Below are 57,671 nucleotides of genomic sequence, written 5' to 3'. Positions count from 1 at the left end.
GATACCTACCAAAAATATTTGATTCCTGCATACGAACTGAGTTTTGTCACCTTGATACACCCTGACAACAGGGTCGAATTGCTAGGTCAACAAGCGGGCGAACAAGGTTATGATTCGGCGAGTATTCAGCCGCTATTCTCTTCTGCGATAAAAGATAAAGTTGAACTGCTTAATAGTCGTAATCAATCGCTGATGAATAAAGCGTTTTTTTCCCAATTTGATGGTTCTACTTATTTGGTTAGCGTGGAGCCATTTCGCCACGAGAAAACCGGAGCTTTTGTCGATGGCACGCATTTAGTTTTAGCTAAGCAAATCGATGCTGAGTATCTGTCTAAGTTAACCAAACAGTTCAAGTTGCCTACGTTATCGCTCGTCAAGTCAGACAGTTACGATGCCTATTATGAACTGGAGGGGATCGGCCAGAGTTTGCCAACCGCCAATCTTTATTGGTCGATTGAGCGTATGACGAATCAGCTTGTTCCGGCCATTTTAGCTATTCTGGGTGTCTTCTTAATCATCACGATTGTCCTCGCTCGCGTGTTGCTTAATAAAGATTTACACGACATTGTCGAATATCAAACCGAGCTATATTCGGCAGCGATGACCGATTCTCTCACTGGGGTCGCCAATCGCCGCTATTTTCTTGAGTTTGGTAATAAGTCACTGTTGGTGAGTGTGGTTCAGAAGAAACCGCTCACCGTATTAGTTCTTGATTTAGACCACTTCAAAAAGATTAACGATCGGTACGGGCACCCTATTGGTGACGCCGCACTTCGCCATTTCTGTGAGACTTGCCAAAAGTATGTTCGACATTCGGATCTCATCGGTCGTGTTGGAGGGGAAGAGTTTGCGATTGCCTTGCCACACACTGGGCTTGAGCAGAGTCTAAAGCTGGCGGAAGAGCTGCGCGTTATGGTCAGCGAATCGCAACTTGAAATTGAAGGCCATCAGTTACATCTTTCAGTCAGTATTGGTGCGGCAACCTTAGACAATCACTCCTCGTTTGAAGAGCTATTAGCCGATGCCGATCAGGCGCTATATCAGGCCAAAAAATCGGGGCGGAATCGAGTCGAAAAGCTAGGGTGAATATCGGCTATTTTTCAGGCTGACTACTGACTATCTGGTGTGTGAAAGCTTAATAATAACTGAATGAGCCAATTGAGCTTGGGTTCGGTCGCTTTGAGTTTGTGCCAGTACAACTTGATTTGAAAGTCCGGAATCGGCATTGGCGGCGAAAGATAACGTAATGCGCATTTATCGCCTAAGCTTTGCGCATAGATAAGCGGTAAGGCAAGAAAATATTCGGTCCCTTTCAATAGGTATGGAGCACTAAGAACGCTGGGTAGAGCAATGGCCACTCGGCGTTTTTTATTAAGTTTAGCAAGCGTGCGATCAACAATTCCTTGCGATTCATTCCAAGGTGTCACCAAAACATGTGAATAGCTGAGGTAGTGGTGAAGATCTAATGTTTGTTGATTGCGCGAAATAGGGTGATTCTCATCCATTGCAATGCAGTAAGGCCCACGATAATACACCGCGTTATCTATTGAATTGGATTGTTCAATGTCATGGTCAAACCCTAGTGCGAGGTCAATCTCGCCAGACTCAAGTTGTTGTGACGGAATTCTGTGCTCTCCTTGAATCACGCGAATCTTAATATTGGGGTAGTGATTCGCTAAATACGTCGTCAATGTTGGCATCACCACCCAGGTGATGAAGTCGGTAGCGCAAATGACGAATTGATGCTCACCAACATCTGGATTAAAGCTGACGGAAGTTTGTAACCCGTCTTGAAGCAGGCTCATCGCAGGAAGTACGGATTGAGCCAAACGCTCGGCATTCTGTGTCGCTACCATATTCTGGTTCACGCGAATAAATAACTCATCATCAAGACGTTCACGGAGACGCGCTAAACTGTGGCTGCATGCGGACTGGCTGATGTTAAGCTGTTGCGCAGCCCTATTTACTGAGCGAGTGGTGTAAACGTAGTAAAAAACTTTGAGCAAATTCAGGTCGAGATTCTCAATTTTCATTATGAACCTTGTGCAGTTATCACGTGCAAATAATGCACTTAAATCATGTCGCTACTCCTTATATACTGCGAATCAACATGAAAACACAAGGGAAGTTAACGATGAATATCAGACCAGCAACGGCTGATGACGCTGGAACCATCTTCGGGTTTATCAAAGAATTGGCGGAATATGAACAAGCATTAGAATGTGTCGAAGCATCACAACAAGATATTATTGATAGTCTGTTTACTGAGCAAGCCACGGCGAAGGCTTTGATTTGCGAACACAATGGGCAAGCGATTGGCTACGCGGTGTACTTTTTCAACTATTCTACCTGGCTTGGGAAAAATGGTCTCTATTTGGAAGACCTTTATGTTACTCCTGCCCATCGTGGAGTGGGGGCGGGCAAAAGCCTCATGCAGTTTCTCGCTAAGCTCGCTGTTGAGCAACATTGTGGGCGTTTCGAGTGGTCGGTTCTGGATTGGAATCAGCCTGCAATTGATTTCTACCAGTATATTGGCGCCAAAGAGCAATCGGAGTGGCGAACTTACCGCTTAACGGGTGAGGCGTTATTCAAGTTTGCTGAGGGTTAGTGGAAATGTTGTGCCAAGTCTCTTATTGACGCCAGAGGCTTTGGTTTGTATGAGGTTCATGGTTTCGCCATGAACCTCATCGAGGAAGGCATTACTGATTGTATTTATAGGGTTTCTTGAAATATTTAAACAGAGCTTTTAGTTGCTCAGAGTCTGACGAAGAGAGGTGAGTAAATTTAAGCCCATAAGAGAAATAATCATTTATTGGCTCCATGTGCATAAGTTTGGTCGTCAGCTTGAGCGAAGCGTCGGTTTTTATTTCATCGGGTAAACGGAGCTCAACATCAATACGTTGATTTTTATCGAACTGCTCAGCACAACGAATCTTGATGCCTTCCATACTGATATCGCTGGTCAATCCTTCTGAAGTGAGGTGATTCTGAGCGAGTAAGACTCGAATTTTGTTATCGGCACGTGGCGTTTTACGTTTCTCGTTATCTTTTGGAGTCAGAGAGTGACTTTGCTCGGTGACAAAACCTTGTAACTGATGATCCAGTTGCTCTGATATCTGGTAAAGGTCATTGGCGACCATGGAAGTGGTTCTTGCCTTATTGGTACTCTCTTCGAGCACGGTCAATAAATCTTTGAGCTTACGATCTAAGTATTCGAGATTTTGCACCTGCTCTTGGTTAAACCGAGAAATTTCATCTATATCGTGGGTGGTTTTACCAATACCTTCAGACATTGAAGTGAACGCTTCTACCGTTTTCTCTGATGTTTCTTGAGAATGGTGGACGGAGTTAACCACTTGATGCATCGAATTGACCGACGCTTCGACTTTTTCCATTAACTGAGTAATCAAATCTGAGATGTCGCGACTTGAACTTGAGGTTCTTGCCGCAAGATTACGAACTTCGTCTGCCACCACCGCAAAGCCACGACCTTGCTCACCGGCTCGCGCTGCTTCGATTGCCGCGTTCAATGCCAGTAAATTCGTCTGGTCGGCAATGTTGTGAATAGACTCCGTAATGTCATTAATTTGAACAGTGAAGTTTTTAAGCTCTTCCATCTGCTGTGCCGTACTATTCACAGACCCAACCGCAGCACTCAGCTGCTTAATATTTTCATTGACTAAGACAATCCCTTGTTCTGCGGTAGTTAGGGTGCTTTGGGAGAAACTGGTTGTATTAGCAATGTTATCACTCACTACGTTAGAGGTTTCTAGCAGGGAGTCGATGGCCGAAAGCACTTCACTTGAACCTTGTTGCTGAAGCTTGCTACTGGATGAAATTTCCAATGACACATCGGAAACCTGATGAGCAGAATGTGACATTTGGCGGCTATTAACTTGGACAACATTAATTACGTCATGCAGTGCAATGCGCATCTGTTCGATGTTTTTTGTTAGGGCGCCAACTTCATTGTCCGTATGTCTAGGTTGCTGGTAATCTTTGAGGTCGCCATTGGCAATGCGTTGTGTGGTTTGCACCGCAGCAAGGATCGGAGAAGTAATGCCTTTTGCGATTTGACTGGCCATGAAAATGGCAATAACCAATGCAATGAAGCAAAGAATAACTTGATTGCGTTCCATGTCGGCGATTTTTTGATGAGACGAGACACTCAATTGAATCACCGCATCGTTCATCGTGGTGAGCGTTTTCAAATTGATGGTCATCAATTCATCTAGTAACTCTAAGGAAGGAGAAGATTCGAGAATTCTTTTGATGATGTCTTGTTGAGTATTCCACAAGGTTTGTACTTGTTGCAGTTGATCAATGACGGCGTCTGGCGCTGGAGGAAGGATTATGGGTTTCGTCATCGCCGGATCAAGATAGGTTTTTCCACCATTGATCAACGCAGTCAGTGAGACATCAAACAGCTGTTTGGTTTTGTCCATCGCTGAATAATCAGCTTGGCGGTTGGTTAATGCTGCAATTTCATTGGCAACAAGAAATTCTTTGGCGAATTTTTGTGTCAGCATGCGCTGGCGACCAGCAATGTTGATCACCATGCCATCACTTTCTTGCTGCGTTAACTCAAGTACCGTATAGCTGACTAGGCCGCTAATAATGGCCATAAAGAGCAAAGATAAAATTTGTAGTTTTCTTTTAATGGTTAAATTAGAAAACCAACGCAAACGAATGACTCCAAACGCCATGAGCAAACCAATTAATTAAGCAATAGGTTTCTTAAAATTAGATTGGCTTTTTATATTCATCAAGATACGACTACACAAAACATTCCTTAAAACTGCTGCATTGACTGCAGTTGGGAGCCTTACATAAATAATCCCCCCCTCGTTCACACAACTGTTTATAGAAATAGCGTTTCCAGCGCATATTGTTGACGTTACCAGCGTGCAGGGTGGGAAAATAGAAAGCAATCAATTTGCCGAGAGTAGGGCGTTCATCCAACCCTAAGCTTTGCCATAAGTGGTAAGAACTCATACTGGCATTAGCCAGCACCCACGCCACTTCCTTATACCATCGTAAATCGGTATCAGCATGTTCGATCAGTAGGTAGTACAAATCATCACGCTCCGCGCTCCGCGCTTCGATGAGATCAGCAAATAACTGCTGAGTTTGTTGGTGCAGCGCTTTTTGCTGCTCGCTCACTTCAAAAATACCCACATCGAGCATTTGATTTTTTAAGGTGTTGAATACCGCGTGGTCAAGCCCCATCGCCGGAGGTAGCGCGCTGCGTCCGGTGATAAAGCCGCCAATCAGCGCTTTCCAGATTTTTTGTTCATGATAGCGATAATCACTGATTTCAGTGACAGAGCAAAGTTGAGTTCCCATACTTCCTCCTTGAAGCTTGGTTGTTGAGCCGCGCGGTAAGATGACTTTATTCCCCCATGGCATGCTGGGCGCGAAGTGAATCAAAAAAAGGCCTCAGTGAGGCGATGGGCGCTAAGCTGCCTTTAGGATTCAGTGGCTTTCCTTGAAACAATATGGCTTCTTCAACGGGACAAATGCTGGCACACTGCTTATCGTCATACAGCCCAACACAGCCATTACAGCGTTTGCTGTGAATCGCGAATAATGGCCCTTCTTCCTCATCGACTCGCTTATAAATGGCTTTGTTAGGGCAGACACTGTGGCAAGCGTGGCAACCCGTACATAAATCGGTGATGGTCATATCCATATTTTTGCTCCTTGCTTATCCTGCTTGCTGATGAGTGGGGTCACTGGCTTGATTCATTTGTTCATCGGCAATGATGCCAAGCGCTTGTTCGACGTGCATATACGCCAAATCGACATTGGGTTTAACGCCATGTTCTTCGAGCGATTTCCAAGGGGTAATACCAATGCGCACACACAGTAATTCTGCACAGTCACTCAGCCCTTCAAACAGCGTTGTGCTTTCTTCATCATCACGGCATTCACTTTCACCGTGGCAATACTGCTTGGCCTGACGATGTTCAACAAAACGGATGTCATTACCTTCAATATCGTAGATATCAAACCCTGTGGCGTGACCAAAATGGGTATCAATCACTTGGCTACCTTTAGTGGCGACAGCAACCCGATAAAGATTGTTGTTCTCTGTGGATTTTGAACTGCAGCCGCCGCTGCCTGATTCGGTTAATGTTCCTACGGCATCTGCACGGCATTGTTGGCAATGGCTCATCTGCGGCATTGTCAGGGAGGATGCTGATCGTGCTAAGGCGATTTGTTCTTCATTGGGCCCTTTCACGTGGTTTAAACCATAAAAAGTGCCGTGCTCAGGTTCAGAAATCAGCGGCATGATGTTATGCAAAAACGCGCCGTGTTTTTTTAGCTCTTCGGACAGCGCCGAGATGTGGTGATCATTGATACCCGGAATAAGTACCGTGTTCACCTTGACCAATAACCCAGCTTCATACGCGAGTTTTAAGCCCAGCAGTTGGCGCTTAAGCAAAATAAGCGCGGCTTCAAAACCGTAGTGGCGCTGGTGGTTGTAATAAATCCACGGATAAATACGTGCGCCAATATGCGGGTCGACAGCATTAATGGTGATGGTGAGGTGGTCCACGCCAATCTCTTTTAGTGCGTCGACGTAGTCGGCAAGCATCAAACCGTTGGTGGAGATACACAGCTTGATACTTGGGTCGGCCTTTTGAATTAAGCGTAATGTGGCAAAGGTTTGTTGGGGATTTGCCAGAGCATCTCCGGGACCGGCAATTCCAACAACGGTTAAATTGGGCATCCTTTGCTTAATGCTATGAAAACGGGCAAGGCCTGCGATGGGTTCCAGAAGGTTGGAGACCACACCAGGACGGGACTCGTTACTGCAATCGAACTTACGGTTGCAGTAGTTGCACTGAATATTACACGCCGGCGCCACGGGCAGGTGAATACGAGCAAATTGTGAGGCATTCTTTGAATAGCAGGGATGATCTTCAATGCGTTTTTGAGTATCTCGACCAATAAAATGTTTTATTTTGTTATTTGGTTGAGTGGTTTCTATGTTCATAGGGCTTCCTTACCAAGTTACATCACTCCATAGAGGGGCTACTGCAAGCGCTGTGCCTCGAGGGTTTTTAATAAATAATCAATAAAAACAAAATATTAGTAATTTAAACCCGTGTGTTATTGGTACCAATCGAACGGAGTTGTCGTAAAGTGGACAAAGCGTGATGCATCACTGACAAAAGTGGCCTGTCTGATTGTCGGTGAAGGATAAAATCGACAAGCCATAAAAAAGCGGACGAAAATTCGCTGATTCTCGTCCGCGTTGGTTGATGAAAAGTATTAGAGTTGCTTGACCTCAATATTCATGGTTTGAATGCGATAGGCAATTTGTCTTGGTGTCATATTGAGTAGCCTAGCAGCTTTGGCTTTAACCCAGCCACTTTGCTCCAATGCTTCTATGACGCGAGCGCGTTCATCTTGGTCATCTTCAAGGTTTTTACCGCCATAGCCGTTGCTGCGTAGCAGCGGATTTGGAGCAATGGGGGGCGGTGACATGTAATGGGGCTGTGGTTGCTCGGTCATAGGAGCGCCGCCGCCAAATTTAGGCACGCTAGAGAGTTGAATGAGCTGATCATCTATCACGCCATCAGCGCTTAAAATTGCGGCTCGTTCAATGGTGTTTTCCAGTTCGCGTACATTGCCTGGCCATGCGTAATTCATGATTTTATTGAGTGCGCTGTCTTTGAGTTCCAGAGTTCGGCTTTGCACGCCGGAGAGTTTCTCCAACATAAACTGAATCAGCTCTGGCACATCCTCCATCCGTTCACGAAGCGGCGGAACCACAATCGGCATTACGTTTAATCGATAATAAATATCTTCACGAAAATTACCGGCAATCACTTCGTTTTCTAGTGAGCGGTTCGTGGCTGCGATGATTCGAACATCGACCATGATCGGCTCGCTACCACCCACGCGGTCAAAGGTTTTTTCCTGTAATACCCTTAATAATTTGGCTTGAAACGCCGGGCTGGTTTCTCCGATTTCATCGAGAAAAATGGTGCCACCATTGGCGAGTTCAAACCGTCCTTTACGTTGGCTGACTGCGCCGGTAAAGGCGCCTTTTTCATGACCAAATAATTCCGATTCCAACAAATTATCTGGCAGAGCGGCGCAGTTTAATTTGATAAAAGGACGATTGGCGCGTGGTGAGTTGTAGTGAATCGCGTTAGCGATCACTTCTTTACCCGTGCCCGATTCACCGCGGATTAAAATGGTTGAATCCCAGCGAGAGACTAATCGAATTTGATCGAAAATTTCTCGCATTGCTTTGGTATGACCGACCAGACATTGGAAGCCATAATCTTTACGGACTTTACGCCGCAAACCATCTCGTTCGTTGACCAGCTTTTTCTTCTCAGATTGAATGTTGTACGCCAGTTGAATATTGACGGTAATCAGATTGGCAATCATCTCTAAAAAATGGTGCAGGGAACGAACTTGGCTTTCAGAGTGTGTTTCCGGTTGGGCACACAAGGCGCCAATGACTTTCTTGTCGACGCTTTTTAAAGGCACGCAGATAAAGGGTTTGTCGTAGTCGTAAATTTCCAGCTTGTCAGTGAAGCGAGAGTCACTGCCAAGATTCATGAGAACAATCGCATCACCTTGTTCAAACACGGCGCCGATAATGCCTTCGCCTTGCTTGTAGGAGATGCCTTTTCGTTTCCGCTCTTCAACGCCGGGTGCATGAAAGGATTCAACCAGCATGATGTCTCGCACAGGATCTTTTATGGTCAGCACTCCACCATGCAGGTGGCACTCTTCGTGAAGGATTTTGAGCGCCGCAGGAAAGGTATGGCGATAATCCAAACTTTGATTTAAGTGGGTGCTTATTTTGTACAAAGTGGCAAGAAGGTTGCCTTCCTTGAGCTTGGTATCCGTCGAACTGTACATTACTTCACCTCACTGATCATCGGTAAAGTTAGAGTGATTTTGGCACCGCCGAGTAACTCACTGTCACTGATGGCTATAACGCCATGGTGATCGTTGACCACCTGCTGAACAATGGACATGCCCACGCCGCGGCAGCCGCTGTGCGTGGCGGATTTGGTGCTGTAAAACGGTTCAAAGATTTTGTTTTTGTCTTCTTCGGGAATGCCACGCCCGCTGTCTTCAATCACGATGGTGACTTCATCGGTGGTTGAATCGGTAGATAGGCGAATGGCACGTTCGTTAGGATTCGCCTTCGCTATCTCATCAATCGCGTTATCAATCAGTTGGTTAATCGCCAGTAGCAGTCGCGAAGGGATGGCATTCAGTGAGTTAACGTTAGGCTGTAAATTTAAATCACAACCAATATAGGTTTTAAGCATGCGATCGGTTGAAATCGAGCAGGCGTCACGTACCACTTGGTTAATATTGGTGGTTTGATAGGGTTCATTCGCGCGCTCAGGAATGGCGTGTTGAATATACTGCAGAGCATCAAATCCTTGAGCGATGGCATCGCCCATCATATCAAGCCCGGTACATGCGTGATTACGGTTACGCAAAATACCGACAGCTGAATCAATCACGTTAAGGGGCACTTGCAATTGATGGATGGTTGCCATCAAAACTTCTTGCATGCTGTGGACGTGCTTACTTTCCGCAGTAAGGAGTTGAATGGTGCTAATCCGCCGCTCTTCAATAAAGCGTTTTTCTTTGGTGCGGTCGTTAATAACAACAATTGCATGTGCCGAACCATGGTCGGAAAAAAAGTGTTCAGTTTCGCCGTGGGATAGCGTGATCGGTTCTACCGCACACTCAAACCAGCGATATTCCCCTTTATCTCGACATTCGACTTCAAAGCGTGAGCGTTGAAAACTAAAGGCTGGCGCAGATTGTGGAATCGGCACGCCGTTTACGACCTTCACGGTTTTTTCCATTCGCTCGGAAGCGTTAAGCCTACCACGATGCATGCGTTTGGGAATGCTGTGGATTAAGGTTTCGCTGATGCTCTCAGTGAGTTGTGCCATAAGCGATTGATAAAGGCTACCTTCGCCAATTTGTTGCTTTAGGCCACTGTTTGAAAATACCACATCCAGTTTGTCATTGAGCATCAAAAACGACATGGGCGCCGCATTGAGGATGGTTTCAAAAATCGAGTTCTGATTGGATAATTGTTGATTGTCCGTGAACTGCTCGGTGACATCTTCATGGATAGCATAAAAGCCTAAATGCTCGCTGTTAGAGATAGGAAACACTGAGAGATCAGCGATATAGATGTCACCATTTTTCTTTCTATTGATTAAGTTACCGCGCCACTTTTTACCGCTCTTAATCGTTTCCCACAGGTTTTGATAGATTTCTGGAGGGGTACGTTTGTAGGACAGAATGGAGCAATTTTTCCCAAGTAGCTCGGATTCACTGTAGCCAGTCAGGCGTGTGAAGTTCTGATTCAAGGCGCGAATACAGCCTTGTTTGTCGGTTACCAGCAAGGCCGAAGGCATTTCTTCAATGATGTCGTTGAGTAGTGCCGGGTGTATCTCGGTTGCGAGCCGTTGAAATGCTGAATTTTCCATGAGAACTCCCTGTTTTCATTTACAAACTTAATCCGCTGGTTAATCACTAAGCAGAATTCGTTCCCATGTGCATAAAACCTTGTTTTATATATGGGATTATTGGAGGGTCTCTTGATCCAACGCAATTCTGAATGGCGATCACAGCGCAAATTGTCACCTTTGTGACAATTTGTCGCGTCCAACTGCGGTGAAATAGGCTCTAAAAACCATCGAATTGCGCTTAATGTCTTTATACGTGATGCATTTTGGGGCATTGGCACTCTTCATGCACCATCGCCTATCAATACACAAAAGGTGGTCAACACCTGTTTTGAATTGATGTGGAAGCATGGAGTAAAAGATTATGGATGATTGGGTTCTGTTGGTCAGTGCTGCGTTTGTGAATAACGTGGTGTTGGCTAAGTTTTTAGGGTTATGTCCGTTCATGGGAGTCTCGAAGAATCTCTCTAGTGCCCTCGGAATGGGGTTTGCGACCATGTTCGTGATCACCATCGCTGCCATCGCCTCTTGGCTTTTTGAGCACTGGGTGCTGCGCCCGTTAGATCTTCAAGTACTGCGTATTGTGTCCTTCATCGTCGTCATCGCTTCGGTGGTTCAAGTCACCGAACTCTACATTCAGAAAAATAGCCCAGCGCTGTATCAGGCCTTGGGGGTGTTTCTTCCATTGATCACGACCAACTGTGCGGTGCTGGGGGTAGCGTTACTCGTGGTGCAAGAAGATTACGGCTTTTTTCGTACCATCATGTTCGCTCTTGGTTCTTCGATTGGTTTCACTGTGGTGATCGTCGTGTTTGCGGGTTTGCGTAATCAACTCAAATTGAGCCGAGTTCCGGCGGCGCTTCAAGGAAACCCGATTGCGTTTATTACCGCTGGCTTGTTGTCGATGGCGTTTATGGGGTTTGCGGGGATGGCATAAAGCCACGCAGCTAGAGGAGATAACACAATGATTTTTATTATTTTTGTAGTACTTGGCTCGCTGATTGGTTTAGGGCTTGGTGTCGCATCAAGACGCTTTGCCGTCGAGGGCGATCCGTTAGTAGACGAAATTGAAGCGCTGTTGCCCGGAGGGCAATGCGGACAATGCGGTAAAGCCGGTTGTCGTCAAGCGGCGGAAGCGATGGTGAATGGAGAGATGGGTGTCGACGGCTGCCCACCAGCAAGTGGCGCATTTCGCAGTGCCGCCGCGAAGGTATTGGGCATCTCCATGAGCAGCGATGATCAAGACATCATCTGGTTAGCCAAAGTCGATGAAAGCCATTGCACTGGGTGCACACGCTGTTTTAAAGCGTGTCCTTACGACGCGATTGTGGGGGCTACCAAGCAAGTTCATACCGTGGTGAGTGATGTGTGCACAGGATGCAAATTGTGCGCTGACACGTGTCCTCAAGGTTGCATTGAAATGTATTCACCTCAGATGGTCGCGAACCGCTGGTTCTGGCCAAAACCAATTGAAGCGAGAGGGTAATTATTATGATGTCTGTGGATCCCAAAACGACGTTTTTTCGCCCTTTCCGTGGCGGCGTTCATCCTCGTTCTTATAAATCGCTAACCGCGAGACGTTCAAGTCAACGCAGCGTATTGATGCCAGAGAAGCTGTATTTTTCATTGCAACTCCCAAATGGTGCGATGCTCAAGCCATTGGTGGCGGTAGGCGATGTCGTGACCAAAGGCCAAAAGATTGCCGAAGGGACCAGCCCGATGTTGGCACCGCTTCATAGTTCAGCCAATGGACAGGTGGTGGACATTACCTCCCACATTACCGCTCATCCGGGTAAGCTCAAAAGCCCAACCATTGTCGTTGCCACCAGTAATGATTTGAGTTGGAGCCGTGACTACCACTCTCGCTCTATTGCCTCACTCACCGCCGATGAGGTGATTAACGCAATCCTCGAAGCTGGAATTGTTGGGCTTGGTGGGGCGGGGTTTCCTACCGGAATGAAAGCCAAGTTTGCACGACAAAGTCAGGTCGAAACGTTGGTAATTAATGGCGGTGAGTGTGAACCCTATTTAACGTGTGACGATCGGCTCATGCAGGAGCAAAGCGCACAAATTATTGCTGGTATTCGTTTATTGATGATCGCCACTGGCGCCAAACGCGCATTGGTTGGAATTGAAGACAATAAGCCGCTGAGTCTAGAAACTATGACCAATGCGGCGTCTGAAGATCCAGAGATTGAAGTGCATTCTGTTCCCTCTCTCTATCCGATGGGATCTGAGCGCCATTTGATTAAAGCACTGACCGGAGAGCAAGTCCCACTGGGTGGGCTGGCCAGTGATATCGGCATTTTGGTTAATAACGTGGCGACGGCCCATGCCATATATCAAGCCTTACGTTACGGACGACCTCTGGTCTCACGTTTGATCACGGTATCAGGCAAAGGCATCAGTCAGCCATGTAATGTCGAAGTACCACTTGGGACGCGCGTGCGTGATGTTATCGCGTTTTGCGGTGGTTTAACCATGGATTGTGAACGGCTAATTTTCGGTGGCCCGATGATGGGCCAAGTGGTGACCGATCTCGATATTCCTGTGGGTAAAACGGTTGGCGGAATTTTGGCTTTGACCTCGGAAGAAATTGGCGATTGCGATTCTAAAGAGTGTATTCGCTGTGGTCAGTGTGTGCGAGCCTGCCCCATGGGGCTAATGCCCTTTATGATCGCCGCTAATACTCGTGCTTCGGAGTTTGAAAAAGCCGAAGAACTTGGTGTTAAGCACTGCTTGTCGTGCGGCGCATGCAGCTATATTTGTCCATCTCATTTGCCGCTTGTTCAGTATTTTCAGCATGCGAAAGGCGTTCTAAATCAACGCTCATCTGCGGTGCAACGCGCCGAACGAGCTAAACAGTTGGCAACGGCGAAAACCGCACGCTTAGAAGAGGAAGCTCGCGCTAAACAAGCGGCTAAAGAAGCGAAAGCGAAAGCCAAGGGCAAAGCGCGCGGTAGTCGCCGCAGTGCGCGTAAGGCCGAAACGGCCAAGGAAGGTGATGTATGATTAACTTTAAACCTGCTGCCGGGCCTTATGCCCATACCGAAAACTCGTCGACACGCATTATGTACCAAGTGGTGTTGGCACTGTTGCCCGCGACCATTTTTGGCGGCGTGCGGTTTGGGCCGTCTGCATTTGTTGTGGTACTGACGTGTGTGCTGGCGTGTATTGGCTGTGAACTTGCCTGCCTATTGCTGCAAAAGCGCAAATTAAGTCACTGTTTGGATGGATCGGCGATTTTAACGGGGTTGATTTTAGCCATGAGTTTACCGCCCCAATTTCCGGTGTCATTGTCGATCATCGGCGCCGCGTTTGCGATTGTGGTTGGCAAACAAGCCTATGGGGGCTTAGGTCAAAACCTGTTTAACCCAGCGATGCTTGCTCGAGTCTTTCTGCTTATTTGCTTTCCTGTTGAGATGACGCAGTGGATTGCGCCGATTGTGGATGTCGAGAGTGTGCATCAATGGATGCAGTTTGATGGTGTTAGCGCGGCGACAGTGCTAAGTAAAACGCTAGACAGCGCACCAACCGTGGATCTGTTAACCGGACATCAAGCCGGGAGTATGGGAGAAACGAATGCCATTCTATTGCTGTTTGGCGGCTGTTATCTACTCTATCGTGGGATCATTACTTGGACCATCCCAGTCACTTTTATGCTGGGGATTCTCATTCCTGCATCCATTGCTTACCTTATTGATCCACAAAGTTTTCTCGCCCCTTACACCCATGTATTTAGCGGTGGGGCGATGCTGTGTGCGTTTTTTATTGCGACCGATTTGGTTACCTCACCGACAAGCAACAAAGGGCAAGCCATCTATGGCTTAGGTTGTGGTTGTCTGGTGTGGCTAATTCGCAGTGTTGGCAGTTATCCCGAAGGTGTCGCGTTTGCAATTCTGATCATGAATGCGGTGAGTCCATTGATTGATTACTACATTCAGCCAGTACTGTTCGGGCGCAAACAGGCGCAAGCCTTAGGTAAGGAGAAATAGCATGCAGTGGTTCGAGACGTTAAAAGACAACCGTGATCAATTACCTTACCAAAGCTTGTTTTTGGGTGGGCTGTTTGGGGCGGTGACGCTGCTGCTGATTTTTGCGGCGCACTATACCGCGCCAATCATTGATTTGGTTAACCTCAACGAACAAAAAGCGGCGGTCGCCGAAGTGCTGCCAAATGTGCACGTCAGTGCTGATTTGTTTGATCATGCCGAGTCGATAGAGGTTGACGGAGAGGAGTACCAATTTCTTACGGTAAACGACGAGCAGGGCAATATTGCTTATCAAGTGATTACCTCGCAAGTTGAAGGTTACAGCGGCGAAATTAAATTTATGTTGGGCGTCAGCAGTGACGGTGTCATTGAGCAAGTGAGAGTGCTGAGTCACAGCGAAACTCCTGGGCTTGGTGACAAAATTGAAAAGATCAAAACCGATTGGATCACCAGTTTTCACGCACACTCGCTTGAAAACACGCCGATTTGGGCGGTGCAAAAAGATGGCGGTGAGTTTGCGCAATTCAGTGGTGCCACCATTACTCCACGAGCGGTAGTGAAAGGGATTCATGCCGCGCTTCAGGCGCAACAAGTCTATTTAAAAAAACGTGCACCACAAACCGAGACAGGGAGGGAGTAATCATGGCGCAGCAAGATTCAACGTTTGATCTGATTCGCCGCGGCCTGTGGGATAACAACATTGTGCTTAGCCAATGTTTGGCGTTATGTCCGCTGCTTGCGGTGACCAATGGAGCCACCAACGGGCTTGGCCTCGGTCTTGCGACCACCGCGGTGATGGTGGTGTCCAACTTACTTTCATCATTGAGTAAAGCTTACATTAGCCGAGCGATTCGTATTCCGGTCAATGTGCTGATCATCGCTAGCCTCGTCACCATGACAGACTTGATGCTCAATGCGTATTTGCATCCATTGCATAAGGTTCTGGGATTATTTATTCCGCTGATCGTGACCAACTGCGCCATTCTTGGCCGCGTCGAGTCGTTTGCATCGAAAACCTCGCCGATTCCTGCGGTGATCGATGGCTTCTCTATGGGGGTTGGTTTTACTTGGGTTCTGGTGGTACTCGGCGGAGTGCGAGAAATTATTGGTACTGGGAAACTCTTCGACAATGCCAGTTTGTTACTAGGCGATGCGTTTCATTTTCTCGAAATTACCGTGATAGAGGATTATCGAGGTTTATTGATTGCCATTTTACCACCCGGAGGGTTCTTAGTACTTGGCGCGATGTTGATGCTCAAGCAAAAAGGAAGCTTGTGGCTAAAAGCTCGCGAACAAATAAAACAACAGGCACAGATTCGTGGAGGCGCTCATGAAAGTTAGTGTGGTTTATGCGTTGCCCAAAGAACAAGTGTGGATGGATGTGATGACTGACGATAGCGCAACTGTACTTTCTGCGATCACTCAATCCAACATCATTCGTCTATTCCCAGACATCGATTTAGAAAATCAAAAAGTCGGCGTGTTTGGCAAAGTATGTCGATTAGATACCCCGCTGAAAGAGGGCGATCGCGTAGAAATCTATCGCGCGATTACTTGGAAAGAAGACGATGACGATGAGGACGACGACGATTTGTAAGCTTTACGACAATATGCCATGAGCGTTGTCATTATTGTCGCAATGCATTGCTATTTATTCATTTATTTTCAATGGGTTGTAGTTGGTTTGTCTTTTGCATTTTAGTTTGAGTAGCCCTGTATTGTCAGGATTTATAGACAGTTTGTCGCAACATCAAGGAGTGAGATATGGCTCAAATAGGAATATTTTTTGGTACTGATACCGGAAGTACACGCAAAGTTGCCAAAATGATTCAGCAAAAATTAGGTGATGTGGCGGCTAAGCCACTGAATGTGAATCGTATTGAAGCATCAGCATTTGATGAATACGATAAGTTGATTCTTGGTACACCTACTCTTGGATCTGGTTTGTTACCCGGTATCGAAGCGGACTGTGAAATGGAAAGCTGGGCGGAGTTTGTCGAAGCGAATCCTGAACTTGATTTGGAAGGCAAAACCGTGGCCTTGTTTGGACTGGGCGATCAGGTCTCCTATCCCGACGAATTTGTGGATGGGCTTGGCGAGTTGTATGACTATGTCATTGAAGCTGGCGCGAACGTGATTGGTAGTTGGCCTACCGATGGTTATGAGTTTAATGAGTCTGGCGCGGTCGATGAAGACAAGTTTGTCGGTTTGGTCATTGATAAAGACAACCAAAGTAGCCTCAGTGAAGAACGCGTTGCGCATTGGGTTGAGCAAATCTCCTCACAATTTGGGCTGTAAGCTAAAGCTAGGTTTGTCGGCCAAAAAGCAGTTGATAATGGTGAATAACTCGTTGGCATAGAGTTTTTATAAGAACAGAGTATCGGTCACGGTGCATAGGGAAACCTCTGCACCGTGTTTTTTTGCAGCGCTTCTATGATTGACTCTAACATGGGTGACGAGTCCGTTTTATCTCAATTTGTCCTAGTGTTTTTATGTTCAATTGGGTAGTTTTAGGTTTTTATCCAAAAATAGAAAACACAGTGCGGTACGGGTTAGAACAATACGATCATCATGGCTTTCTTAAAGCCCCGATTTGGTTATGGTTAGGCTGGTTATTTTTAGCCAAAGCGTGGGTAGTGTTTGTGGTTGCAGGGGCTAGCCGCCAAAGCGGAAGTGATATTCTGGCGGTGGTTTATGCCGACCATCGGTTTTTATATCTCGGCCTGGCATTGGGGTTACCGAGCCTTATTCTGATGTGGCTGATTAACTTACGAAAACCTGATCGGTTGAAGCTCAACCGTTTTGTCGCAATGGGCCGTACCATTACCTTGTTTTCGATTGCGGCACAATGGATACAAATTAGCTACCAAGTCGTATTGACTCATGGCGCGTTTCATTGGTCAAACGCATTAACGCTGGTGATTTTGTCTTGGTTCGCGATGTATGTATATCGCAGCCGCACTGTTGCTGATAGTTTGCGTACACCTAAGTTTGCATAGAACAACGCACCTTGTGGCGAGATGTGTGTCGGTTGTGTCTGAATTGAACCGAGTGCTGATCGTCATCAAAACCAAATACTAAAAAGCCTCTACACTGGGCAGTCATATAATAAGAACCGAATGAGGGCACCACCATGTCTCAACCTCAAAGTGCAATTTTGCCTGAAGCAGGCCCGTTTGCACTGTACACATTATTAAAAGTTAAACAAAACGCAGCCAAAGTGCTTGCAGAGCTCCAAGCATTACCCACGCTGGTTGATACCACAAACAATCAGCAACCAGGAGCGCAACTCACGTTATCGGTGGCGTTCAGTCATGGATTTTGGCAGCAACTGGAAACAGCGACGCCACCTGAGTTAGTGGCCTTTACGCCATTAGGGGAAGGGCAAGCCAGCACACCAAGTACAGACGTCGATATACTGATTCATTGTCATTCCATTCGTCATGACTTGCTGTTTTATGTGTTACGTAAGTTTATGGAAGTGGTGGCGGAAGAGGTGACAATTGTCGATGAAACTTATGGCTTCCGTTATTTGGATGCCCGTGACATGACCGATTTTGTTGATGGGACCGAAAACCCTAAAGCTGAGGCGCGTCAAGAAGTCGCCATTGTACCTGAAGGCGAATTTGCTGGCGGCAGTTATGTGATGGTTCAGCGTTTTGTTCATAATTTACCTGCGTGGAACCGATTAAACGTTTCTGCCCAAGAGAAGGTGATTGGTCGGACTAAGCCTGATTCTGTCGAGCTAGATAATGTCCCGGCGGCGTCACATGTCGGCCGAGTCGATATTAAAGAAGAGGGCAAAGGGCTGAAAATTGTGCGCCACAGTCTGCCTTATGGTTCGGTAAGTGGTGAACATGGTCTGCTGTTTATTGCGTATTGCAACACGCTACACAACTTCTCTGTCATGTTAGACAGCATGTACGGCGTGACCGATGGCAAAACCGATCAACTTCTACGCTTCACGCAAGCGCAGACGGGCGCGTATTTCTTTGCGCCATCGGCTACCATGCTCAGTGAACTAACACTCAAAGCCTAACGGTTTGAGCCTCTCTCTTCAGAGCCGAGCGAAATGCTCGGCTTTTTTGTATGTGCGTATTGATCAAAGAATGTGCTCACGTTGAATTTGGCCTAAAGAATTTGGTTCTGGTACCGATATAAATGCATTCGTTTAATTTGGAGCGACGGCAAGATGTCGATCACTGTTAATACCAATGTGCCAGCAATGACTGCCCAACGCCATCTTGGCAAGGCGACAGAATTGTTGAATCAATCTCTGGAGCGGTTGTCTTCAGGGAGCCGGATTAATAGTGCAAAAGACGATGCCGCGGGGCTACAAATATCGAACCGGCTTGAATCGCAAATGCGTGGTTTGGACGTAGCAGTGCGTAATGCCAATGATGGAATATCCATCATGCAGACCGCTGAAGGTGCGATGCAAGAAAGTACCCACATTTTGCAGCGCATGCGTGATTTGTCTCTGCAATCTGCTAACGGGTCAAACAGCGCAGCTGAACGCCAAGCATTGCAGGAAGAAATGGGCGCTTTGAACGATGAATTGAACAGAATTGCCGAAACGACCTCTTTTGGTGGGCGAAAACTGCTCAATGGTTCGTTTGGCAGTGCCTCATTTCAGATCGGGGCAAGTTCTGGTGAAGCGGTGCAGCTGTCGTTGGCGAACCTGCGTTCCGATACCTTAGATATGGGCGGCTTTAGTTATGTCGCGGCGGGTAAAGCTGATGCCTCTTGGCAAGTTGGTCAGGGGCAAAATAACCTCAATATCAGTTACACCGATGCGACGGGGCAGCAACAAACCATCCAAATCCAAGCAAAAGCCGGTGATGATATCGAAGAGTTGGCTACGTATATTAACGGACAAACCGATAAAGTCTCAGCATCGGTTAATGATGATGGTCAATTGCAAATCTTTATGGCAGGTAAAGAGACTTCGGGAACATTGTCGTTTTCAGGTGGGTTAGCCAGTCAGCTGCAAATGAATCTCGCGGGCTACGAAGCGGTCGATGACCTCAATATTACCGATGTTGGCGGCGCTCAGCGTGCGGTGTCGGTTATTGATACTGCACTGCAATTTGTCGATAGCCACCGGGCGGATTTAGGGGCGATGCAAAATCGCTTTAGCCACGCCATCAACAACTTATCAAATGTAAACGAGAATCTTGCGGCGTCCAAGGGACGAATAAAAGATACCGATTACGCCAAAGAAACCACGCAGATGATTAAGCAACAGATTCTGCAGCAGGTGAGCACCTCTATTCTTGCTCAAGCGAAACAGCAGCCCAACTTGGCACTGACTTTACTTGGCTAGAGCACAGAAAATCGTTATCGGCGCTGCTTCGCTGGACTTTAGCAAAAAAAGTGATTTTTTGTGTTTTATTGATGCTTCATCACTATTTATTGGCGAAAGCGAGTTTTTTTTAAAAATTCGAAAAAAAATTCTAAAGGTTTAAAACCTGGCGCCGTTAAAAAAAGTAACTTTGAGAGAACTACTTGGTTTTCCGAGACGTCGGAAACCGGAAACATCGGAAAATCAATTGGAGAAATCACCATGGCAGTGAATGTAAATACAAACGTATCAGCAATGACAGCACAGCGTTACTTAAACAGCGCTAACAATGCACAACAAACTTCAATGGAACGTCTATCTTCAGGCTTCAAAATTAACAGCGCTAAAGATGACGCAGCGGGTCTACAAATTTCGAACCGCTTGAATGTGCAAAGCCGCGGTCTTGATGTTGCAGTACGAAACGCAAATGATGGTATCTCAATCGCTCAAACCGCTGAAGGTGCGATGAATGAAACCACCAATATTCTGCAACGTATGCGTGACCTATCGCTACAATCAGCGAACGGTTCAAACTCAAAATCAGAGCGTGTCGCAATTCAAGAAGAAGTAACCGCTCTAAACGATGAACTTAACCGTATTGCAGAAACCACATCATTCGGTGGTAACAAGCTACTTAACGGTACATTCGGTACTAAATCGTTCCAAATTGGTGCTGATAACGGTGAAGCGGTTATGCTATCACTTAGCGATATGCGCTCAGACAACGTCGGTATGGGTGGTAAAGCTTATCACGCAGCGGAAGGTAAAGATAAAGACTGGACTGTACAAGAAGGTTCTAACGACCTAACGGTAACCTTGACCGATAAACAAGGTGAAGAGCAAACCATCAATATTTCTGCTAAAGCAGGCGATGATATTGAAGAGTTGGCGACTTACATCAACGGTCAAACTGATATGGTTAAAGCGTCAGTTAACGAAGATGGTCAGCTACAAATGTTTGCTGCGGAGAGCAAAGTGACGGGTGATGTTGCGTTCTCTGGTGGCCTTGCAAGCGAACTGAGCTTTGGTCCTGCTCAAGACGTTACCGTCGATAACATCAATGTAACGACAGTGGGTGGCGCGCAAGAGTCTGTCGCGATTATCGACTCAGCACTGAAATATGTTGATAGTAACCGTGCAGAGCTAGGTGCTTTCCAAAACCGCTTCAACCACGCTATCAGCAACTTAGACAACATTAACGAAAACGTGAACGCTTCGAAGAGCCGTATCAAAGATACCGACTTCGCGAAAGAAACAACGGCACTAACCAAGTCGCAAATTCTTTCTCAAGCATCAAGTTCTGTTTTGGCTCAGGCGAAACAGGCGCCTCAAGCCGCATTGAGCTTGCTAGGTTAATCACGGATTCATCTCAAAAAATCCAGCTTCGGCTGGATTTTTTTTGCCTGCGATTTGGTGATTCCATCGCGGAAATAGAAGAACGACATATTGCTAAATCGATCACATAATTTCGCTCTTGAATAAAAAAACAGCAATTATCGTGTTTTTTTTCTAAAGCTTCCGTTTAGGGGGCCGTTAAAGGATTGAGAGAAATGAGATGCGCTGAAGTGAGGTGAGAGACACGAAAGCGCATCACCCTTAAATGCCAAAGGAGATCGATATGGCAATTAACGTTAACACCAATGTGTCGGCGATGACCGCACAGCGCTATCTAAATGGTGCTGCTGATGGTATGCAAAAGTCGATGGAGCGTTTGTCTTCGGGTTATAAAATTAATAGCGCCAAAGACGATGCTGCAGGTCTACAAATATCCAACCGTTTAACGTCGCAAAGTAATGGTCTAAACATGGCTGTGAAAAACGCGAATGATGGTATCTCCATTGCACAAACTGCAGAAGGTGCAATGAACGAGACCACCAATATCCTTCAACGTATGCGTGACTTGTCACTGCAATCTTCTAATGGCTCAAACTCAAAGTCTGAACGAGTGGCGATCCAAGAAGAGGTAACCGCGTTGAATGATGAGTTGAATCGTATTGCAGAAACCACGTCGTTTGGTGGTAACAAATTGCTTAATGGTTCGTTTGGTAATAAGTCTTTCCAAATTGGCGCAAGTTCTGGTGAAGCCGTGATGCTCTCTATGGGCAACATGCGTTCAGATACCGCCGATATGGGCGGTCAGGCTTATGTGGCCGCTGAAGGAAAAGCACCGGATTGGTCTGTTTCTGAAGGCAGTACAGATTTCACCTTGAGCTACACTAATAAAGAAGGTGAACAGCAAGATCTCACGATTAACGCGAAAGCAGGTGATGATATTGAGCAGCTTGCGACATACATCAATGGTCAAAGCTCTGACATCAAAGCATCGGTAGGGGAAGAAGGTAAATTGCAACTGTTTGCATCTTCTCAGCAGGTGGATGGTGAAGTCACGATTGGTGGTTCGCTAGGCTCTGAAATTGGCTTTGGAGCGGCGCAAGATGTGACAGTGGCGGATGTCGATGTGACTTCTGTTGCTGGCTCGCAAATGGCGGTTTCCGTCATTGATGGTGCGCTGAAAGCTGTGGATAGCCAACGGGCGGAACTGGGTGCATTCCAGAACCGTTTTGGTCATGCTATCAGCAACTTAGATAACATCAATGAGAACGTGAATGCATCACGTAGCCGAATCAAAGATACTGACTATGCAAAAGAAACGACGCAAATGACGAAGTCGCAAATTTTGCAACAAGCCAGTACTTCTGTTCTGGCGCAAGCGAAGCAATCACCATCGGCAGCTCTAAGCTTATTAGGTTAATCGATAGGTTCTTATTGAGCTTATTGGGACAAGCGATATTTATGTTGCAGACCTAAAAGGTGGAAGGGAGATTGTTATGGAACTACCGTCCTACACATCGAACGTCCAGCCTTACGGCTCACAAAGTGGCACTAAAATTGCTTCTAAATACGATAATGCCCAGAGTGTGTCTTCGCAAAATGAAGGAAATGCGTTAAGAGAGGTGGCTGAACAGGCAACCCAATCTGTAGACCAAGCGATCGAGCGTACACAAATGCGCGAGAGGTTAAACAGGGAGGAGCGCCAAAAACTGGTAGAGCAGATGAACGAATTTATTTCATCCATCAATACCGGGTTATCTTTTCGAGTCGACGAAGAGTCGGGGAGAGAAGTGGTCACCATCTACGAAGCGCAAACTGGCGATATTATTCGCCAGATACCGGATGAAGAGATGCTGGAAGTGTTACGACGCTTACGAGTTCAAACCGCCCGCTATTCATCAGGGTTGGTGAATGACAAAGTGTAAATCGTTGAAAGTTTGAGGTAATTTGAATGAGTCTAGGCCCTATAGGGATGAATTCTGGCATGGATATCAATTCCATGGTCAGCAAAATTGTTGAGGCAGAGCGGCTTCCAAAGCAGCAACGCATCAACAATGAGCAGACTAAAATTGATTCCAATATCAGTGCCTATGGGCGACTCAGGGAGTCGCTGGACACAATGAGAAATCTCATGACGAATTTTCGTCAGGAGAAAGCGTTTGCTGCTCGACGTGTTGAAACGAGCAATGACGGTGTTGTGTCCGCGACCGCAACAACGGAAGCGATCGCTGGTCGATATGCTATCGATGTGTTGCAGCTTGCTCAAAGTCATAAAGTGGCGTCCGACGTATTACCGGAGGACGCCAAATTTGGCCCCGGAAAGCTGCAAATTTCTATGGGTGAACGCAATTTTACCGTGGATGTTCGCAACAATTCTCGTTTGATTGATATCGTGCGTGGTATCAACAACAGCAATTCAAACCCTGGCGTCCGAGCCTCTGTGATTAATGATATGCAGGGACCCCGGCTCATCGTTGCCGCCAACTTACCCGGTGAAGACAACCAAGTTGGTATTCGTGTTGATGCAGCAAAAGGCGATAACCTCAACCGTTTCGAATACAAAACCCTTGAGCAGCGAGTACGTGATTTAGAAAAAGCTCGTAATCAGGCTCAAGAGCTGTTGGCTCCGCTGTCACCAGAGGAGCAAAAAGTTGCCGATGAGATAGCCAACCGCAATGTTGAAGCGGCAAAATCTGCCGATCAAGAACTGGCGAGCAGTGCTGAACAGGCTGCTTTGCAGACTGACCCGACAGCGGGCAGTGAAATGTCAGAGTCAGCATTGGCTGCAGCGGCGAAAGCAGGTACCGAAGCGAATCGCTATCTCAAGCCTGAAGAAAGAATTCCTGGCTGGACAGAAACCGCGTCAGGTACATTACTCGATTCATACCAAGAGCCAGAACCTGAGCTCGATGAAAAAGCATTAGAAAAATCGCAGCAAGTACCAGGATGGACCAATACCGCCTCTGGGACACTCACAGATTCTTATGTCACGCCTCAAGAAGCGCAACAAGCGTTAGAAGTTCAACTTGAAGCTGAGCGTGATGCGATCAACCGTGCAATTAAGGCTGGAGATTTAACCGAGGAAGAGGCAAAACAAGCGGTAAGAGCTCAACTTCCTGAAGAGCAGCGTGCTTATCTAGAGCGTGTGGATAAAACCAAGCAAGACCTCGATTCAGCCCAAGACGCCTTTGATGCCTACCAAGGTATGATTCAGGTTCAAGCTGGGCAAAACTCGGAAGTAATGCTGGATGGCATTGCTAAACTATCGAGTAATAATAATGTCATCGAAGATGCTATCGAAGGGGTAAATTTAACCCTGAAAGGCAAAACCGATCCGAATCAGCCTGCATCAGAAATTGATGTCGAATACGATCGTGAAGGAGTACGCCAAGACATTGAGCAATTTGTCGCGGCTTATAATCAATTCCACCAAGTAGCGAAAGAATTAGGCGGTGTTGATCCGCGTACTGGCGCTGCTGGGCCTTTGGCGGGAGACAGCGTTGTTCGTAGCGCCGAATCACGTTTAAAAACGGTGCTTTCAACCTCAATTGACACAGCGCCGCCGGATCTTAAAAGTTTGACTGAATTTGGGATTACCACGACTCGACGTGGTGACCTCGAAATCAACTACAATATGCTGAATAAGCAGCTCAACAATAACTTTACCAAAATGGCCGACTTCTTTGGTGGGAACCAAGGTTTTGCCAAACAGGTGGAGGATGCGATTCAGAGCATGACTGGAGTAACAGGCTCAATTCGAACCCGAGAACGTAGCATGGTGGAACGTAACCACCGCTTGCAGGATGAGCAGGCGAATTTAGATCGTCGTATGGAGTCGATAGAGCAGCGGACACACGCCAAATTCTCGGCGATGCAAGATGCGACCAGTAAAATGCAGTCGCAACTTGCGGGGATGATGAATGCCCTTGGATAAGGAATTTGAGCAGAAGTTGGTTCAATTGGGTGATCTTGATCACGATTTAATGAACTATCTTATGAGTAAAGACGTTAATACTGAAGAAATCGTCGTACTCGTCGATACAAGGGAACAGTTATTGCAATCATTGTTCAATATGGTTGAGCAGTCTCCAGACTATGCGAAGCACCCAAAATGGCATGCAGCAGTTCAAGAGACGCAGCGTATTGTTGAACTGATGCAATCCAAGACCGATGAATTGAGCTTGGCGTTACAAAAGTATCGCTATGGTAAAAAGTCGGTTCAGCAGTACAAAAAGTTTTTATAGGAAAGAGGATAATTATGCGTGGTTCGTTACAGGCTTATAAAAAGGTATCAGTAGATAGCCAGCTCAGTGCGGCCTCTCCGCATAAGATTGTTCAAATGCTGATGGCAGGTGCGATTGAACGCCTTATTCAGGGAAAAGCGGCCATGGAGCAGGGCAATATTCCTGTAAAAGGAGAGCGCTTGGGTAAAGCCTTGGATATTATTATCAGTTTAAGAAGTTGTCTTTCGATGGATGATGGCGGAGATATTGCGCAAAATCTTGACCAGCTTTATGAGTTCATGATTACTCAAATTACCGCAGCGAACCATCAGAACAATCCTGACTATATTGATGACGTGATCGATATTATCCGTGAAATTAAGTCCGCTTGGGATCAAATTCCCAACGAATTTCATAATTTGACCGCCTCGGATGTAGGAGCGTAGGAAATATCTGACCTATACGCCTGAATTTTGCAGAATTTTTGTCCGGTTTGGATTAAAAGTCACATCAAATGACGGCTTGGTTGCCATATTTTTTATAATCCCTAGAATAAGAGCCACTATTAGCCTAGTGGCTTTTTTTGTTGCTGATATTTGTAAGTAATGTCTATAGTTAGAATTAATTAGAGAGTAAATTACAAAGTTTCAGTCACCGCGTTTCAGACTAAGGCGATCATTCTCACCTATGCAAGGTTTAGCAAAACTACTTGTGATTGAAGACAGCGCTCAGGCGCGCACCAATCTCAGTAATATCTTAGAATTTGTTGGAGAGCAGTGCGAAGCGATTCATTCTGATCAAATCAATGACATTGATTGGTCACAATTTTGGGCGGGATGCATTATTGGCTCTTTGCAAGGTGGTCAACTCACCGCAGAGTTGAGTGAAAAGTTATTTACTGCCAATCATGTTCCTATCTTGATTGCAGGTAAGCATCATTATCCTGTTGATGAACATACAAATTATGTTGGTGAACTCGAGTTCCCTCTCAACTACCCTCAATTGAGCGAAGCGCTGCGTCACTGCAAAGAATTTCTTGGTCGCAAAGGCATCAATATTGTTGCATCTGCACGTAAAAATACCTTGTTCCGCAGTTTGGTCGGGCAAAGTATTGGTATTCAAGACGTCCGCCATCTCATCGAGCAAGTTTCTTCTTCAGAAGCCAACGTTTTAATTTTGGGTGAATCGGGCACCGGTAAAGAAGTGGTCGCTCGCAATATTCACTATCATTCACCACGTCGAGGTGGGCCGTTCGTCCCGATTAACTGCGGCGCAATTCCACCTGATCTGCTTGAAAGCGAACTTTTTGGTCATGAAAAAGGGGCGTTTACTGGGGCCATCACCTCAAGAAAAGGTCGTTTTGAATTGGCTGAAGGGGGCACACTGTTTCTTGATGAGATTGGCGATATGCCAATGCCGATGCAAGTTAAATTGCTACGTGTACTTCAAGAGCGCTGCTTTGAGCGTGTTGGTGGCAACACCACGATTAAGGTCAATGTTCGTGTGATAGCGGCGACTCACCGCAACCTCGAAGATATGATTGGGGATGCGTCATTCCGCGAAGACCTCTATTACCGACTCAACGTATTTCCTATCGAGACGCCAGCTTTACGTGAACGTCGAGAAGATATTCCACTGCTGCTTCAAGAGTTAATGACTCGAATGGAAGCCGAAGGCGCTCAGCCGATTTGCTTTACCCCTCGGGCCATAAATTCTTTGATGGAGCACAATTGGCCTGGTAACGTTCGAGAGCTGGCTAACTTGGTAGAACGGATGATTATTCTTTATCCAAATAGTTTGGTTGACGTTAATCATCTACCGACGAAATATCGTTACAGCGATATTCCTGAGTTTCAACCGGAATACCGTGACACCAATACGGTTGAAGAAGAAGAGCGTGCTGCGCTACACGATATTTTTTCAAGCGATTTTAGTTTGGAAAGTGTCGATAATCTTCAAGATAACTTGAGTAGTGCTCCTCAAGCCTTGCCTTCTGAGGGGATCAACCTCAAAGAGATGCTCTCTGAACTTGAGATCAATATGATTAACCAAGCGCTTGATGCGCAAGGCGGTATCGTTGCGCGAGCGGCAGACATGCTTGGGATGCGTCGTACGACGCTGGTTGAGAAAATGCGGAAGTATAATATTCAGCGTTAGGCGCGAATGTTAATAGAATGGCATCTGTCAAAAAACTGACCAATACATAACTAATTGATAAATATAAAAAATAGGCTGGCGTGCTTTTTGCATTCCAGCCTATTGTAGTTTTATTGGCAGAAATACGACATGCAACCGACTCCATCCCCAGAACAAGCAATTCCTCTTGGCTCCCTAGAAGAGCAGGTGGAACGTTATCAACAAGTCATTGAAGTGATGCCAGCAGGGGTAATCTTGCTGGATACTCAAGGCATGGTACATGAAGCGAATCCAGAAGCGCAGCGCTTGCTGGAAGTGCCTCTGGTGGGCGAAAAATGGTTTTCGATTATTCAGCAGGTATTTGCGCCGCGTGAAGATGATGGTCATGAGATCTCATTACGGAATGGACGTAAAGTGCGTTTAGCGATATCGGCTTCTGCGACGGGGCAACTTATATTGATCACTGATCTTACCGAAACCCGTTTATTGCAGTCACGAATCAGTGATTTACAGCGTTTATCCTCAATTGGACGAATGGTGGCATCACTGGCTCACCAAGTCAGAACGCCGTTATCGAGTGCGATGCTATATGCATCAAACCTCGCTGCACCGAACCTACCCAGTGCAACGAAAGATCGTTTTCAAACCAAGCTAATGGATCGTCTTTACGACTTAGAGAAGCAAGTCAACGATATGTTGCTGTTCGCAAAAGGTGGCGATAATAAGGTCGTTAAGCCTTTTACCGTTCAAGAGTTAGCAGATGAATTTTCGCCAATGGTTGAGGCGGCTGTGAAAAACAACCAAATTGATTATGAATTGACGTTAGAGAATGCTGACGTGAGTTTACTTGGCAATGCGAATGCGGTGGCATCGGCATTGAGTAACTTAGTGATGAATGCGATTCAAATTGCAGGCAAAGGCTCGCAAGTCGATGTGTTCTTTCGTGTCGTGGATGGGGAATTACGCATTTCGGTTCAAGACAGTGGGCCTGGTGTTCCTCAAGAGTTACAACACAAAATTATGGAACCATTTTTTACTACACGTTCACAAGGTACAGGCCTTGGACTAGCGGTAGTACAAATGGTTTGTCGCGCACATGATGGCCGCTTGGAGCTTTACTCCGAGCAAGGCGAAGGTGCTTGTTTCACAGTGTGTATGCCTATCGAGCGTAATACACAAGCCACACTAGAAATGACAACTGGAGAATGATGATGGCTCAAAGTAAAGTCTTAATCGTTGAAGATGATGAAGGTCTACGTGAAGCGCTGGTGGATACGCTCGCTTTAGCTGGCTACGAGTGGTTAGAAGCGGACAGCGCGGAAGATGCGTTGATTAAGCTGAAGTCAGAAAATGTCGATATCGTCGTTTCTGATGTCCAGATGGCTGGCATGGGTGGATTAGCGTTGCAGCGTAATATCAAACAGCACTGGCCAAATTTGCCCGTATTGCTGATGACCGCCTACGCCAATATTGAAGATGCTGTGAGCGCGATGAAAGAAGGCGCAATTGATTACATGGCGAAGCCATTTGCTCCTGAAGTGCTACTGAATATGGTCAGTCGCTATGCGCCAGTGAAATCAGACGACAACGGTGATGCCGTGGTTGCGGATGAAAAAAGCATCAAGCTATTGGCACTGGCTGACAAAGTGGCCAAGACCGATGCCAATGTCATGATCTTAGGGCCAAGTGGTTCGGGTAAAGAGGTGATGTCACGCTACATTCACAACGCCTCCAATCGTAAAGACGGCCCTTTTGTCGCCATCAACTGTGCGGCTATTCCTGACAATATGCTAGAAGCGACCTTATTTGGTTATGAGAAAGGGGCCTTCACTGGTGCAGTACAAGCGTGTCCGGGGAAATTTGAACAGGCTCAAGGTGGCACCATTTTGCTTGATGAGATCAGCGAAATGGACCTCAACCTTCAAGCTAAACTGTTGCGTGTTCTTCAAGAACGTGAAGTAGAACGCTTAGGTGGGCGCAAAAGTATCCAGCTTGATGTTCGAGTGTTGGCGACCAGTAACCGTGACTTGAAGCAATACGTTCAAGAAGGTAATTTCCGTGAAGATTTATACTATCGTCTAAACGTTTTTCCAATCTCGTGGCCTGCGCTTAAAGACCGCGCCGGAGACATCGCCCCGTTAGCAAAACATCTTGTAGAGCGTCACTGTCAAAAATTAGGCATGCCAATGCCCGAGATGGCCGATGGTGCCATTCGTAAACTTTTGAGCTACCCATGGCCAGGTAATGTTCGTGAATTAGATAACGTTGTGCAACGTGCGCTGATTCTGAGTGAAAACGGCAACATCAACGATGAGCATATTCTTTTAGAAGGGGTGGATTGGCAGGATGCAGGAAGCTTACAACAAGCGGTAGAAACAGGGCATGTGGCTACGCCGCATGTTGCGCCGGTCGCAGAAGAGCTGGATTGGCAGGCAAGCCTGAACAATGCGGCAGGTCTCGGGAGCGAACTCCGTGATCAAGAATATGCCATCATTCTTGAGACCTTGGTTCAATGTAATGGACGTCGTAAAGAAATGGCAGAGAAGTTAGGTATCAGCCCACGCACGCTTCGATATAAACTGGCGAAAATGCGTGATGCGGGTATCGAAATTCCCGGTTAATCACATTGTTTAGTATAACTTTTGAGATGGCATGCTAATTGCTCCATAAGTTTAGTGAGTGATAATTTGTCAAAGAGTTGACGTCTGAGGTAGTGATGAGAATTGACGGTTTTCAAAGTGAAATGCAAGCCATGATGATGGAAGCGACAGGGACAAAAACGTCCCCGACCGGACAACAAGTTGCCAATGATTTTGGTGACATGCTATCTCGTGCCATCAACAACGTGAACGGTTTACAAAAAACATCAGGAGATTTGCAAATGCGCTTTGATCGCGGAGATGAAGATGTGTCTTTGTCTGATGTGATGATTGCTCGAAACAAATCTAGCGTCGCTTTTGAAGCGACCATTCAAGTACGTAACAAGCTTGTTGAAGCGTACAAAGAACTGATGAACATGCCGGTTTAATTTAGGTACTACGTGTGGCAGAGCAAAATCCATCTACCGATCTAACGGTGACCGAACCAGAAACTGGAACCGCGGTTGCGGCGTCTTCTGACGTCGAACTTGAGGAGCAAAATCCAGATCTTGGTGAGAAAAGTTCATCACGCTTTGATATGGCCGTGGGTGATCTCGACCTAATGCGTCAAGTCGTGTTGGTGATTTCTATTTCGATCTGTGTTGCCTTGATCGTCATGTTGTTTTTCTGGGTTAGAGCACCAGAAATGCGTCCGCTGGGTGCTTATGAAACGGAAGAGCTGATTCCCGTTCTCGATCATCTTGACCAGCAAAAAATTGATTACCACTTAGATGGTAACACCATCTTAGTTCCTTCATCCGATTACAACAGCATCAAGCTCGATATGGTTCGTGCTGGACTGAACACTGAAAAGCAGGCCGGTGACGACATTCTGCTTCAAGACATGGGCTTTGGTGTTTCACAACGCTTAGAACAGGAACGTCTCAAGCTGAGCCGCGAGAGACAACTGTCAAAAGCCATCGAAGAGATGAAACAAGTGCGTAAGGCGCGTGTATTGCTTGCCTTACCAAAACAGAGTGTTTTCGTTCGCCATAATCAAGAAGCGTCGGCGTCCGTCTTTTTAACCTTGCGTATGGGGGCTTCTCTTAAGCAAGAAGAAGTTGATTCGATAGTCGATATGGTGGCCAGTGCGGTTCCAGGCATGAAACCAACTCGTATCACGGTGACGGATCAACATGGTCGCTTGCTCAGCTCAGGCTCACAAGATCCTGCCTCCGCAGCACGTCGTAAAGAGCATGAGTTGGAACGTAAACAAGAGCAGGCGTTGCGTGAGAAAATTGATTCTGTCCTCATTCCGGTTATAGGACTGGGTAACTACACAGCGCAAGTCGATGTGGAATTGGATTTCAGTGCCATTGAACAAACGCGTAAGCAGTTTGATCCGAATACACCTTCGACGCGCAGCGAATATACGCTTGAAGACTATAATAACGGTAATGTGGTCGCAGGTGTTCCCGGCGCGCTCAGTAATCAGCCTCCGGCGGATGCCTCGATTCCACAAGATGTCGCGCAGATGAAAGATGGTTCATTGATGGGCCAAGGATCTGTGCACAAAGAAGCAACACGTAACTTTGAGCTTGATACCACCATCAGTCATGAGCGTCGTCAAACCGGAATTATAAATCGTCAAACGGTTGCGGTGGCCATCAAAGACCGCGCGATCGTTAACCCAGAAACAGGGGAAACCACTTATCAACCTTTGTCTGATGCTCAACTGAACAGTATTCGACAACTGTTAGTGGGTGCTGTTGGCTTTAGTGAACAACGTGGTGATTTGCTGAATGTGCTGAGTATGCAATTTGCTGAACCTGAAATGGAACAAGTTCAAGACTTGCCAATATGGGAAAACCCGAACTTCAACGATTGGGTACGTTGGTTAGCCAGTGCGTTAGTCATTATTGTGGTTATTCTTGTCTTGGTTCGCCCAGCGATGAAGAAACTGCTCAATCCTGCAGCGGATGACGATGACCAAATGTACGGCCCTGATGGGTTACCAATTGGTGCTGATGGTGAAACTAGCCTGATTGGCAGTGACATCGAAGGTGGGGATTTATTCGAGTTTGGCTCGACCATTGATCTACCAAATTTGCATAAAGATGAAGATGTGCTGAAAGCAGTAAGAGCCTTGGTGGCGAATGAACCTGAACTCGCAGCACAAGTAGTGAAGAATTGGATGACAGATGCCTAACGAAATCGTACCTCAAGGCCAAGATGGCGAAGAAGATGAAAACTTGGTGGATATCTCGACCATTCCGGGCGAGGAACGTGCTGCCATTCTGCTATTGAGCCTCAACGAAGAAGATGCGGCGGGAATTATTCGCCATCTCGAACCGAAACAGGTTCAGAGAGTCGGTAGCGCAATGGCTAAGGCGAAAGACCTGAGTCAAGGTAAAGTCAGCTCTGTCCATCGTGCATTTCTCGAAGATATCCAGAAATACACCAACATCGGTATGGGCAGTGAAGACTTCATGCGTAATGCGCTGGTTGCCGCCTTGGGTGAAGACAAAGCCAATAACTTGGTTGACCAAATCTTATTGGGTACTGGTTCAAAAGGATTGGATTCTCTGAAATGGATGGATCCACGCCAAGTCGCTAGCATAATCCTTAATGAACACCCACAGATTCAGACCATCGTACTGTCCTACTTGGAACCGGATCAATCTGCAGAAATTTTGTCGCAATTTGCTGAGCGTGACCGTCTGGACTTAATGATGCGTATCGCCAACCTTGAGGAAGTTCAACCGTCCGCTTTGGCGGAGTTGAACGAAATCATGGAGAAACAGTTTGCCGGTCAGGCAGGTGCCCAAGCGGCCAAAATTGGTGGCTTGAAAGCTGCAGCCGAGATCATGAACTACATGGACAACAACGTCGAAGGCATTCTGATGGATCAGATTCGCGACCAAGACGAAGACATGGCAACGCAAATTCAAGATCTGATGTTTGTGTTCGAAAACCTCAACGAAGTCGACGACCAAGGCATTCAGAAATTACTGCGCGATGTCCCGCAGGACGTCTTGCAGCGTGCGCTTAAAGGTGCCGATGACACCTTGCGTGAGAAGATCTTCAAGAATATGTCTAAACGTGCTGCTGAGATGATGCGTGATGATCTTGAGGCAATGCCGCCGATTAAAGTATCCGATGTCGAAGCCGCGCAGAAAGAGATCTTGGCCATTGCTCGTCGTATGGCAGACAGTGGCGAGTTGATGCTTTCTGGTGGTGCGGACGAGTTCTTGTAATGAGACAGCGCTTAGCTCGCAGCGCAGAATAAGAAACATTAGGTAATCAAATGACGGTTGAAAGAAAACGCGGTTTCTTACGTATTGATGATGACACAGTCGTCGATAAACCTCAGAAATGGGGTCTGCCTGACTATGGCTCAGAAACACGTAAGAAAGCAAAAGAAACCGCGCTCAACTATGACCCAAGCTGGGCACCTGATTTTTCAGAGCCTGCAGAGCCAGAACCGATAGAACTGACAGAAGAGCAAATCGAACTGATCAAGCAGCAAGCGTATCAGGATGGATTGCATCAAGGTCAAGAGGCCGGGTTTAAACAGGGCTATGATAAAGGCAAAGAGCAAGGTTTTGCTGAAGGTCATCAAGAAGGTTTGGAAGCGGGTAAAATTGAAGGTGTCGCTGCAGGCCAAGAGTTTATTCAAGAACAAGTGAAGACGTTCATCAACCTAGCGAACCAGTTTGCACAGCCTCTTGAGCTTATGAATGCTCAGGTTGAAAAGCAACTTGTCGATATGGTGCTGACTCTGGTCAAAGAAGTGGTGCATGTGGAAGTGCAAACGAATCCACAATTCATTCTTGATACGATTAAACAAGCGGTGGAGATTTTACCCATTGCCGGACACGCCATCACTCTAAAACTCCATCCTGACGACGTAGACATCATTCGTTCCTCGTTTAGTGAAGAAGATTTAGGTATCCGTAATTGGACGCTGAATAGCGAGCCTGCGCTCAATCGAGGTGATGTAGAAATTGAGGCGGGAGAGTCGAGTGTGAACTATCGCATCGAAGACCGCATTCGTTCGGTTATTCAAAGCTTTTGCGGTGTTAATCGTCATCATCAAGGTGGTGAATAATGTTAGCTCTCGCCGAACGCCTTAGTCACTATAAATCCGAGAACTTAACTTGCCGCCCGGTTGCCTCAGGCAAACTGGTGCGCGTTGTCGGTTTGACGCTTGAAGCTACAGGGTGTCGAGCACCGATTGGCAGCTTATGCAAAGTCGAAACCATGAATGGTGATATGGAAGCCGAAGTGGTGGGCTTTGCTGGCGATCGTTTGTTCTTAATGCCGAGCGAACAGATCGTGGGTGTGTTACCTGGCGCCAAAGTCACCCCTGTAACCGAAGAGGCGGGCTTGCCTGTCGGTATGGAGCTTCTTGGCCGTGTGATTGATGGTGTTGGGAATCCTCTTGATGGGCTTGGGCCGATTTACACCGATAAGCGAACTTCGTTTCATGTCGATCCAATTAACCCATTAGCCCGTAAACCGATCAGCGAGCCGTTGGATGTCGGTATCAAAGCGATTAATGGTTTACTGACGGTGGGTAAAGGTCAGCGTATTGGCCTGTTTGCTGGTTCTGGTGTCGGTAAATCGGTGACACTGGGAATGATGACTCGAGGAACCAATGCTCAAGTAGTGGTGGTTGGGTTAATCGGTGAGCGTGGACGAGAAGTTAAAGAATTTATTGAAGAAATTTTGGGCGTTGATGGACGTCAGCGTTCTGTCGTGGTGGCAGCGCCAGCCGATGCTTCGCCCTTAATGCGTCTCAAAGGTTGTCAAACGGCGTTGACCATTGCTGAGTATTTTCGTGATCAAGGGCTTGATGTTTTATTACTGCTGGATTCGTTGACCCGCTTCGCCCAAGCGCAGCGTGAAATCGCCTTATCCGTTGGTGAACCGCCAGCGACCAAAGGGTACCCACCATCGGTATTTGCAAAGCTGCCCGCATTGGTTGAGCGGGCAGGCAATGGTGATGAAAATCAAGGCTCTATTACCGCTTTCTTTACTGTATTAACCGAAGGCGATGATCTACAAGACCCGATAGCCGATGCATCACGAGCCATCTTAGATGGGCATGTGGTGTTGTCTCGCGAAATGGCCGATGCTGGCCATTATCCAGCGATTGATGTTGAGAAGTCAGTGAGCCGGGTGATGCCACAAATCACCTCTGAAGAGCACATGTTGATGTCTAAAGCGGTCCGCCAAGTGCTTTCTGTGTGCCGTAAAAATCAAGATTTAGTCTCTATTGGTGCTTATAAACCGGGAGCCGATCCGGCAATTGACAGTGCCTTTACGTTAAAGCCGAAATTGGATGAGTACTTACAGCAAGGCATGAAAGAGAGTGTGCCTTATGATATGTGCGTCAATATGCTGAAGAGTATGTTAGGAGGCTAATAAGCAATGGATAATGCATTAGAGTTTCTCCTCGAACAGTCTAAAGAACATGAAAACCAAGCCGTCATGGCGTTGGGGCAAGCGCGTACTGAGTTGGACAATTACTATCAGCAGTTGTCCCAAATTGAAAACTATCGCCTAGATTATTGTCAGCAGTTAGTGGAGCGTGGGCAATCGGGATTGACCGCCAGTCAATACGCTCACCTCAATCGCTTTTTAACGTCTTTGGATGAAACGCTCGCAAAGCAGAAGCAAGCGGAAAGTCATTTTAAGCAGCAAGTCGAGAATAGCGAGCAGCATTGGCTGGAAGCGCGTAAGCAGCGCCGCTCCTACGAGTGGTTAATGGAAAAGAAACAAACCGAAAAGCAACGCCTTCAGGAAAAGCGAGAGCAGAAAATGATGGATGAATTCTCTACGTTGCAGTTTGCCCGCCGCAAAATCCAACTTGATGATTTGCCTTAAAATTCTCTCGTAATTCATAACTGGCTCGTATATTGCTTTATTAAAGAATTATTTGTGTTTGTTGAATTGCGTAAGTGGCGCCTATGAATATAAATCTCATGCCAACCTCAGAGAGCAGTAAGTTGGCAAAATCTTCATCAGAACAAGAAGTTACAACTCATGATTCCCATGGGCATGAAGGCTTTTTTGCCAAATTGATGTCGCTGGTTTCTGGCGAACCGTCAAGTGAAGCAAAGGTTGCAGAGTCTTCCGGTCACAGTGGAGAAGTCGTGACCGAAGAGGCTAGTGCTGAAGCGGAGGGTGTTGACATCGATGTCGTCGAGGGCGAGATCTCTGCCGATGCCTTGAAAACAAATCGCGAAGAAGCTCCCGTGCTAGAAGGCGAAGACTCCGAGCTAGCGTTACTTGAGCAGGGAAAAGCGGCTGCACCGGAACAAGAGCGACAAAGTAGCGATGACGTCGATAAGATTATTTCTGAAAGCGATGAATTATTAGCGCGTTTGGGGGAAGCCAATCAAGCGCTGCAAACACAAAGTGGCAAGAGTTTGCCTCCTGAACAATTGGAAGACTCCGAATTGGCTGACCAAGAGCTTGCTACACAACAAGCTATGCAGCAAGCTCGAACCACTGATTTGAGCACTGAGCCTTCGTCGCAGCAGGATGTGGCACAAGTGACGCAGACAGCCGATTCAGCCAATTCTGACTTACAAAATACTGCACAAGCCTTGCCTGACGATCAACAAGTCGATTCAATAACATCGGCAGAAACATCGGCAGAAACATCGGCAGAGGATGACGATCTGATATCTCAGCACATTGTCTGGGGTGCGAGTGATGAAGCTAAAATGAGCAAAGATCTCAGCGTAAGTAAAGACATCCCTGCAAAAGCCGCAACGCAAACACAGGTGGCGAATTCGGTTGCACAGGCTCTGAATAGCGCGCCTCAGGCCACGGTAAACGATAAAACGGTTGTGCCTTCAGCTGCTTCCGCACTGGGTAGTGCTGAACTTAATGCCGCTCAACTGCTCGTCGGACAAAACGCAAAAGGTGGCGAAAAAACCGACGTTGAGGGCTTAAAAGCGGCTTTAAACGCGTCAATCGGAGCGAGTGTGAGTAAAAATGCGCAGGCTGAGAAACTCGCAAGTACACTTGGGAAAGGGCAAGAAGAAAGCTTTGCTCAGCAACTCGCTCACGCGACTGGCCACCAAGGACAATCTCAAAGTATTAATCCTTTGGCTCGAAACGAGCAGGTTCAAGCGCAGGCACCACTTGTTTTACAACGTGATATGGCGGGTGAGCAACTGGCTGAACGCGTTCAAGTTATGTTGTCAAAGAACCTCAAAAATATCGATATTCGTTTGGATCCACCTGAACTTGGCCGCTTACACATTCGCATGAACATGAACGGCGATGGCGCCAGTGTTCAGTTTACCGTGGCTAATCCTCAGGCGCGCGACATGATTGAACAATCCATGCCGCGCCTTCGAGAGATGCTCGCGCAGCAAGGGGTACAATTAAGTGATACCTCGGTGCAGCAGCAGAGTTCAGGGCAACAGCAAAGCCATTATGCCCAAGGTGGGGATGGACAAGACGCTCAGAATTCAGGTAGCGCAGCCTCTCTCAGTGACGAAAATATTGACGCTAATGTCAAAGTTGATGTCAATGTCGCGACAAAGCGTGATGGAATCAGTTATTACGCTTAAACTATAAAAAACGAAACAAATAGAGAACGTTATGGCGGACGAACAGTTAGAACAAGATGCTCCGAAAGGAAAAGGTAAACTGCTGATCATTATTATTGCTGTCGTTGTGTTACTGCTCGGCGGTGGTGGTGCTGCCTTTTTCCTAATGGGGTCGGATGATGCGGCCAGTGAGGAAAGCGGCGCTGAGGCTCAACAAGTCGTCACATCTTCAGAGCCTGTTTCTTATGTGAATATTGCGCAGCCATTTATTTTCAACGTGACAGGTGATAAACGAGATCGCTTAGTTCAGATTAAAGTGCAATTAATGGTTCGCGGTTCGGAGAATCAGAATTTGGCGGGTTATCATTCGCCATTGATCGAGAGTTCACTGTTAGCAACGTTCGCTTCAGCTACGGTTGATCAGTTGCGGACCACGACCGGTCGAGTCGAACTGCGTGATAAAGCAACTGAAGATATTAAAGCGAGTCTGACTCGTGCAGTAGGAAAGCCGGTGATCGAACGGGTTTTATTTACTGATTTTGTAATGCAATAGGTGACGCGTGACCGATTTATTAAGTCAAGACGAGATTGATGCGCTGCTGCACGGCGTCGATGACGTCGATGAGGCCGAAGACAGCACTACCGAGGAAGATGCTTCCGCGGTCAGTTTCGACTTCTCTTCACAAGACCGCATTGTGCGCGGTCGCATGCCGACACTTGAACTGATCAATGAACGCTTTGCACGTCATTTACGGATCAGTTTGTTTAATATGCTTCGAAAAACTGCCGAAGTGTCGATCAACGGCGTGCAAATGATGAAGTTTGGTGAATACCAAAATACACTTTATGTCCCAACCAGTTTGAATATGGTGCGCTTTCGACCCCTTAAAGGAACAGCACTTATCACCATGGAAGCACGTCTAGTGTTCATTTTGGTGGAAAACTTTTTTGGTGGTGATGGGCGTTTTCATGCACGTATCGAGGGACGAGAATTTACGCCAACCGAGCGTCGTATTATTCAGTTGCTTCTGAAAATTGTTTTTGAAGATTATAAAGAAGCGTGGGCGCCTGTGATGGGGGTTGAGTTCGAATATCTTGATTCGGAAGTTAACCCGAGTATGGCCAACATCGTTTCTCCAACTGAAGTGATTGTTGTCAGCTCGTTTCATGTTGAAGTCGACGGCGGCGGCGGTGATTTCCATGTGGTGATGCCATACTCTATGGTAGAACCGATCCGTGAGCTTTTGGATGCTGGTGTTCAATCAGACAAAATGGAAACGGACGTTCGTTGGAGTAGTGCACTGCGTGAAGAGATCATGGATGTTCCGGTGAACTTTCGCGTTAACTTGCTTGAGCAAGACATTTCGCTGCGCGATTTAATGGAACTTCGCCCCGGTGACATTATTCCGATTCATATGCCAGAGCACGCGACTATGTTTGTGGAGGAGCTACCCACGTATCGCGTTAAGATGGGACGCTCAGGTGAAAATGCCGCGATTCAGATTTCTGAACGTATTCGCCGGCCCGATGTAGTGAAAACGGATATCGCCTTTTTAGGCAAAGATGTGATTTCTGATTTCGAAGATGACGAAGGCGAAATCGAAGATTAACCACAAGATGAGAAATAACACTCAATAGGTAACAGAGTATGGAACCCAGTGACGACCAAAAACTAGCTGACGAATGGGCAGCCGCTTTAGGCGAAGACCCAAGTGCGCCAGATATGGATACCGATGAGGTCATGGCCGCACAGCTCGATGAATTAAAAGATACTTCTTCGCCGATTTCTGAAGATGAGCGCCGCAAACTGGATACAATTCTTGATATTCCGGTCACCATCTCAATGGAAGTCGGACGCTCACAAATTAGTATTCGTAACCTTTTACAACTTAACCAAGGTTCTGTTGTTGAGCTTGAGCGCTTGGCCGGTGAATCACTAGACGTTTTGGTTAATGGTACGTTGATCGCGCATGGTGAAGTGGTGGTGGTCAATGACAAATTTGGTATTCGACTAACGGATGTGATCAGTCAAACTGAGCGAATCAAGAAGTTAAGGTAAGTTATGAAGTTAGTTTGGCTGAGTTCGTTATCATTGTTGCCCAATATGGCTTGGGCCATTGAGGAATCAAGAGCGGCACAATTGGATTGGGCGACGACATTTGGGTCGCTGATCATGGTGGTGGCGGTCATTTTAGTGTTGGCTTGGCTGCTCAAACGCATGCGTCTACCTGCGATGAGCCATCAAAAAGGCTTGAACATCGTTCGTCAAATTGCCGTCGGTACCAAAGAGCGTATTGTGATTGTACAAGCGGGCGAAGAGCAGTTTTTGGTCGGTGTGACCAGTCAGTCGATTCAACTCATTTCAAAGCTAGAGAAACCACTGTCTCAGGAGGAGCTGGAAACCAGTCCGTTTGCCAATCAACTGACTCAGCTGTTGAAAAAGAATGCCAAATAGAAACTTACTGTTTAGCATGGTGCTGATGGCCATGCTTTGTCTTTTTTCGCCTTGGAGTTTGGCGCAAGAAGAGTTAGATACCCCAATACCAGCCAATACCACTGGCGCTGAAAATGTCACCGTCAGTGCGATGAATCAAGAAAATGGCGCCGCACGCACGATTTCAACCAGTACGATCGCTGGCGGTGGTGCGGGGATTCCTGCGTTTACGATGACGACCAACGAAGATGGCAGTGAAGATTACTCGATCAATCTGCAAATTTTAGCCTTAATGACCATGCTGGGCTTTTTGCCGGCAATGGTTATTCTGATGACGTCATTTACGCGTATCGTAGTTGTGATGTCGATTTTGCGTCAAGCGATGGGCTTGCAGCAAACGCCATCGAACCAAGTGATCATCGGTATCGCCATCTTTTTAACTTTCTTCATTATGTCTCCAGTACTAAGCCAAATTAACGACCAGGCGGTTCAGCCATATCTTAATGAGCAGATTTCAGCGCGCCAAGCCTTTGATAATGCACAAGGCCCTATGCGAGAATTTATGCTCAAACAGACGCGAGTGAAGGATTTGGAAACGTTCGTCAATATTGCGGGTTCTGATGCGCAAAATCCGGAAGATGTTTCCATGGCGGTGCTGATACCGGCGTTCATTACGTCCGAGTTAAAAACGGCGTTCCAGATAGGCTTTATGCTATTTTTGCCGTTTTTGATCATTGACTTAGTTGTTGCTTCGGTATTGATGGCGATGGGTATGATGATGTTGTCGCCAATGATCGTGTCGTTACCCTTTAAACTGATGTTGTTTGTCCTTGTTGATGGTTGGAACCTGATTCTGTCAACGCTGGCAGGCAGCTTTGCAATGTAGGGAGAATGTATGACTCCTGAAATGTTCGTTGAACTATTTCGAGAAGCACTGTGGATGGTGCTCTTGATGGTATGCGCGATCATCGTGCCAAGCTTGTTGATAGGCTTGGTTGTGGCAATCTTTCAAGCTGCGACATCCATTAACGAACAAACTTTAAGCTTTCTACCGCGTTTGATCGTCACGTTACTGGCGTTGATGATGTTTGCTCACTGGATGACACAAACGCTGATGGACTTCTTCTATGGCATGATTGAACGCTTGCCACAGGTGCTTTACTAGGAGCCCCTATGGAGTATCCAACCAGCGTTGTTCTTGATTGGATCGCCAATTACTTTTGGCCTTATGTGCGCGTTTCTTCAATGCTGATGGTGATGTCGGTGACGGGCGCGCGCTTTGTTTCGACTCGTATTCGTCTGTACCTAGGACTGGCCATCACTCTGGCTATTATGCCGGCGATTCCTGCGGTTCCCCAAAACATTGAATTGTTATCCTTTCAGGGCTTTATGGTGCTGCTAGAGCAGATCATCATCGGCGTAGCGATGGGTACCATCACGCAATTCATGGTTCAAACGTTTGTTATTCTTGGCCAGATACTCGGCATGCAATCAAGCTTAGGTTTTGCGTCAATGGTTGATCCCGCCAACGGCCAAAATACACCACTGCTTGGTCAATTGTTTATGTTTTTGGTGACGCTGTTTTTTCTCGCCACCGATGGGCACCTTAAAATGATTAGCTTAGTGGCACTCAGTTTTCAGTCATTACCCATCGGCAGTGGTAGTTTGAATGCGATTGATTTTCGTGAGCTGGCATTGTGGCTTGGTATTATGTTTAAAGTCGCGCTGAGTATGTCGCTGTCTGGCATTATCGCGCTACTGACCATCAATTTGTCATTCGGTGTGATGACCCGAGCGGCCCCTCAACTTAACATTTTCTCCTTGGGTTTTGCCTTTGCCTTGATGGTCGGCTTGTTACTGTGTTGGTATATTTTGTCTGGGCTGTATGGACACTACCAACTGTTTTGGCCTGAGGTGGAGGGGCAAGTTTGTCGCTTCATTCGTTTGGATTGCTAGGAGGCTGAGATGGCAGAATCAGACGGTCAAGAACGCACCGAAGACGCCACGCCCAAGCGCTTGCAACAGGCTCGAGAAAAAGGGCAGGTTGCAAGGTCAAAAGAATTAGCCTCGGTGTCAGTATTAGTCGTCGGTGCCATCTCATTAATGTGGTTTGGTGATGCACTGGCCAATGGTTTATTTCAAGTTATGGGTCGGCTCTTTACGCTTAGCCGCGAAGAGATTTTTGATGTTCCTAAACTGTTCGATATTGTACTTGGCGCGTTAGGCAGTTTGATTCTGCCACTTTTGCTGATTCTGGTTACTTTGTTTGTCGCTGCTACGATTGGCGCTGCCGGAGTCGGGGGGATCAGTTTCTCGATGGAAGCCGCACGGCCCAAGCTGTCGAAAATGAATCCGTTAAGTGGCCTAAAGCGCATGCTAGGAATGCAAAGCTGGGTTGAATTGATTAAATCCATACTCAAAGTCGCGTTGGTGTCGGGGGGGGCGTTTTATTTGATCAATGCCGCTAAAGCCGATCTGTTTCAACTTAGCATGGACGTTTTTCCACAAAACATTTTCCACGCTCTGGATATTTTACTCAACTTTGTTTTGCTTATTAGCTGCTCGTTGCTGGTGGTCGTGGCGATTGATATTCCCTTCCAAATTTGGCAACACGCGAATCAACTGAAAATGACCAAGCAAGAAGTCAAAGATGAGTATAAAGAAACCGAAGGTAAGCCTGAGGTGAAAGGTCGAATTCGCATGTTGCAACGTGAAGCAGCCCAGCGGCGTATGATGGCTGACGTACCACAAGCGGATGTGATTGTGACGAACCCGGAGCACTTTTCGGTTGCACTACGTTATAAGCATGACTCAGACCGAGCGCCAGTGGTTGTGGCTAAAGGGATAGATCATATTGCATTGAAAATCCGTGAGGTGGCACGGGAGCATGATATTTATGTGATTCCAGCGCCTCCTCTGGCTCGGGCGCTCTATCATACCACTGAACTTGAACAAGAGATCCCTGACGGGTTGTTTACCGCAGTGGCGCAAATCCTCGCTTATGTTTTCCAATTAAAGCAGTACCGTAAACGTGGCGGGCAACGACCCAAACTGAAAGCCGAAGAATTACCGATCCCGCCAGATTTACGACACTAAGTGCTTACTTCTCCGGAATGGATAGCAGTACCAGCAGTGCGCCGTTGCCACCGAACTCTAACGGCGCTTGGTGGAATGCCATGACATCTGGGTGCTGTGCCAGCCAAAGTGGTGTCTGCTGTTTCAAAATGTGCTTACCAATACCGTGCTGCACACACGCACAATGGATACCGTTGCGCACGCAATAGGTGATCATCGCCCCGAGTTCACGTTTTGCTTCCACTTGGGTCATGCCATGCATGTCTAAAAACACATCCGGAACATACACGCCACGACGTAAGCGTTTGACTTCATAGTGAGAAACGCCATCTCGAGCATAACGGGTTGGGCCGTCATCGCTCAAATGAGGGACAAACTCATCTGAGAAGTAAAACTCGCTATCACTCGACTCACGCTGCGTACGCATACGTTCTTTCTGTTTAGTATTTCTTTTTGGCTGCTGGACTATGGTATCCTGTTGCAACTTTTTGACGCCTTGCATCGCTTCCTTGAATAAGGAGAAATCGTCATCTAAATGGGAGTCTTTATCGCTCATTGGATGGTATCAACGGTTTAATCAAATCAAGTTAGCGGTATTGTAGCGCTTTTCGGAGGCAATTTTGGATAAGATTTTTATTGAAGAAGCAGTTTCAGAACTTCATACGCTTCAAGATATGATTCGCTGGACGGTGAGCCGTTTTAACGCCGCGAATCTTTTCTACGGTCAAGGGACCGATAACGCTTGGGACGAAGCGGTTCAGCTTATCCTTCCAACACTCTATTTGCCGATAGATGTCCCTCCGCATGTATTGAATTCTCGTCTAACCAGCAGTGAGCGTTTGCGCATTGTTGAACGTGTTATTCGTCGTATTAACGAAAAAACGCCGACTGCTTACCTCACCAACAAAGCGTGGTTCTGCGGTTTAGAGTTTTTCGTCGATGAGCGCGTGTTGGTGCCACGTTCGCCGATTGGTGAGCTGATTCAGAACCAATTTCATCCGTGGTTGGTTGAAGAGCCAGCAAGAATTATGGATATGTGTACGGGGAGCGGTTGTATTGCGATTGCTTGCGCGCACGCTTTCCCTGATGCAGAAGTAGACGCCATTGACATCTCACCCGGTGCGCTTGAGGTCGCGGAGCAAAACATTCAAGATCATGGTATGGAGCAGCAAGTGTTCCCAATTCGCTCTGATTTATTCCGTGACCTGGCCCAAGATAAATACGATCTTATCGTCACTAACCCGCCTTATGTTGACGAAGAAGACATGAACAGTTTGCCAGAAGAGTTCACCCATGAGCCCGAGCTTGGTCTTGCTGCTGGTACTGATGGCTTGAAATTGGTGCGTCGTATCTTAGCGAATGCGCCTGATTATTTGACCGACAACGGAGTCTTGATCTGCGAAGTCGGTAACTCAATGGTGCATATGATGGAGCAATATCCAGAAATTCCGTTTACTTGGGTCGATTTTGAAAACGGCGGACATGGTGTATTTATGCTCACTCGTGAACAATTGGTGGCTTGTGCTGCAGAATTCTCAATTTACAAAGATTAAACGATAGCCGCTCGCGGTTCAAAAATAGAATGCCAGCAATCCGCTGGCATTTTTTTATCACAAATGAATGTGGATTTGATCGATTTTAGGGCTTTACATCAAAACCTAATCAAGCGAGTATGAAAACACGAACAATGGAACGCACGGATGATAGTGAAGGGCTCACTATCCCGCGAATTTGAGGAACTAATGGCAGGAAATAGCATCGGACAACATTTTCGAGTAACCACTTTTGGCGAAAGTCACGGCATCGCATTAGGATGTATTGTCGACGGTTGTCCTCCCGGCTTAGAGATCAGCGAAAGCGATCTACAGACTGACCTTGACCGACGCAGACCCGGTACTTCTCGTTATACCACGCAGCGTCGTGAACCTGATGAAGTGAAAATTCTCTCTGGCGTCTTTGAGGGAAAAACCACAGGCACCTCGATTGGGTTATTGATCGAAAATACCGATCAACGCTCAAAAGATTACTCCGAGATTAAAGATAAATTCCGTCCGGGTCATGCGGACTACACCTATCATCAAAAATACGGTATTCGTGATTATCGTGGTGGTGGTCGCTCTTCAGCGCGTGAAACCGCGATGCGTGTTGCCGCAGGTGCCATTGCGAAAAAATACCTCAAGCAGGAATTTGGGATCGAGATTCGCGCTTACCTATCGCAAATGGGTGATGTAACCATTGATAAAGTCGATTGGGATGAAATTGAGAACAACGCGTTTTTCTGTCCTGATGTCGATAAAGTCGAGCAATTTGACCAGTTGATCCGTGACTTGAAAAAGCAAGGTGATTCGATTGGTGCCAAAATTCAGGTTGTCGCTACCCAAGTTCCAGTGGGGCTCGGAGAGCCGGTATTTGATCGTTTGGATGCCGATATCGCGCACGCACTGATGAGCATTAATGCGGTGAAAGGCGTTGAAATCGGTGATGGTTTCGATGTCGTTCAACAAAAAGGCAGTGAGCATCGAGATACGCTGAGCCCAGAAGGGTTTGGTAGTAATCATGCCGGTGGTATTTTGGGCGGGATTTCCACAGGCCAAAATATTGTTGCGAATATTGCTCTTAAACCCACGTCGAGTATTACCGTTCCGGGTAAAACCATTACCAAACAGGGTGAACAGACGGAACTGATTACTAAAGGGCGTCATGATCCTTGTGTGGGTATTCGCGCAGTGCCGATTGCAGAAGCGATGCTGGCCATCGTGGTGATGGATCACTTGCTTCGTCACCGTGGACAGAATTTTGCGGTTGAAACGGCAACACCAAAAATCTGATCAACAAATTAGCATCATAAATAAAAACGCCTTCCAGCTGATGAAGGCGTTTTTTGCATTAATGGGCTGATGTTTCGGATTCCAAATGGAAATTAGGTAGGCGCCATTTAAAACGGACTGCCGCCATACGCAATAAGTAACCCACTGTTAACGTGATAACGGTGGCATAAGTCTGAGTCACGTCACCGTTTAGCAGTGAAAGGTATAAAATGGAAGAGAGAGCGGAAATAGACGCATATAACTCTTCATGCAATACCAAGGGTGTTTGCCGACACATTAAATCTCGTAACAGCCCTCCAAATACGCCTGTAATCAGTGCTGAGACGACACAGATAACCGGGTGAAGCCCCATTTCTAGCGCGATGCGTGTTCCTATAATACTAAATACGATAAGCCCTAGTGCATCCAGACGGATAAACACGCCCTTAAATTTGATGACCCACTTAGCGATACCGGTCGTTAAGATCCCCGCGATACACGTAATGACTAAATATTCAGGATGCTTAACCCAGCCAAGAGGATAGTGACCCAGTAGAATATCACGAACGGTTCCTCCACCAATTGCAGTAGCACTCGCAACCAACATCACACCAAACCAATCCATTTTTCTGCGGCCTGCGCTCAGTGCGCCAGTCATCGCCTCGGCAGTTATGCCGATGATGTAAAGAGAGCTAAGTAACATAAATACTAAGTGACCAAGGTTGTAGGCGTCGATGACGAGTTAAACGCAACGCGAGTGGAAAGAAGAGAGGCGAGTATAGAGAGTTGAGGATTAATTGACGACGTGAATCCAAGGTAAGCGGGCATAATCAGTAAACTCTGACAGAGTTTCTCATTGTTACGCTCCTCTTTACCTGTCGCGATAAAAAAGCGAAAATGCGCGCCATTGATTGACGCATAGGCTTGCTTGAATGACACATCACTATCAAGATTTGATGACTATTTTTAATCGTACGTTTTTTGATGATTACAATACCAAACTTGAATTGGGTGGTGATGAGCCTATTTATCTTCCGGCCGACCAACAGACGCCATACCATCGCATTGTCTTTGCTCATGGTTATTATGCATCAGCGCTGCATGAGGTAAGCCATTGGTGTGTTGCTGGTCCGCAGCGCCGTTTGCTCGAAGACTTTGGCTACTGGTATGAGCCTGATGGCAGAACGCAAGCTAAGCAGGAAGAGTTTGAAAAGGTTGAAGTGCGTCCTCAAGCGTATGAGTGGATTTTGTCAGCCAGTGCTGGCTTTCCTTTTAATGTCAGTTGTGACAACCTACACGGCGATTTTGAACCGGATCGCTTGAGCTTTTTTGCCAAAGTGCATCAAGAAGTCATGAATATTTTGGATTCGGGTTTGCCACCTCGTGTCCAACAACTTTCTACAGCTCTCCGTCAGTTTTATGACATTCCAGAACTGCGCCGTGAAGATTTTTGTGTGAAGTGACAACTTTGTTTCAAGTAACAAGAGATAATGATGATTATAGAATTTGAAGAGCAACTCCTTGAGCTGATTGACCAACGTATCGCATCGGCGTCAGATGACGAACTGTTTGCGGGCGGTTATCTGCGTGGCCACATTTCACTGTCAGCAGCGGCATGTGAAGAAGCGGGAGAAACAGATATTCAAGTTTTGAAATCGCGTATTGAAGCGAGCCTTGATGAAGCGCGCAGTGAGTTATCGCCAGCCGATCGCACTATCGTAAATGATCTATGGCAGCAGTTGGTGGCGGAAGTCTAACGCTGCCGGTGTGCGTGTCGTTAGCTCGGTTATTCAAATTTTTTGAACTTAACCTTTGAATTTTTATGCTTGTTGCCAAGCTTTAAGTTTCTTATTCTGTCATTACTCCCCAATAATAAGGAAAAAGATGATGAAAATTATTGCTTTCGGTGCATCAAATAGTTCAACGTCAATCAATAAAGCGCTCGCAACTTATACGGCTAATTTGGTCGAAGGTGCAGAAGTCAAAGTATTAGACATCAACGACTTCAAAGTGCCTATGTTTAGTGAAGATCTAGAAAAAGAGATTGGCAAATCAGAAGGCGCACAAGCATTTCTGCGCGAAATTGGTGAAGCGGACGCATTGGTTATCTCTTTTGCTGAACACAACGGCCACTACACAGCAGCGTACAAAAACTTGTTTGACTGGGCATCACGTATTGAACGTGCCGTCTATCAAGACAAACCTGCAGTTTACTTAGGTACATCACCAGGCCCTAGCGGTGCGCAATCTGTATTGGCAGCGGCACAAGGGTCAGCGTCATTCTTTGGTGGTAACGTAAAAGCGACGGTATCTGTTCCTAACTTCTATGATGTGTTTAATGTTGAAGAAGGCGTTGTCAGCAACGATGCAGTCAATGCAGAACTAAAACAAGCGGTAACAGCATTGATGCTGTAAGCACCACGCTTGATTGGATTAAAAGGCCTTACTCAGTAAGGCCTTTTTTGCTGTCATAATCTAGTGAACAGATTCGCCCATTTCTTGTTGGTACTTGGCCGCTAAGTCTTGCTTCTGTTCATCACCAATCACTTTACCAGCCATTTGGAAAATATGCTGTTCTTCCTCTTCTAGATGGTGAAGAACTTGGTGCTGAAGGGATTTCATGTGAGTCAACCAAGCGGGAGAATCAAAATCCGTCTCGTCGATTTGAGCTAAGATCTTATCAATTGAGTGGTGCTCAGAAATACCGTGGCGACTCATATCGATCGTCGAATCTTTTTTAATCAGTGGAATATAGAAGTTACGTTCTTCTGCTTCAGCGTGGAGTTGTAACTCTTGTTTCAGCTGAGCATAAAATTCTCGACGAGATTTACTATCACCACTGGTTTTTAGCAAAGCATCCATCAGTAGACGTTGCTTCTCATGACTTTCTCGTAGTGCGTCAAATATGTTATTCATCATTCACCTCTCTATTATTCAACTCTTAGACTTTGGACATTATTGATGGGCGAGCGTGTTAACGTCGCCCCATGGCGCCAAAGCCCATCACCAATGCGATGATAAATAGAACAACAAAGATGTAGAAAAGTACTTTCGCTATGCCCGCAGCCACGCCAGCGATACCAGTGAAACCCAGTGCTCCGGAAATAAGAGCGACGACTAAAAATATCAGCATCCACTTCAGCATGTTGCATCTCCTTAGGATAATGATTGAGTGTGTGACTTTCCTATTGCGATGATTGTGCCAGTTTTTAACTTATTGATTATTATTGTTTTTATTTTTATTGGGTACGGTTGTTGCAAAAATGCTATGAATTAATTACCGATGGAAATGTAAGAAATATCTGAGAAAGGGGCGGTGCAAAACGTATTTTTTGCACCGCAACAAGCACCTAGAGTCGCCAAGGCTTATTTTACCGCTTTGCCTTTACGTAACTTTCTTACCCACATACGGCTCGGGTGCAGAGCTTCGAGGCAATCGACTGGCAGAGGAAGTGGATCACCACAAATTTGCGATGCCAGAACTTCACTCATCAGTGGCGCTGAACTTAACCCACGAGAACCTAGACCTAACAAACAGAAGAGGTTTGGGTAATTGCTGACGTCACTTACCTGCGTTTCATCGGCGGATGCAAGGTGTTGGTATTGATTAAGTATTTGCGCCATATTGCCCACTGCGCCCACGAAAGGCAGATGGTCACGGCTTACGCAGCGGACTCCCTGACGCGACAGATTGCCACTGACATCCACTTGTTGTGGCCATGTTACCCCGGGGAGACAGTCGGTAAGCCTTTGTGCATTGTGTTGCTGCGCATCGGGATCGAATTGGTTGTCGATGTGAGTTCGGTCATAACTTGCGCCAATGCAATGGTGTTGATTGTTGGGATTGCATGGCGTCATGTAACCATCATAGCAAAGTACGGTTTTAAGCTGGCTTAATGTCTGGGTGGTTGGTATATGGCTGACTTGACCTTTCACCTTTGCGAGCGGCAGAGGCTGCGTTTGTTCAAAACGTTCAAACTCGTGGCCGTTCGCCACGACAACGACCTGATGAGTGAATTGACCTTGTGAGGTTACCAGTTGCCATTGTGAGGACTGCCAGTTCAGCGAATCAACGCGGTGTTCGTAATGCGCTGTAAACAAATCGCTTTGTTCAAGCCATGTAATGAGCCCTTGCGTCAATTGAGCGGGGGACAACCACCCACCTAGCGGGTACGAAAGGCTGGCACATTGTGTTTCCAAGCCAACAGTATGCTGTGTTTGCTGTGGGTCAAGAAAGGAAACTAGCTGTGGGTCAAAATCAGCGTGTGCAAGGGGAGCTAACTTGTTCGAGGATTTTTCGTCCCACAGCAGTTGGCAGACGCCAGACCACTGATGAGCAAATGCAAATTGAGTCGCTAATTGATTGACCAGTTGACGCGCAAAGACAAATCCAGGAGCAAAAATACGTGAGACACCTTGATGCTCGGCATTTAACAATGGGTAAATCGCACCTTGGCGATTTCCTGACGCGCCTTGAGCTGGATGAGCGTCTTGGCAATAGAGCGTGACGCGTTTACCGCGCTGAACCAACTGTTTAGCTAACATGGCACTGGCGATCCCTCCGCCAATAATCGCAATATCCTCGCAGTCTTGGGCTCTCGGTCTTGCAAACCAAGGTTTGTGATTACTCGGCGCTTGTCGCTCACTAAGGTGTCCGGCAATCATTTCTCGTTTGGTGCCGAACCCTTTGACTTTCTTCATATCAAAGCCAGCGTCAATTAAACCTCGTCGTACAAAACCTGCGGCGGTAAACGTGGCACAGGTACCGTCTTGTTTCGCCAGTTTTGCCATCCCATCAAACAGGGTTTGATTCCACATTTCGGGGTTTTTACTGGGAGCAAAGCCATCTAAGAACCACGCATCAACGAGCCCTTGGTGTGGTGTTGGAACTAAAGGCATGCAATCTTTAATATCACCAAACCATAAATCTAGGGTGACCGCGCCATCTGCGAGAACAATACGCTGGCATTCAGGCACAGCGAGCGGATAGTGAGATTGAAGCTGCTGAGCATAGTCAGCCAATTCTGGCCATGCTTGGTGTGCTTTAATTAAGTCATCAATGTTTAGTGGATACTTTTCAAAGCTGATGAAATGGAGCTCTTTTAATGGCGCATTTGGATTTTGCCGTCTAAATTCATCAAACCACTGCCATGCAGCAAGAAAGTTGAGCCCGGTTCCAAATCCAGTTTCGGCGATCACAAAGCGCCGCTGTTGAAACTCATGCCAACGTTGAGGAAGGTGGTTTTGGGTGAGAAACACATAGCGTGTCTCTTCCAAGCCGTTAACGTTAGAAAAATAAACGTCATCGAACTGGTCGGAAACAGGGGTACCGGCGTCATTCCACTCGAGTTGAGCGTGGTTTATGGTTGTCATAGTGTCTGATAACTGTGAATATGGAAAATAATTTGGAAGGATTGTACGAATTTCTGGGAAAGCTGACCACTTTTCCAACCCTTCTTAGTTATTATCAAACAGAATTTTGAATTATAGGATTGTCACATGAAACGAGTCGTAATCACCGGTATGGGTATTGTTTCTAGTATCGGTAACAACGTCGAAGAAGTTCTAGCGTCTCTTAAAGCGGGTAAATCTGGTATCACTGCATCAGAGCAGTTCAAGGAAGTCGGTCTACGTTCGCAAGTTTGGGGAGATCTTAAAATTAACCCAGCAGAACACATCGATCGCAAGCAGATGCGCTTTATGGGTGATGCGGCTGCGTATGCATACCTATCCATGCAACAAGCGATTGCAGATGCGGGTTTGAGTGAAGATCAAGTATCAAACGAGCGCACTGGTATTGTCGCAGGTTCGGGTGGCGCGTCTTCTCTAAACCAAGTGAATGCTGTTGATATTTTGCGTGAAAAAGGCGTAAAACGTGTCGGGCCTTACATGGTGCCACGTACGATGTCATCAACTGTCTCTGCATGTCTTGCTACGCCATTTAAAATTCGCGGCGTGAACTACTCAATGAGTTCGGCTTGTGCCACTTCTGCGCACTGTATTGGTCACGCAGCTGAGCTTATTCAATTAGGTAAGCAAGATATCGTGTTTGCAGGCGGCGGTGAAGAACTGGATTGGTCACTGACGATGATGTTTGACGCTATGGGCGCACTATCGACTAAGTATAATGATTCACCGGACAAAGCGTCTCGAACTTACGATGCTGACCGCGATGGTTTCGTTATCTCTGGTGGTGGCGGTATGGTCGTGGTTGAGGAGCTTGAGCACGCTTTGGCTCGCGGCGCGACTATTTACGGTGAAATCGTCGGTTACGGCGCAACGTCTGATGGTTATGATATGGTCGCTCCATCAGGTGAAGGTGCGGTACGTTGTATGAAGATGGCGATGCAAGATGTGGACGGCGTTGATTATGTCAACACTCACGGTACTTCAACCCCTGTTGGTGATGTCAAAGAGTTAGGCGCGATTCAAGAAGTGTTTGGTGGCAATAGCCCTGCAATTTCTGCAACGAAAGCAATGACTGGCCACGCACTGGGTGCGGCGGGTGTTCACGAAGCGATTTATTCTACATTGATGCTGCACAACAACTTTATTGCACCAAGTATTAACGTTGAAAACTTGGATACTGCAGCAGAAGGTTTGGACATTGTAACGGCCACTCGCGAAGCGGAGTTGAATACCGTAATGTCAAATAGCTTTGGCTTTGGTGGTACTAACGCTACGTTGGTGATCAAGAAATACCAAGCGTAAATCTGTTTTGCTTGCAATAAGCAGCTCAATTTCCAGACTTGATTGGCTAAGCTGATCGGACAGACGCAGACTCTGACCCATGGAGAGCGGGTCAGGATCCTTTTGTTCTGGAATATTACCCGGCCATTGTGCCGGGTATTTTTATATATGGATTATCCAGACTTTTCTCTCGACACTGATTAGGCTTTTTTGCACAATCGTCACACCTTTTTGAATAGTGAACCAATATGAAAATCCTGATTGATGAAAACATGCCTTACGCGCAGCAATTGTTTAGCCAGCTGGGTGAAGTGATTTTAAAACCGGGTCGCCACCTTACGGCTGATGATTTAGTCGATGTCGACGCTCTGATGATTCGCTCTGTAACGAAAGTTAATGAATCACTGCTGAGTAAGGCAAATAAGCTCAAATTTGTTGGTACGGCAACCGCGGGTATGGACCATGTTGATCAGGCTTTGCTGGCCGAAAAAGGCATCTTTTTTACTGCCGCACCAGGATGCAACAAAGTTGGTGTAGCGGAATACGTAGTCAGTGTCATGCTGGTATTGGCACAGCAACAGGGGTTTTCTATATTTGATAAAACCGTCGGAATTATTGGTGCTGGCCAAGTGGGGAGTTATCTCGAACAGTGCCTTAAGGGTTTAGGGCTTAAAGTGCTAATTAACGATCCACCGAAACAACAACAAGGTGACGAGCGTCTATTTACCCCACTAAACCAACTGCTTGAAAAAGCCGATATCATCACTGTTCACACGCCAATTACCCGTGATGGTGACCACCCCACGCATCACCTATTTGACCAAGCTACCCTTGATGCATTGCGGTCTGACCAAATTTTAATCAACGCTGCGCGCGGTCCTATCATCGATAATCAAGCGCTGAAGCAACGTCTAGCGAAACAAGACGGGTTTACAGCCGCCCTTGATGTTTTTGAATTTGAACCAGAAGTTGATATGGAACTGCTGCCTCTGTTAGCATTCGCCACCCCGCACGTTGCTGGGTATGGATTAGAAGGTAAAGCGCGTGGAACGACGATGATCTTTAATAGCTACTGTCAGTTTCTTGAGCGAGATTTATCGGCAAGTGCGAGCGAACTGTTGCCAACGGCACCAGTCCCATACATCGCTCTCGATCGCGCTTGGGATGAAGCAACGCTGCATAATCTGACTCAGCTGGTTTATGATGTACGTAAAGATGATGCACTATTTCGACGAGAAATCCATAAACCCGGTTCGTTTGACCAGATGCGTAAGCAATATTGGGATAGACGAGAATACAGTGCAGTCCAATTAGCGGGTGATGAAACGTGTAATCTTTCACCACTCGACAAACTCGGTTTTCAGGTTGAGGTAAACAAATGAGCCAACAATTTAATGTCGCCATTTTCGGTGCGACGGGCGCCGTCGGTGAGACAATCCTAGAAGTACTAAAAGAGCGTGAATTTCCGGTTGGTGAGTTGTTCCTTTTAGCCAGTGAGCGTAGCGAAGGTAAAACCTACCGTTTTAACGGTAAAACGATTCAGGTACAAAATGTAGAAGATTTTGACTGGACACAAGCGCATATTGGTCTATTTTCTGCTGGTGCTGAGTTGTCTGAACAATGGGCACCGATAGCGGCAGAAGCGGGGGTGGTTGTTATCGACAATACCTCACAGTTTCGGTACGACTACGATGTACCACTTGTCGTTCCTGAAGTTAATCCCGAAGCGATTGCTGAGTTTCGCAACCGTAATATTATTGCCAATCCTAATTGTTCGACGATCCAAATGCTGGTGGCTTTGAAACCGATTCAGGATGCCGTTGGCATAGAACGCATTAACGTTTCTACATACCAATCTGTATCGGGAGCAGGTAAAGCGGGCATTGATGAATTGGCTGGTCAAACGGCGAAGTTACTTAATGGTTTGCCTGCGGAATCTGAGCAGTTTTCACAACAGATTGCGTTTAACTGTTTACCACAAATCGATCAGTTCATGGACAACGGCTACACCAAAGAAGAGATGAAAATGGTGTGGGAGACACAAAAGATTTTTAATGATGCGTCGATTACCGTAAATCCTACTTGTGTTCGCGTTCCGGTTTTTTATGGTCACGCTGAAGCAGTACACCTTGAAACACGTGCACCGATTGACGCTCAAGAAGTTATCCAACTACTTGAACAAACTGACGGAGTGGACGTTTTCCACGGTGAAGATTTTCCTACCCAAGTTCGCGATGCGGGTGGTAAAGATACGGTCATGGTTGGACGAATTCGTAATGATATTAGCCACCACAGTGGTATCAACCTATGGGTTGTGGCCGATAATGTGCGAAAAGGTGCGGCGACGAATGCGGTGCAAATCGCTGAAGTGCTGATTCGCGATTACTACTAAGGTTTATAGAATGCCCCAGCCTAAAAACTGGGGCTTTTTTATACACCTTGTAAGGAACTGCACAAATATTGTGTGAGATTACTGCGATTATTGCGTTTGACACACATTTTTTGGCTTACAACCTATAGTTTTAAAGTGGTTATCCGATATATTTGTTAGATCCGTGTTTTAACTTTTTGTAGCACACAGCTTGAGCTTTTTTATGCGTCGATTTTTTATACGTTTACTATTGCCCATTGCACTAGTAGCCGTGACTCAGACTTCATTCGTTAGTGCAGAGAGTATTCGTTTAAAAGGACCGAATGGTGAAATTCAAAATTCGCCGCAATTTGCCGATCCTGTCATCAGAAATAACAATAACGAACCTTCCCGTTTTTTTGGCCCCACTACGGGCTCTGACACGCTTTGGAGTATTGCCACTCGTCTAAGACCTTCTAATGATGTCACTGTTCAACAAACGTTATTGGCGATTTTTAATCTCAACCCGAGGGCGTTTGAAAATCAAAACATTCATAACTTGTTACCGGGTAGTACGCTTCGAGTTCCTTCACTGGCTCAGGTAAGAGGCACATCTAACCAAGAAGCCGTTGCTATTTTGGCAGCGCATCAAGCCAAGTTGAATGGTACGAATGCGCGTTTAACGCCTCAACCTGCCACTCCAACAAGTCCTAGTTCTCGCATTCCTGTTGCGGTGCCGACACCGAGTGAGCCTGCGACCAGCGAAGCCCCAGAAGTCACTCCCGAACCTCAATCGCAGCCTTCGATGCCAGCGGAGGCACCTGAGTCTCAGCCAAGCCAAGAGCAGCAAATCGCTGAACAAGAAACCCAAGGTCAGGTTAATCAATTAGAAAACCAACTGGCTTCTTCTGAAGATGAATTACTGGCACTTGAAGAGAAGAACCATAAGCTGCGCTTAATGCTGGCGAATGTACAGTCAGAAGTTGATGTACTTAAAGATGAGTTAAATGATGAAAATCGAATTCGAAACGAAGTCGAAAAGCTGCTGAGCCAAGAGCGTGAACGTTTAGCCAAAGAGCAACAAATGGCGCCATCAGAGATGGATCAGTTACTCTCTAACCCATTTGTACTTGGCGCTCTCGCGATCATTCCTGGACTATTAATTGGCCTGCTCGTGGTGTCGCTGCTTAGTCGCCGTAACAAGAAAGATGAACAAGGTGAGCAGCAAGCACAAACCCAACCAGAACCTGTAATGCCGATCATTCCAGAGCAAATGAATGATGAAGTCGACGACGATCTGGTTCTCGATGATGATCTCTTCAGTGACTCAAGCGATGATGAAGAGTTGCTATTTAGTGATGAGATGGATCTTGATGGCGATACGGACGAGCCAGAAGCAGAGACAGGGGACAATGCTGAAGATGATATTTTCGCCGATCTGGATGACAATGATCTTGATTTCAATCTAGAAGATGAAGACGGCGAAGACCCATTTGCAGGTATTGGTGATGACGGTGACCTAGATACAGAACTTGCTGATAGCGTTAGCTCAAATGGTATTAGTGTAAATGGTGAAGAGAAAGCCCTCGGTCTCGAAGAGATGGAAAAGGCGCTCGATGACGTCGCGAATGGTACCGACAGTGATGATTTCGACCTCTCTGATGATGAATCTCTCAGTGAGGATGATATCGACTCGCTACTTGAAGACAATGAAAGTCTAGACAGCGACGAGATTGATCAATCAATGCTTGATGATTTGTTATCTGAAGCCGTAGATGACGAAGACGATTTTGACCTAAGCAGTGACGACGAGCCGCTTGCTCCGGAGCAGCAAGCATTGTCCGATGAACCTCAGTTAGCCTCAGATAGCGATATAGACGATATCTTTGCACAGATGGAAACTCAATCGACGCTTGATGAGTTGGAAGAGAGTGCTGATGAACTGTCTGCTGACGATGAAGCGCAATTGCTTGATGAGTTGCTCGATGATGACGAAGATACCCCAGACTTTGACCTCGCCGAAGATCAAACTCTTGACGAAGCATTAGACCCAGAAGACCAATTAGATTGGGATGAAAGCAGCACGGATTTACTCGACGAGCTGCTTGAAAGCGCAGATGATGATGAGGCGTTTGATACCGACTCAACGGCGATGCTCGACGAGTTACTTGATGATGATGCCCCCGTTGACGATGAGCAACAGGAGCATGTGAGTGATGAATTAGACGAACTAGAAAGCGCGCTGTTTGATGAAGAGTTGTCTTCTGAAGATGATCTTGATGATGCTGAAGCGACTGAGTTGTTTGACGAGTTGCTTGAAATTGAAAAACAAGCGCAATCTGAACAAGGGAGTGATGAAGGCGCACAGGATGATGAGCCTGCGCTGGCGGAAGAAACCCAACCCGACTTTTCTCGTGATGAGTTTGTTGATGATTTAATGAAAGTTGCGCCAGAGGCGGACCCTCTGCTTGATGAGCTTTCCGAAGATGAGACTCAGCAACCATCATCCGATAAGTTGAATGAAACGCTTGACGGCAACGACCTCGAACAAAACACTGAAGAGCCAGAGCCAGAGCCAGAGCCAGAGCCAGAGCCAGAGCCAGAGCCAGAGCCAGAGCCAGAGCCAGAGCCAGAGCCAGAGCCAGAGCCAGAGCCAG

The 57,671-nt window shown here is 46.6% G+C and carries 59 protein-coding genes (1 of these 59 running past the window's edge); 46 read left to right on the top strand and 13 right to left on the bottom strand.

Annotated elements, in window-relative coordinates; genetic code table 11:
• A protein-coding gene (locus ACFFUV_RS08015) for a sensor domain-containing diguanylate cyclase (RefSeq protein ID WP_390191059.1) crosses the window boundary here: on the top strand, positions 1-1,086 show its 3' portion. The gene continues 264 nt to the left of window position 1, outside the view; the window shows 1,086 of its 1,350 coding nt (coding positions 265-1,350); its start codon lies off the left edge, out of view; its stop codon occupies positions 1,084-1,086.
• A 23-nt stretch (positions 1,087-1,109) separates the two neighbouring features.
• Here ACFFUV_RS08015 and ACFFUV_RS08010 read toward each other — a convergent pair whose 3' ends face one another.
• On the bottom strand, positions 1,110-2,033 hold the full coding sequence (locus tag ACFFUV_RS08010; protein WP_390191057.1) for a LysR family transcriptional regulator: 924 nt from the start codon (positions 2,031-2,033) through the stop codon (positions 1,110-1,112).
• 101 nt (positions 2,034-2,134) lie between these two features.
• Here ACFFUV_RS08010 and ACFFUV_RS08005 point away from each other — a divergent pair, with 101 nt between their 5' ends.
• Positions 2,135-2,608 (top strand): GNAT family N-acetyltransferase, encoded by a 474-nt coding sequence (locus tag ACFFUV_RS08005; RefSeq protein WP_390191056.1) that lies wholly within the window; start codon positions 2,135-2,137, stop codon positions 2,606-2,608.
• Between the two features lie 91 nt (positions 2,609-2,699).
• Here the strand turns inward: ACFFUV_RS08005 and ACFFUV_RS08000 are convergent, their stop codons facing one another.
• From ACFFUV_RS08000 to nifL, 6 genes are all read right to left on the bottom strand, one after another.
• Positions 2,700-4,706 (bottom strand): methyl-accepting chemotaxis protein, encoded by a 2,007-nt coding sequence (locus ACFFUV_RS08000; RefSeq protein ID WP_390191054.1) that lies wholly within the window; start codon positions 4,704-4,706, stop codon positions 2,700-2,702.
• Positions 4,707-4,776: 70 nt separating this feature from the next.
• Positions 4,777-5,346, bottom strand: a complete 570-nt coding sequence (locus ACFFUV_RS07995; RefSeq protein ID WP_390191052.1) for a nitrogen fixation protein NifQ — start codon at positions 5,344-5,346, stop codon at positions 4,777-4,779.
• Between the two features lie 46 nt (positions 5,347-5,392).
• A complete protein-coding gene (locus ACFFUV_RS07990; RefSeq protein WP_390191050.1) occupies positions 5,393-5,692 on the bottom strand; it encodes a 4Fe-4S binding protein in 300 nt (99 codons plus the stop codon).
• A 15-nt stretch (positions 5,693-5,707) separates the two neighbouring features.
• Positions 5,708-7,003, bottom strand: coding sequence for a nitrogenase cofactor biosynthesis protein NifB (gene nifB / locus ACFFUV_RS07985; protein ID WP_390191048.1), 1,296 nt, complete (start codon positions 7,001-7,003; stop codon positions 5,708-5,710).
• A gap of 278 nt (positions 7,004-7,281) precedes the next feature.
• Positions 7,282-8,892, bottom strand: coding sequence for a nif-specific transcriptional activator NifA (gene nifA / locus ACFFUV_RS07980; RefSeq protein WP_390191046.1), 1,611 nt, complete (start codon positions 8,890-8,892; stop codon positions 7,282-7,284).
• On the bottom strand, positions 8,892-10,499 hold the full coding sequence (gene nifL, locus ACFFUV_RS07975) for a nitrogen fixation negative regulator NifL (RefSeq protein ID WP_390191045.1): 1,608 nt from the start codon (positions 10,497-10,499) through the stop codon (positions 8,892-8,894). Before nifL ends, nifA begins: the two co-directional genes overlap by 1 nt.
• Before the next feature lie 340 nt (positions 10,500-10,839).
• On the opposite strand from nifL, the gene rsxA reads away from it, so the two are divergent.
• The 35 genes from rsxA to flhB all read left to right on the top strand — a co-directional run bounded on the left by rsxA (position 10,840) and on the right by flhB (position 43,188).
• Positions 10,840-11,415, top strand: a complete 576-nt coding sequence (gene rsxA, locus ACFFUV_RS07970; protein ID WP_390191897.1) for an electron transport complex subunit RsxA — start codon at positions 10,840-10,842, stop codon at positions 11,413-11,415.
• Positions 11,416-11,442: 27 nt separating this feature from the next.
• Complete coding sequence (locus ACFFUV_RS07965; RefSeq protein ID WP_390191043.1) at positions 11,443-11,964, top strand: RnfABCDGE type electron transport complex subunit B; 522 nt, start codon at positions 11,443-11,445, stop codon at positions 11,962-11,964.
• Between the two features lie 5 nt (positions 11,965-11,969).
• Positions 11,970-13,490: an electron transport complex subunit RsxC gene (gene rsxC, locus ACFFUV_RS07960; protein WP_390191041.1), complete on the top strand. Its 1,521-nt coding sequence runs from the start codon at positions 11,970-11,972 to the stop codon at positions 13,488-13,490.
• Positions 13,487-14,473: an RnfABCDGE type electron transport complex subunit D gene (locus tag ACFFUV_RS07955; RefSeq protein ID WP_390191039.1), complete on the top strand. Its 987-nt coding sequence runs from the start codon at positions 13,487-13,489 to the stop codon at positions 14,471-14,473. Before rsxC ends, ACFFUV_RS07955 begins: the two co-directional genes overlap by 4 nt.
• 1 nt (position 14,474) lies before the next feature.
• Positions 14,475-15,110: an RnfABCDGE type electron transport complex subunit G gene (locus tag ACFFUV_RS07950; protein WP_390191037.1), complete on the top strand. Its 636-nt coding sequence runs from the start codon at positions 14,475-14,477 to the stop codon at positions 15,108-15,110.
• 2 nt (positions 15,111-15,112) lie between these two features.
• Positions 15,113-15,811: an electron transport complex subunit E gene (locus ACFFUV_RS07945; protein ID WP_390191035.1), complete on the top strand. Its 699-nt coding sequence runs from the start codon at positions 15,113-15,115 to the stop codon at positions 15,809-15,811.
• Positions 15,801-16,067, top strand: a complete 267-nt coding sequence (locus tag ACFFUV_RS07940) for an RnfH family protein (protein WP_390191033.1) — start codon at positions 15,801-15,803, stop codon at positions 16,065-16,067. Before ACFFUV_RS07945 ends, ACFFUV_RS07940 begins: the two co-directional genes overlap by 11 nt.
• Positions 16,068-16,234: 167 nt before the next feature.
• Complete coding sequence (locus tag ACFFUV_RS07935; protein WP_390191032.1) at positions 16,235-16,768, top strand: flavodoxin; 534 nt, start codon at positions 16,235-16,237, stop codon at positions 16,766-16,768.
• A gap of 242 nt (positions 16,769-17,010) precedes the next feature.
• Positions 17,011-17,469, top strand: a complete 459-nt coding sequence (locus ACFFUV_RS07930) for a DUF2919 domain-containing protein (RefSeq protein WP_390191896.1) — start codon at positions 17,011-17,013, stop codon at positions 17,467-17,469.
• A 134-nt stretch (positions 17,470-17,603) separates the two neighbouring features.
• Entirely contained in the window at positions 17,604-18,509 is a 906-nt protein-coding gene (locus tag ACFFUV_RS07925; protein ID WP_390191030.1) for a Dyp-type peroxidase, read from the top strand.
• Positions 18,510-18,662: 153 nt separating this feature from the next.
• Positions 18,663-19,796 carry a flagellin gene (locus tag ACFFUV_RS07920; RefSeq protein WP_390191029.1) on the top strand — a complete coding sequence of 378 codons (1,134 nt, stop codon included), beginning with the start codon at positions 18,663-18,665 and terminating at the stop codon, positions 19,794-19,796.
• A gap of 240 nt (positions 19,797-20,036) precedes the next feature.
• Entirely contained in the window at positions 20,037-21,170 is a 1,134-nt protein-coding gene (locus ACFFUV_RS07915; protein ID WP_390191027.1) for a flagellin, read from the top strand.
• Positions 21,171-21,432: 262 nt separating this feature from the next.
• Positions 21,433-22,566 (top strand): flagellin, encoded by a 1,134-nt coding sequence (locus ACFFUV_RS07910; RefSeq protein ID WP_390191024.1) that lies wholly within the window; start codon positions 21,433-21,435, stop codon positions 22,564-22,566.
• A gap of 76 nt (positions 22,567-22,642) precedes the next feature.
• Positions 22,643-23,071 (top strand): flagellar protein FlaG, encoded by a 429-nt coding sequence (gene flaG, locus ACFFUV_RS07905; protein WP_390191021.1) that lies wholly within the window; start codon positions 22,643-22,645, stop codon positions 23,069-23,071.
• A gap of 26 nt (positions 23,072-23,097) precedes the next feature.
• The gene (fliD, locus tag ACFFUV_RS07900; RefSeq protein WP_390191020.1) at positions 23,098-25,080 is read left to right on the top strand and encodes a flagellar filament capping protein FliD; all 1,983 of its coding nucleotides are present in this window, start codon (positions 23,098-23,100) and stop codon (positions 25,078-25,080) included.
• On the top strand, positions 25,067-25,390 hold the full coding sequence (gene fliT, locus ACFFUV_RS07895) for a flagellar protein FliT (protein WP_390191018.1): 324 nt from the start codon (positions 25,067-25,069) through the stop codon (positions 25,388-25,390). Before fliD ends, fliT begins: the two co-directional genes overlap by 14 nt.
• 14 nt (positions 25,391-25,404) lie before the next feature.
• Positions 25,405-25,815, top strand: a complete 411-nt coding sequence (gene fliS / locus ACFFUV_RS07890; RefSeq protein WP_390191017.1) for a flagellar export chaperone FliS — start codon at positions 25,405-25,407, stop codon at positions 25,813-25,815.
• Between the two features lie 241 nt (positions 25,816-26,056).
• Positions 26,057-27,526: a sigma-54 dependent transcriptional regulator gene (locus ACFFUV_RS07885; protein WP_390191016.1), complete on the top strand. Its 1,470-nt coding sequence runs from the start codon at positions 26,057-26,059 to the stop codon at positions 27,524-27,526.
• Positions 27,527-27,655: 129 nt separating this feature from the next.
• Positions 27,656-28,714: a sensor histidine kinase gene (locus tag ACFFUV_RS07880; RefSeq protein ID WP_390191014.1), complete on the top strand. Its 1,059-nt coding sequence runs from the start codon at positions 27,656-27,658 to the stop codon at positions 28,712-28,714.
• Between the two features lie 2 nt (positions 28,715-28,716).
• The gene (locus ACFFUV_RS07875; protein ID WP_390191013.1) at positions 28,717-30,126 is read left to right on the top strand and encodes a sigma-54-dependent transcriptional regulator; all 1,410 of its coding nucleotides are present in this window, start codon (positions 28,717-28,719) and stop codon (positions 30,124-30,126) included.
• 95 nt (positions 30,127-30,221) lie between these two features.
• Complete coding sequence (fliE, locus tag ACFFUV_RS07870) at positions 30,222-30,533, top strand: flagellar hook-basal body complex protein FliE (protein WP_390191011.1); 312 nt, start codon at positions 30,222-30,224, stop codon at positions 30,531-30,533.
• Between the two features lie 14 nt (positions 30,534-30,547).
• Positions 30,548-32,293 carry a flagellar basal-body MS-ring/collar protein FliF gene (fliF, locus tag ACFFUV_RS07865; RefSeq protein WP_390191009.1) on the top strand — a complete coding sequence of 582 codons (1,746 nt, stop codon included), beginning with the start codon at positions 30,548-30,550 and terminating at the stop codon, positions 32,291-32,293.
• A complete protein-coding gene (gene fliG, locus ACFFUV_RS07860; protein ID WP_390191008.1) occupies positions 32,286-33,341 on the top strand; it encodes a flagellar motor switch protein FliG in 1,056 nt (351 codons plus the stop codon). Before fliF ends, fliG begins: the two co-directional genes overlap by 8 nt.
• A 50-nt stretch (positions 33,342-33,391) precedes the next feature.
• On the top strand, positions 33,392-34,195 hold the full coding sequence (gene fliH, locus ACFFUV_RS07855) for a flagellar assembly protein FliH (RefSeq protein ID WP_390191007.1): 804 nt from the start codon (positions 33,392-33,394) through the stop codon (positions 34,193-34,195).
• A complete protein-coding gene (gene fliI / locus ACFFUV_RS07850; protein ID WP_390191006.1) occupies positions 34,195-35,514 on the top strand; it encodes a flagellar protein export ATPase FliI in 1,320 nt (439 codons plus the stop codon). The genes fliH and fliI overlap by 1 nt, the downstream gene beginning before the upstream one ends.
• Positions 35,515-35,520: 6 nt before the next feature.
• Complete coding sequence (gene fliJ / locus ACFFUV_RS07845) at positions 35,521-35,976, top strand: flagellar export protein FliJ (protein WP_390191005.1); 456 nt, start codon at positions 35,521-35,523, stop codon at positions 35,974-35,976.
• A gap of 83 nt (positions 35,977-36,059) precedes the next feature.
• Complete coding sequence (locus ACFFUV_RS07840; RefSeq protein ID WP_390191004.1) at positions 36,060-37,679, top strand: flagellar hook-length control protein FliK; 1,620 nt, start codon at positions 36,060-36,062, stop codon at positions 37,677-37,679.
• 31 nt (positions 37,680-37,710) lie between these two features.
• A complete protein-coding gene (fliL, locus tag ACFFUV_RS07835; protein WP_390191003.1) occupies positions 37,711-38,211 on the top strand; it encodes a flagellar basal body-associated protein FliL in 501 nt (166 codons plus the stop codon).
• Positions 38,212-38,218: 7 nt separating this feature from the next.
• Positions 38,219-39,268 (top strand): flagellar motor switch protein FliM, encoded by a 1,050-nt coding sequence (fliM, locus tag ACFFUV_RS07830; RefSeq protein WP_390191001.1) that lies wholly within the window; start codon positions 38,219-38,221, stop codon positions 39,266-39,268.
• Positions 39,269-39,306: 38 nt separating this feature from the next.
• Positions 39,307-39,717: a flagellar motor switch protein FliN gene (gene fliN, locus ACFFUV_RS07825; RefSeq protein ID WP_093275624.1), complete on the top strand. Its 411-nt coding sequence runs from the start codon at positions 39,307-39,309 to the stop codon at positions 39,715-39,717.
• Positions 39,718-39,762: 45 nt separating this feature from the next.
• Positions 39,763-40,113 carry a flagellar biosynthetic protein FliO gene (gene fliO, locus ACFFUV_RS07820; protein WP_390191894.1) on the top strand — a complete coding sequence of 117 codons (351 nt, stop codon included), beginning with the start codon at positions 39,763-39,765 and terminating at the stop codon, positions 40,111-40,113.
• Positions 40,114-40,129: 16 nt separating this feature from the next.
• Positions 40,130-40,978, top strand: a complete 849-nt coding sequence (fliP, locus tag ACFFUV_RS07815; protein WP_390191892.1) for a flagellar type III secretion system pore protein FliP — start codon at positions 40,130-40,132, stop codon at positions 40,976-40,978.
• A 9-nt stretch (positions 40,979-40,987) separates the two neighbouring features.
• Complete coding sequence (fliQ, locus tag ACFFUV_RS07810) at positions 40,988-41,257, top strand: flagellar biosynthesis protein FliQ (protein WP_390190999.1); 270 nt, start codon at positions 40,988-40,990, stop codon at positions 41,255-41,257.
• A gap of 8 nt (positions 41,258-41,265) precedes the next feature.
• On the top strand, positions 41,266-42,048 hold the full coding sequence (fliR, locus tag ACFFUV_RS07805; protein WP_390190997.1) for a flagellar biosynthetic protein FliR: 783 nt from the start codon (positions 41,266-41,268) through the stop codon (positions 42,046-42,048).
• A gap of 9 nt (positions 42,049-42,057) precedes the next feature.
• A complete protein-coding gene (gene flhB / locus ACFFUV_RS07800) occupies positions 42,058-43,188 on the top strand; it encodes a flagellar biosynthesis protein FlhB (protein ID WP_390190996.1) in 1,131 nt (376 codons plus the stop codon).
• Positions 43,189-43,192: 4 nt separating this feature from the next.
• Here the strand turns inward: flhB and smrB are convergent, their stop codons facing one another.
• Complete coding sequence (gene smrB, locus ACFFUV_RS07795; protein ID WP_390190994.1) at positions 43,193-43,723, bottom strand: endonuclease SmrB; 531 nt, start codon at positions 43,721-43,723, stop codon at positions 43,193-43,195.
• A gap of 64 nt (positions 43,724-43,787) precedes the next feature.
• On the opposite strand from smrB, the gene prmB reads away from it, so the two are divergent.
• The gene (prmB, locus tag ACFFUV_RS07790; RefSeq protein WP_390190993.1) at positions 43,788-44,720 is read left to right on the top strand and encodes a 50S ribosomal protein L3 N(5)-glutamine methyltransferase; all 933 of its coding nucleotides are present in this window, start codon (positions 43,788-43,790) and stop codon (positions 44,718-44,720) included.
• A gap of 189 nt (positions 44,721-44,909) precedes the next feature.
• Positions 44,910-45,995, top strand: coding sequence for a chorismate synthase (aroC, locus tag ACFFUV_RS07785; protein WP_390190992.1), 1,086 nt, complete (start codon positions 44,910-44,912; stop codon positions 45,993-45,995).
• Positions 45,996-46,053: 58 nt separating this feature from the next.
• Here the strand turns inward: aroC and ACFFUV_RS07780 are convergent, their stop codons facing one another.
• Both ACFFUV_RS07780 and ACFFUV_RS07775 read right to left on the bottom strand, forming a co-directional pair.
• Complete coding sequence (locus tag ACFFUV_RS07780) at positions 46,054-46,677, bottom strand: trimeric intracellular cation channel family protein (RefSeq protein ID WP_390190990.1); 624 nt, start codon at positions 46,675-46,677, stop codon at positions 46,054-46,056.
• Between the two features lie 5 nt (positions 46,678-46,682).
• Positions 46,683-46,913, bottom strand: coding sequence for a hypothetical protein (locus ACFFUV_RS07775; protein ID WP_390190987.1), 231 nt, complete (start codon positions 46,911-46,913; stop codon positions 46,683-46,685).
• On the opposite strand from ACFFUV_RS07775, the gene ACFFUV_RS07770 reads away from it, so the two are divergent.
• The 3 genes from ACFFUV_RS07770 to ACFFUV_RS07760 all read left to right on the top strand — a co-directional run bounded on the left by ACFFUV_RS07770 (position 46,907) and on the right by ACFFUV_RS07760 (position 48,389).
• Positions 46,907-47,437: an elongation factor P hydroxylase gene (locus ACFFUV_RS07770; protein ID WP_390190986.1), complete on the top strand. Its 531-nt coding sequence runs from the start codon at positions 46,907-46,909 to the stop codon at positions 47,435-47,437. The genes ACFFUV_RS07775 and ACFFUV_RS07770 overlap by 7 nt on opposite strands.
• A 30-nt stretch (positions 47,438-47,467) precedes the next feature.
• On the top strand, positions 47,468-47,731 hold the full coding sequence (locus tag ACFFUV_RS07765) for a YfcL family protein (protein ID WP_390191890.1): 264 nt from the start codon (positions 47,468-47,470) through the stop codon (positions 47,729-47,731).
• Positions 47,732-47,861: 130 nt separating this feature from the next.
• Positions 47,862-48,389, top strand: coding sequence for an NADPH-dependent FMN reductase (locus ACFFUV_RS07760; RefSeq protein WP_390191887.1), 528 nt, complete (start codon positions 47,862-47,864; stop codon positions 48,387-48,389).
• A 60-nt stretch (positions 48,390-48,449) separates the two neighbouring features.
• Here ACFFUV_RS07760 and ACFFUV_RS07755 read toward each other — a convergent pair whose 3' ends face one another.
• The 3 genes from ACFFUV_RS07755 to mnmC all read right to left on the bottom strand — a co-directional run bounded on the left by ACFFUV_RS07755 (position 48,450) and on the right by mnmC (position 51,347).
• The gene (locus tag ACFFUV_RS07755) at positions 48,450-48,890 is read right to left on the bottom strand and encodes a hemerythrin domain-containing protein (protein ID WP_390191885.1); all 441 of its coding nucleotides are present in this window, start codon (positions 48,888-48,890) and stop codon (positions 48,450-48,452) included.
• A 58-nt stretch (positions 48,891-48,948) separates the two neighbouring features.
• Entirely contained in the window at positions 48,949-49,119 is a 171-nt protein-coding gene (locus ACFFUV_RS07750; RefSeq protein WP_390190984.1) for a DUF1328 domain-containing protein, read from the bottom strand.
• A gap of 221 nt (positions 49,120-49,340) precedes the next feature.
• Entirely contained in the window at positions 49,341-51,347 is a 2,007-nt protein-coding gene (mnmC, locus tag ACFFUV_RS07745) for a bifunctional tRNA (5-methylaminomethyl-2-thiouridine)(34)-methyltransferase MnmC2/FAD-dependent 5-carboxymethylaminomethyl-2-thiouridine(34) oxidoreductase MnmC1 (RefSeq protein ID WP_390190983.1), read from the bottom strand.
• A gap of 126 nt (positions 51,348-51,473) precedes the next feature.
• On the opposite strand from mnmC, the gene fabB reads away from it, so the two are divergent.
• The 4 genes from fabB to ACFFUV_RS07725 form a co-directional block, all read left to right on the top strand.
• Positions 51,474-52,685, top strand: coding sequence for a beta-ketoacyl-ACP synthase I (gene fabB / locus ACFFUV_RS07740; RefSeq protein WP_390190981.1), 1,212 nt, complete (start codon positions 51,474-51,476; stop codon positions 52,683-52,685).
• Positions 52,686-52,912: 227 nt separating this feature from the next.
• Positions 52,913-54,046, top strand: coding sequence for a 4-phosphoerythronate dehydrogenase (locus tag ACFFUV_RS07735; protein ID WP_390190980.1), 1,134 nt, complete (start codon positions 52,913-52,915; stop codon positions 54,044-54,046).
• Positions 54,043-55,056, top strand: a complete 1,014-nt coding sequence (locus tag ACFFUV_RS07730; protein WP_390190979.1) for an aspartate-semialdehyde dehydrogenase — start codon at positions 54,043-54,045, stop codon at positions 55,054-55,056. Before ACFFUV_RS07735 ends, ACFFUV_RS07730 begins: the two co-directional genes overlap by 4 nt.
• 202 nt (positions 55,057-55,258) lie before the next feature.
• The coding region (locus ACFFUV_RS07725; protein WP_390190978.1) for a FimV/HubP family polar landmark protein at positions 55,259-57,671 on the top strand (2,413 nt) is incomplete at its 3' end.

Source organism: Vibrio olivae, from assembly GCF_042428525.1.
Lineage (GTDB): Bacteria > Pseudomonadota > Gammaproteobacteria > Enterobacterales > Vibrionaceae > Vibrio > Vibrio olivae.
Note: the sequence above shows the minus strand (reverse complement) of the source record. Positions and strands in the feature narration are given on the sequence as shown.

Excerpts from the sequence above, each read along its gene's own strand:
- ACFFUV_RS08010 (WP_390191057.1), bottom strand. The coding sequence starts at position 2,033 with ATGAAAATTGAGAATCTCGACCTGAATTTGCTCAAAGTTTTTTACTAC.
- ACFFUV_RS08005 (WP_390191056.1), top strand. The coding sequence starts at position 2,135 with ATGAATATCAGACCAGCAACGGCTGATGACGCTGGAACCATCTTCGGG.
- ACFFUV_RS08000 (WP_390191054.1), bottom strand. The coding sequence starts at position 4,706 with ATGGCGTTTGGAGTCATTCGTTTGCGTTGGTTTTCTAATTTAACCATT.
- ACFFUV_RS07995 (WP_390191052.1), bottom strand. The coding sequence starts at position 5,346 with ATGGGAACTCAACTTTGCTCTGTCACTGAAATCAGTGATTATCGCTAT.
- ACFFUV_RS07990 (WP_390191050.1), bottom strand. The coding sequence starts at position 5,692 with ATGGATATGACCATCACCGATTTATGTACGGGTTGCCACGCTTGCCAC.
- nifB (WP_390191048.1), bottom strand. The coding sequence starts at position 7,003 with ATGAACATAGAAACCACTCAACCAAATAACAAAATAAAACATTTTATT.
- nifA (WP_390191046.1), bottom strand. The coding sequence starts at position 8,892 with ATGTACAGTTCGACGGATACCAAGCTCAAGGAAGGCAACCTTCTTGCC.
- nifL (WP_390191045.1), bottom strand. The coding sequence starts at position 10,499 with ATGGAAAATTCAGCATTTCAACGGCTCGCAACCGAGATACACCCGGCA.
- ACFFUV_RS07965 (WP_390191043.1), top strand. The coding sequence starts at position 11,443 with ATGATTTTTATTATTTTTGTAGTACTTGGCTCGCTGATTGGTTTAGGG.
- rsxC (WP_390191041.1), top strand. The coding sequence starts at position 11,970 with ATGATGTCTGTGGATCCCAAAACGACGTTTTTTCGCCCTTTCCGTGGC.
- ACFFUV_RS07955 (WP_390191039.1), top strand. The coding sequence starts at position 13,487 with ATGATTAACTTTAAACCTGCTGCCGGGCCTTATGCCCATACCGAAAAC.
- ACFFUV_RS07950 (WP_390191037.1), top strand. The coding sequence starts at position 14,475 with ATGCAGTGGTTCGAGACGTTAAAAGACAACCGTGATCAATTACCTTAC.
- ACFFUV_RS07945 (WP_390191035.1), top strand. The coding sequence starts at position 15,113 with ATGGCGCAGCAAGATTCAACGTTTGATCTGATTCGCCGCGGCCTGTGG.
- ACFFUV_RS07940 (WP_390191033.1), top strand. The coding sequence starts at position 15,801 with ATGAAAGTTAGTGTGGTTTATGCGTTGCCCAAAGAACAAGTGTGGATG.
- ACFFUV_RS07935 (WP_390191032.1), top strand. The coding sequence starts at position 16,235 with ATGGCTCAAATAGGAATATTTTTTGGTACTGATACCGGAAGTACACGC.
- ACFFUV_RS07925 (WP_390191030.1), top strand. The coding sequence starts at position 17,604 with ATGTCTCAACCTCAAAGTGCAATTTTGCCTGAAGCAGGCCCGTTTGCA.
- ACFFUV_RS07920 (WP_390191029.1), top strand. The coding sequence starts at position 18,663 with ATGTCGATCACTGTTAATACCAATGTGCCAGCAATGACTGCCCAACGC.
- ACFFUV_RS07915 (WP_390191027.1), top strand. The coding sequence starts at position 20,037 with ATGGCAGTGAATGTAAATACAAACGTATCAGCAATGACAGCACAGCGT.
- ACFFUV_RS07910 (WP_390191024.1), top strand. The coding sequence starts at position 21,433 with ATGGCAATTAACGTTAACACCAATGTGTCGGCGATGACCGCACAGCGC.
- flaG (WP_390191021.1), top strand. The coding sequence starts at position 22,643 with ATGGAACTACCGTCCTACACATCGAACGTCCAGCCTTACGGCTCACAA.
- fliD (WP_390191020.1), top strand. The coding sequence starts at position 23,098 with ATGAGTCTAGGCCCTATAGGGATGAATTCTGGCATGGATATCAATTCC.
- fliT (WP_390191018.1), top strand. The coding sequence starts at position 25,067 with ATGCCCTTGGATAAGGAATTTGAGCAGAAGTTGGTTCAATTGGGTGAT.
- fliS (WP_390191017.1), top strand. The coding sequence starts at position 25,405 with ATGCGTGGTTCGTTACAGGCTTATAAAAAGGTATCAGTAGATAGCCAG.
- ACFFUV_RS07885 (WP_390191016.1), top strand. The coding sequence starts at position 26,057 with ATGCAAGGTTTAGCAAAACTACTTGTGATTGAAGACAGCGCTCAGGCG.
- ACFFUV_RS07880 (WP_390191014.1), top strand. The coding sequence starts at position 27,656 with ATGCAACCGACTCCATCCCCAGAACAAGCAATTCCTCTTGGCTCCCTA.
- ACFFUV_RS07875 (WP_390191013.1), top strand. The coding sequence starts at position 28,717 with ATGGCTCAAAGTAAAGTCTTAATCGTTGAAGATGATGAAGGTCTACGT.
- fliE (WP_390191011.1), top strand. The coding sequence starts at position 30,222 with ATGAGAATTGACGGTTTTCAAAGTGAAATGCAAGCCATGATGATGGAA.
- fliG (WP_390191008.1), top strand. The coding sequence starts at position 32,286 with ATGCCTAACGAAATCGTACCTCAAGGCCAAGATGGCGAAGAAGATGAA.
- fliH (WP_390191007.1), top strand. The coding sequence starts at position 33,392 with ATGACGGTTGAAAGAAAACGCGGTTTCTTACGTATTGATGATGACACA.
- fliI (WP_390191006.1), top strand. The coding sequence starts at position 34,195 with ATGTTAGCTCTCGCCGAACGCCTTAGTCACTATAAATCCGAGAACTTA.
- fliJ (WP_390191005.1), top strand. The coding sequence starts at position 35,521 with ATGGATAATGCATTAGAGTTTCTCCTCGAACAGTCTAAAGAACATGAA.
- ACFFUV_RS07840 (WP_390191004.1), top strand. The coding sequence starts at position 36,060 with ATGAATATAAATCTCATGCCAACCTCAGAGAGCAGTAAGTTGGCAAAA.
- fliL (WP_390191003.1), top strand. The coding sequence starts at position 37,711 with ATGGCGGACGAACAGTTAGAACAAGATGCTCCGAAAGGAAAAGGTAAA.
- fliN (WP_093275624.1), top strand. The coding sequence starts at position 39,307 with ATGGAACCCAGTGACGACCAAAAACTAGCTGACGAATGGGCAGCCGCT.
- fliO (WP_390191894.1), top strand. The coding sequence starts at position 39,763 with ATGGCTTGGGCCATTGAGGAATCAAGAGCGGCACAATTGGATTGGGCG.
- fliP (WP_390191892.1), top strand. The coding sequence starts at position 40,130 with ATGGTGCTGATGGCCATGCTTTGTCTTTTTTCGCCTTGGAGTTTGGCG.
- fliQ (WP_390190999.1), top strand. The coding sequence starts at position 40,988 with ATGACTCCTGAAATGTTCGTTGAACTATTTCGAGAAGCACTGTGGATG.
- fliR (WP_390190997.1), top strand. The coding sequence starts at position 41,266 with ATGGAGTATCCAACCAGCGTTGTTCTTGATTGGATCGCCAATTACTTT.
- flhB (WP_390190996.1), top strand. The coding sequence starts at position 42,058 with ATGGCAGAATCAGACGGTCAAGAACGCACCGAAGACGCCACGCCCAAG.
- smrB (WP_390190994.1), bottom strand. The coding sequence starts at position 43,723 with ATGAGCGATAAAGACTCCCATTTAGATGACGATTTCTCCTTATTCAAG.
- aroC (WP_390190992.1), top strand. The coding sequence starts at position 44,910 with ATGGCAGGAAATAGCATCGGACAACATTTTCGAGTAACCACTTTTGGC.
- ACFFUV_RS07780 (WP_390190990.1), bottom strand. The coding sequence starts at position 46,677 with ATGTTACTTAGCTCTCTTTACATCATCGGCATAACTGCCGAGGCGATG.
- ACFFUV_RS07770 (WP_390190986.1), top strand. The coding sequence starts at position 46,907 with ATGACACATCACTATCAAGATTTGATGACTATTTTTAATCGTACGTTT.
- ACFFUV_RS07765 (WP_390191890.1), top strand. The coding sequence starts at position 47,468 with ATGATTATAGAATTTGAAGAGCAACTCCTTGAGCTGATTGACCAACGT.
- ACFFUV_RS07760 (WP_390191887.1), top strand. The coding sequence starts at position 47,862 with ATGAAAATTATTGCTTTCGGTGCATCAAATAGTTCAACGTCAATCAAT.
- ACFFUV_RS07755 (WP_390191885.1), bottom strand. The coding sequence starts at position 48,890 with ATGAATAACATATTTGACGCACTACGAGAAAGTCATGAGAAGCAACGT.
- ACFFUV_RS07750 (WP_390190984.1), bottom strand. The coding sequence starts at position 49,119 with ATGCTGAAGTGGATGCTGATATTTTTAGTCGTCGCTCTTATTTCCGGA.
- mnmC (WP_390190983.1), bottom strand. The coding sequence starts at position 51,347 with ATGACAACCATAAACCACGCTCAACTCGAGTGGAATGACGCCGGTACC.
- fabB (WP_390190981.1), top strand. The coding sequence starts at position 51,474 with ATGAAACGAGTCGTAATCACCGGTATGGGTATTGTTTCTAGTATCGGT.
- ACFFUV_RS07735 (WP_390190980.1), top strand. The coding sequence starts at position 52,913 with ATGAAAATCCTGATTGATGAAAACATGCCTTACGCGCAGCAATTGTTT.
- ACFFUV_RS07730 (WP_390190979.1), top strand. The coding sequence starts at position 54,043 with ATGAGCCAACAATTTAATGTCGCCATTTTCGGTGCGACGGGCGCCGTC.